Consider the following 56496-nt stretch of genomic DNA (forward strand, 5'->3'; position numbering starts at 1 on the left):
TTAGTGCTGTCTAAACTTCTTGCTGATTGCTCGATAAGGTTGATTTCAGTTTGACCAGCTAAGGCGCTAGTCGATAAGATAGCCGACGCTAAAATAAATTTTTTAATCATGATATTCCTTCCTATTTAGAGTTAAATGCTGCCTTTACAAGACGGAACTAGTATCAGAAATATCAATAGAGAAGATTAGAGGCAATTGTCAGCAATTAATGATGACAAATGTCATTAATTCATCATGAAAATAGACTATACCAAATACAGCTTAGAAGAACTGTTTGACGTTGCTCAACATATTGACGCCGAGCAGTTTCCCGAACGCAAAGCGCAATTAGATGCAGAAATTCTTCGTCGTCAGAACTCTGAGGAATGGCGCGAGTTTGAACAAGCATCAGAGTCTGACGACGATTATTGGGAACAGGACTCAGATGATTTTGTCATCGAGTTTAATTCAGAGCAAAAATCACTGCGCTGGAGTTTTATTGGTGTTATTGCAGTGGTCATAATGTTCTTAAGCTACAAGGCATTTCGCATATATCAGATTCCAAGCTTGAATGAATTGCACCAATATCAAAGCTACATTGAAAATGCTCGCTGCCTAACAACTATAGAAATAGACGAAGAAACCGACAAACAGTATTACCACTACGATTTAAAACTCGTGAGTTTTGAGCAAAGCTTTTTCGCAATCAACCTGCCTGAACGCCAGTGTAAAACACTCGCTAAAAAGCTCAATCGCTTTCAGTTGGTTAATATATGGCACCAAGAGGGATTGATATATCAACTTGAGGATAAAAAGCAAAAAACGCTGCTCAACTATGAGATTATGTCAGTCAGAATAAAAAATTGGCGTGTTAGTGAAGCATTGCCTTATACCTTTTTTATATTGGTAGTATTGGGCTTTTTTGGTAAGTCAATCGCCAACGCCGCAATGCCAGGTACTTTTGTCCGCGACGATTAACTTACTTTAATATACTCAAAGCACTTCAAGACGCATGATTACAACTGATACAAACGCTGCATTCTTGTAACAAAGGCTTCAGCAAATCGCTGAGGTGAATTTTCATCCATATTAAAATACAGGGAAGGTTCAATTAATTCCGCTTCCATTAAGGCGAAACCATCGCCGCTGCGAACGTAATCAACACGGGCATATAAGAGGTTTTCACCAATTGCGCTAAGTGTTTTCTCCGCCGCTTGAGTCAAAGCAAGTTCAGGCTCAATCAAGGTAAGACGCCCACCATGCTCTTCTTGTACGCGAAAATCATCCGGTTTTGGCGTTTTTAAAATCGCATGGCTATATTGGCCATCAAAGTAAAACAACGAGTATTCACCCTCTTGGGTAATTGCCGGCATAAAGGGCTGAACCATAAATTCTCTGCTGGCAAACACGTCTGCTAATTCAGCACTATAGTCTTGATAATTTGCACGTGTTAGCCAATAAGTGTTGTCAGCGCCAGCGCTAATACAAGGCTTGATAACTAGTTGCTCGGTATCGAACTGGTCAAATAACGCTTCAAGCGCTAATTCAGAATAATTTTGATGCCAAGCTGTTGGCACAATGGCGACACCTTGTTGTTCCAAACCAGCCAAATAGCGCTTATCAATATTGTTTTTCACAATGGCTAGGCTGTTTTCGAGTACCGCATTTGACGCTTCAATATCGGCTAATACTTGTAAGAATTGTTCGGCATCGTTTTGATAATCCCACGGCGAACGTATTATCACCACCAAGTATTGGTTCCAGTCAACATCGACCTTGCGCCATGAAACAAACTCAGCTTGCCAGCCAAGTGCTGCCAACGGTTCTATCAATAAGTCGTCATAAGCTTCATAGTCATCAAGACAGTCCATGGTCAAAATAGCGCACTTTTTCATTATTTACTCCGATATTAAACAGAGCTGTAGTCTGCCCTAGAGCAGCTTAAAAATAAAGCGTGCGACCAATAAAGACCGTGACCAAAAACTATCATCGCTAATTGCTGATCAATTCAGCTTCAACAATTAATCGGTAAGGCGTGCTTTGGTCACTTTGCTGAAATTGATTGGTATTGAAACACGTGACTAGGTACAGTGTTTTGCTGCTAGCTTGGTAAACAAACTGATGGGTTTGGGTATCAAATAAATAGCGCGCACTCACGCGATACTCGCTCGCCTTTTTGCCAGCGCTTTGATAACGAATAGTATCTCCAACGATTAACTTATCGAGGCCGTCAAAATGCGTGTCATTGTGACCGGCAATAAATATGCTACTGCCCTCGTCTGTATTACTGATTGAAGTTGCCATTAACCCCGGAGCAAATGCTAATGCCTGTCCTGAGTCTCGGTTAACCACGATTTGATCAAGCGTTATCTTTGGTATGGTGAGCCGCGCAACGGGGTAAAAGTCAGCCCAATGCCAAGGCTTATATTGCGCTAATATTTGCTCAGTTAACTGTAACTGCGATCCGTTCTGGATCGCCGTTTGCTGTTCAATTTGCTGCCAACTTGATATCAATAAATATTGGGCAAGCTCTGCCTTTACTGAAATATACGCCATTTTCGACAAATAATAGCCAGAGCACAGTAACGGGACTAACCATACCAAATGAACAACCTTGCTTAGCTTGCTGATAACATTATCGCCATCGGTTTCTGGCTTACCAATTAACATCACCATAATCCAGTTTTATTAAGAGTTAATACGGATTAGTTGCTTTCTCCTTAGCCAATAAAATAGCCAACCGATTGCGCCGACTATTGCCCAAATCAGTGCTTGAAATTGATAGTAAGGTGCCAGCGTCGCAGTTGCTGGCACTGAATTTAACGCCAATTGTTGAGCTTGAATATTGACGCGCTGAGCTTGCTGTTTGGCCGACAAAGATCCTTTAGGTTTAGCTGTCACTAATTTTTTACTGTGCAATCGATCATCTCTTTCTGGTTTGCGACTGACTTTTTGTTCTACAGCGACAAAGCTGGTCACAGGCGAGAGTAATTGATATTCGAGTGCCAACGATAAAATCTGGCTGCTAAGTGAGTCTTGCTGCTCTTGCTCAATATTGCTATCTCGACTTTGTCGGCGTTTTTGCATCAGTAACTCATTGAGTTGTTGTTTTGCCCACCAGGTCGAAATTGACCGTTTATCAGGGCTTACCGAGTTATCGGCTGATTCTGGTTCACGGATCGCATTGGGTAAAACCACTTTCTGCTGCCATTTTCTATCAGCTATGTCACCGTGCACGATCAATGATTGTTGCTGTGCGAGTTCTTTTACCATGTTTTGTTGAGAGCCTTGTTGAAAGTTTTGTTGAAAGCCTTGTTCAGTGGTTTTTTCTGCGCCTAGCTGCCTCGGCCAACGGGCGCTGATCATCAAAGGCTGAGTGTGATACAGATCAGGTAATTTTTTTGGATACATCTCAACGTGTTCAATCGGCCAATCGGCTGCCAGATTGACAAAAACCGGACGATTGATTTGTCTGAAGAAATTCGACATTTGCTCGGCAACTTCATTGAGCGTACTGATATTGCGATAGCTGCCACGACCCGCTTGCGCTGCACCTTCCATAAAATAACTGTTAGGCGCTGAACCTATGCCTATGGTATGAAGCCGACTATCAAGCAGCTGCTGCTCGATGTAATTCATTAATTCCGCTTCATTACTGACGGCACCATCGGTAATAAACACCACTTGTCTTAGCCAAGGTTTTTGGCTTTCAATACCCAGTGCTTTTTCTAGTGGTGGTCTCATGTTGGTGCCACCACCGGCGTTAAGGGCATTAACCCAGTCTAAAGCATAGGCTTTATTGTGATTAGTGGCATCAAGAGAATATTCCGACATCGCGTGGGTATCTGAACTAAAGGCAATAACATTGAATTTATCGTTGTGATTGAGCTGGTTAATGGCGTAACTCAGTGCCTTTTTCGCCTGTTTAATTGAGCTGCCACCCATCGATCCAGAAACATCAATAATGTAAATCATCTCCTGTGCGATATTAGTTTTTGGTTGTTGGCTCGGTGGTACTAGCATTAGCAAGCCGTATTGATAGTTTTTATCTTCCTCAGTAAACCAAAGCATTTGCGGCTGCTCGCTAACAGGTAAACGCCAGTTCAGCTCAAAATCACGGTCCATCGCAATATTGCGTTCAGACAGTCGAATGTCACTGCGTGTTTGACCATAATTTTTCTCTATTTTGTGATAGCGACTAGCAACCATCGCTAGAGGTGTTTGATGATGTAACACAACATTAATGTTTGCTTGTTGCCACGGCGCAGAATCGGCTTGTACAGGGGTTAAGTGCTCGTTGTCGGTAACCGACTGGCGATAACGATGACGAGCTTGGCTGAGTTGAATGTCAGTTGATCGGCCATGCTGACGCTCAGTTAGTGTTTGTTGAAAATCGTCAATTTCTAGGCCCGACTGAACAAACAATAATTCCCTACCAAGCTTTTGGGCAAGGTCAGTTCTGGGAATAAACCTTGGCGTTATTGTCAAAGGTATACGCAGCGAAAACTCGCCTTGCTGATAGTGAACCAATTGCTGAAAGCTAATCTCAACACTGATACTCTGCTTAGGGCCGATATTAGCAACTTTGGTGGTAAACAAATTGGGCCGTTGTTGACTAACTAAACTCGCTTTTTTTCCCTGTCGCTTAGCTTGTTGGTAAACTTTTTTGGCTTTTTGTTTTTCCTCTATTTTACCAACCACGACCCGATCGCCAATTTTCATCAACATGCTGTCAACTGCGGCGCCATTAGCTAAAGGATAAATGTAAACAGCTTCAACCCAGTCGTCACTTTGGTTGTGAAATGTTTGCGTTAAGGTTGTTCTTGCCAACATGCCCTTAATTTCAACGTTATAGTCACTGTTCTGGGCTAGAGATACCTGATATCCATCTGAGTGTTTGATAAATAAAGTACCACTGGTGATGTCTTGATACGGGATTTCGGTCAGGTGCTGCTGGCTGGCTTTTGTATTGGCACTTAGTACCAAGGCAATACCCGCCAGTGTTAGGTAAATAAAATTCAAGTAAGGTTTGTTCATTGTCATGGCTCCGTGCTAAGTCACGACAATTATCGTTGAGTAATAAAGACAACTAACGGCGCTAAAAAGGCAAAGCAATGAGCAATTATGGCGAAAAAATAGCAGCCCAATCGCTCATATTCACTTGCTCACATTAGTTTGTTCATATTAGCTTTCACGAACCAAACACAATCTTAAAGGTGATTTAATTTTACAAAGGAGAGAGGTGAATATTAATGATTGTGAAATCGCGACCAGGTTAATAAACACTCGCGAAAATCTTCTAGGCCACAGCTCGCTTGCTCAGTATTGTCATAATCAAAGCCGTCGGCGGCTAAATGCTCTGGCATCATACCATTGAGGGTTGATTGACCGTCTTCGACACTGGCATTGGTTTGAATAACCACTTCATCGCGATAAACCGTTATCGCGTATTCTTGACCAGCAATGGTTTGCTCTTGACCGGATTTGTCCGCTTGCTCAATGGCATTTAACACTCGAGTGAGCTTAGCTTGGTCATTAGCTAACTCCACCTCTAGCCAAGCGCCAATCACTTGGTGCTCTAAAGAAAACTTTGCCCGCACAGCGCCGGTGGTGGCATCGTAAATATATTCGTATTCCATTTAAACCCTAGTTATCTGTTTAGGTGGGTAATTGGCTATAGCATATAACTGCTTACTATTCATACTAGGCTAACCTAATTACCAGTATTGCTGTATAATGACGTTAATGTCAGAGATAAGATCAAAATAATTTATTTGATACTGTTTAGTGTAGCAAAAAAATAACAACAACATTCAATTGGCATCACTACCAAGTCATCACCCTTGTAGAAATAAGACGGTTGCTAATGTTATCGAATCACCTATTTTTGTTATTGTGCTTAGTATGTGCACTGGCTTTACCTGTTAAAGCCGAAACCGTTAAGGTCGCGGTATATCTTGAACCTCCATTTGCCGAAATAAAAGGTGACACCTTTGTCGGCGACAATGTTGAACTGGCAAAACTATTTGCCGACGGCATAGGTGCCGATGTTCGCTTTTTACAGTGTCCATTTGCCCGCTGTATGTCGATGGTAAAATCAGGTCAAGCCGATATGATCTTTGGTATTAAGCGCACTGCCGCGCGTGAAAAAGACTATGCGTTTTTGAGCCAAGCCTATCGTATTCAGCACTATCCACTGCATTTTTATACCTTAAAGTCACGCCAACTCGATATTAACAACTATCGAGATTTGCAAGACTTAACCATAGGCGTACTGCGCGGTGGCTTGTACTACGATCAATTTGATCAGGACAAAAGTCTCAATAAAATCGCGGTAACCTCTCGAACTCAGCTGATTGATATGTTGCTCAAAGGCCGTATTGACACATTTCTTGAGCGTGAAGAGTCTGTGATTCCACTGATCAGCGATTTAGATCAACAGGCCAATATTACCCCTGCTAAATATAACTATGATCAATTAGTAGAAGTTCATGTCGCTTTATCAAAGCGCAGCTTTATCTACCAATACAAAGATTTGCTCTCAAGTAATCTCAATAATTACCTAGCAAATGGCGATATTGAAAAGATCATTTCACACCACGTAGCCGGTAACCATAACGCGACAATTTTGGCTCGCTAATTTTGGCAACTTAATTGCCCCAGAACACATTGAACTAAAAAGTCTATCAGCGGTCTTTATTATACCGATAATAACAAGGACCGCTGCTTGAAAAACAAAGACTTATCCATAGCGATTGTTCTATCGGTTATTGTTCACTTGCTCATTTTTGGCTCATTAACTGAGTTATCACCATCGTCCCCAAAGACCAATAAAATCAGTACTGATTCCAAGCAGCTACAGCAAAAAGCAGAAATAAAAAGCTACCTATACCGCAAGCCTATTAAGTCGGCTAAACCTAAGGTTGTAATAACGCCAACCCAAAATACCTCCTCCAAATCAAGAGCCAAAGAAGTTGTAACAAAAGCGGCTAAAGCGTTAAAAGCGCCTGAACAGGCGACAACGAAAGAAAGCCCCAAAAGCCAAGAAGCTGCGGCTGAACCAAGTAAAGTTGATAAAATACCCGCTGTAACACGCAGTGTCGTACCTAGCACACAAAGCTACAAAAATAATGTTGCCAAGCCCAAACAATCGCCGACCAGCTCACTACAGCAGTTAGAACAATTAAGAAAATCTATTGATGCCGCGAATATAAATAAAGATCTCGAACAACGCTTCGCCACCAGATCTCATTCGATGATGCATCTACCACTGGCGCCCGTGCCTAAATCTAATATTGTTCAATCAAGGGAGCAAAAACGACAGGCTAACACCACAGATTACGGCAGTGATATTAAAATAATTAAAGGTGATAATGGCTTTTGTAGCAAAGAACAAAAGCTCGATATTGGTGGTTCACAAAGTATTACGACTGTGCAGCACTTTAAGTGCGGTGAGAGTAAAGATGAAAAGTACTTTCACGAACATATGGCCAAGCACATGGCTAGGTACCTTCCCAAAAAGCATTCTACAAAGAATGCTCAGTAGTACCCAGCCACAGTGATAATGCTAAACTACTTTACCGGCACCAGCTTAACGATGCGATGTGATTTTTGGCCTTTGTCATTTAGCGCAATATACAAATAACCATCAGGCCCGCTAGCAACATCGCGAATACGCCCTTCGCCTTTTAAGATAATTTCGTCTTCAACCACTTCTGAACCTGAGGTTTTTAACCTGTGCAGTTCTTGCATCCCCAAACTCGCGGCAAATAACTGATTATTCCACGCGGGAAATTTGTCTCCCTGATAAAAGTTAATACCGGCAACAGCAATAGAAGGTGTCCAATAGTGCTTAGGTGACTCCATCCCTGCCATTTCTGTATGCATGGTCAAAGGTGAACCATCGTAGTTCATACCATAACTAACTTTCGGCCAGCCGTAATTCAAGCCTTTGCTGATAACATTTATTTCATCGCCACCTCTAGGCCCGTGTTCACTCGACCAGAGTTCTTTGGTGACAGGGTTTATTGCCATGCCTTGTGGGTTTCGGTTGCCATAAGTCCAAATGGTTTCAACAGCGTCAGCTTGTTTGACAAACGGATTGTCTTTAGGCACTTGACCATTTTTGTGAATTCGATGAATTTTGCCGCCTTGCCACTCAAGTGACTGGGCTCGTTCGCGATGAGCTTCATCGCCGTATGAAAAATACAAATAATCACCAGCAAAGGCAAAGCGAGAGCCAAAGTGTCGACCGCGATTAATGTGCTTGTCTTGAGGTGGTTGATACAGCACTTGATGTTGCTGCCATTGACCGTTTTTAATTTTACCTCGGGCAACAGCTAATGCGCCAGCAGTGCCGTTTTCACTGTATGAATACGACAAGTAAATCCAACCGTTTTTGTCATAATCGGGATCTACGGCAACGTCAAGCATACCACCTTGCCCCTGTTGCCAAACCTTAGGCGTATTGGCAATAACCGTTTGCTTATCCCCCTGCACTAGCACTAAATTACCTGAACGCTCGGTAAACAGTAAATCGCCGCTGGGCAAGAAATCAAACGCCCAGATAATTTGTTGCGAATTGGCAACCGTTTGCATTGAAAAATCGTGATGCTTGCTGCTAAACCTGTCATTGCCCTTATTACTTTTGCTCTTATTGCTCTTGGTCGCGGCCTGTTGTTTGAGATAACGAGATTCTCGAATTAATACCACCAAAGTGCGAATTTCTTGATCGGATAACTTACCACCCATGGCCGGCATCGCGGTATTAGCTAAACCGTGTTTAATGGCATTGGCAAGGGCTTTGTCAGTGCCGTCCGTTACCCATTCATCATCGAGTAAAGAGCCCGCCATGCCTCCTTGCAATTTATCACCATGACACGATGCACAATTTTCTTGAAAAAGAGACTTAACATCACCTTTGCCCAGCAGTCGATTAGCGCTCGCTTCACTAGACATAAACAAGCTAGTCATTGAAAGCGTTGCTACAGCAAACGTCAGTACGGCCGCGCGACCGACAACACTGGCATAATATCCATTTCTAGGTTTAGTCTTGATGCCTTTATTGACACTATTTTGGTGGCAAATAGTCATTGATTTATTCTCCCCAAACTATCGCGTTTACATTGGCCGCGATTCATTATTATTATCTGATGATAGTCACGTCACTTTAGTATACGTACTCAGTCGAGCTCTCGGGTAAAAATATCGATGAATGGTAAAAAAGCTTAGGCCAAAGCCAAACATTTATAAAATTGAAGCGTATACAATAACAACAAAAATAACTATTCAAACTCTGTCTCTTTAACCAAGTAAATTGGCGAGTACAAAATCAAGCAAACAGCAAACAGCGAATAACAATAAAATGACAAAACCAAGAAGAGCAAATGGGCGTTTTCATTACCTGACACTATTACCGACAATCGCCGTAGCAAGCTTGCCATTAATGGCACAAGAGCAAGCGTTAGCGCAAGAGCAAACGCTTGCTGTAGCTAATCAAGCAACTATCTCAGCGAACAAGCAAGCCAACAATACTACCAATGAAGGCTTAACCGAAATTATTGTCACTACCGCCAACCGCGCGCAAGTCCTTCACAGCCAATTAATTGGTAATACCGACTACCTCAATGAAGCCGTCATTGAAACAACCAATGCCGAACACTTAAATCAGCTCTTGGCCTCAAGCGCAGGCACTTGGCTCAGTCGTGGTAATGGTCAGGAATCATTATTGTCAATTCGTTCACCCGTACTCACGGGCCCCGGGTCATGTGCAGAGTTTTTAACGTTGCAAGATGGCATTGCCCTGCGCGCCAGTGGTTTTTGCAACGTCAATCAACTATTCGACAGCCACTTTGAACAGGCAAGTAGTGTCGAAGTTGTCAAAGGGGTTAATAGTGCCCACTACGGTAGCAATGCGATTCACGGCGTAATCAGCATCAATAGCCCGACTTATCAAGCCGGAAAACGGGTCGCATTAGAATACGGCGCCAACGATTACCGCAGAGTGAAAGCGCTTTTTTCAAGTGACAACAACGGAGAAAATCAAGACGATGCCTTTAATCTCGCACTCACCGCCAGTAAAAGTGGCGGTTTTCAAGATTCCTCAGGATATGAACAGCAAAAGCTATCTGCCAACTATCTGCATCACATTAACGACTGGCAAATCGATCACAAATTTACCCTGAGCCATCTAAACCAGCAGACCGCAGGTTTTCTTCAACAAGGCGAAAACAGCTATCGAAATCGTCAGTTACTACGAATCAACGAGTTTCCAGACGCGTACCGAAATGCCTTTTCAGCTCGCTACCTGAGTAGAATCAGTTTACAAACAGAAAACAGTCAGTGGCAAATAACGCCTTATTTGCGCAGCAATCACATGGACTTTTTATTGCACTTTTTACCGGGTACGCCAGTTGAAGAAAATGGTCACGACAGCATCGGCCTTCAAGTTCAGTACCAACGAGACCTGAATGAGCAGCTGACCTGGCGCAGCGGCGTCGACCTAGAAGCGACAGACGGCTATTTGCGACAGTTTCAGGCCGAGCCAACCCAAACTGGTTCTGCATTTCTCAATGCAGTATTGCCGCAAGGTCAACAATACGACTACGATATTCAAAGTGAAAATGCGGCGTTTTACAGCAGCGTAGACTGGCAACCAAATGATAAATGGCGAACCAATATTGCGTTGAGGTTTGATACCATTTCCTACGATTACGATAATCATTTACTCGACGGTAATACCCGCGACGACGGCACTGAGTGTGGCTTTGGCGGCTGCCGCTACACCCGACCTGCCGATCGCCAAGACAACTTCAACGATTGGTCGTATAGCCTAGGTGTGAGTTATCAAGTGGCATCGTCGAGCTTATTGTACTTGAGTTTAGACAAGGGCTTTCGGGCACCTCATACTTCAGAGTTATATCGTCTGCAAAACGGTCAGCAAATTGCTGATATTGACGGTGTAAACGCAAAACAAGCTGAGCTCGGTTACCGTTTAACTCAGCACAATATATTTATTGAAGCCAACACTTTTTACCTGATAAAAACAGACGGTATTTTACAAACCAGCGATCGCGAATATATCAATGGTTTAGATACGACTCACAAAGGCGTTGAACTCAGTGCAAATTGGCAGTTCAATGACCAATGGCAGTGGCTGACAAACGCCAGCTGGACCGAACACAAATACGATAACAACCCCGTTAACGGCAATACAAGCACCGGCGGTGATAATGTGACTTTACTCGAAGGGAACTTCGTCGACACAGCACCAAAATTAATCGCCTCAACCAGCCTTAACTGGCAACCGAATGAACAATTAAGCGTCAATATTCAGTGGCAGTATTTAGACGATTACTTCCTCAATCCGCAAAATACCGAGCGCTATTCAGGTCACGATCTCACCCACCTGCGCTTGCATTATAAAATAAGTAAGCAATGGAAACTCAGTTTAAGAGTTAACAACTTATTTGACCAACGCTATGCTGAGCGCGCTGACTTTGCTTTTGGCAACCACAGATACTTTGTCGGTTTACCGCGCAATAGCTATATAGAGGCTAGTTACCAATTTTAGTCGTCGTTGATTATAACGATTAATTCGGTAACATTAACTTCGACACTCAGGTGGATTTTTCACCTGAGTGTTTTTAATTTTACTCATTCTTAACGTATTTTCGAGCACTATTTTGACCACTATTTTTAGCATTGCTGTAGACTTCTTATCCATCCAGAATACCTTAATCACCATTCCCCTCGGCAGTGGCTATCAGCTGTCATGGATTGAAGCGGTAGCGACAATGTTTGGTTTACTGTGTATTTGGTATGCCAGTCAAGCCAAGCTGATTAACTTTTTCTTTGGCATTGTTAACGTTAGTCTGTTCGCGGTGATTTTTTACCAAATCCAACTTTACGGCTTACTGATGCTACAGGTGTTTTTTTTATTGGCTAATATCTATGGCTGGTATGCCTGGCAGGCCAAAAACGATTGTGATGAAACCCTTGAAATACGTTGGCTGACTAGGGAAAAGTGCTTTATTGCTATCGCGTTTACCGCACTCGCTGTCGCGGCCTTAACCTACGCAATAGATCCTGTTTTTCAAGCACTGACCAATGCTGTTATCAGCTTACTCAACGGCCTTGGTATTGAGCAAGCAGCTGTCACTGTTGAGCCCGACGTTTACCCGTTTTGGGATGCATCAATAACAATAATGTCGGTCGTGGCACAAATTCTGATGACGCGAAAATACGTCGAAAACTGGCTACTATGGATGGTCGTCAATGTTATCAGTGTTGGTGTTTATATCGCACAAGGGGTGTATGTGTTAGCACTCGAATACACCTTAGTATTTTTTATCGCTGCCAACGGTTTTAGGCATTGGCAGCGACAAGCGAAGAGTATTCAAGCTCCAACCAGTAAATAGCCGGTCAAGTGGCACTTAGGTGACGCTTGGTTTTATTGGTTGCCGGTGCATTGGCGGGATCATCAGGCCAAAAGTGCTTTGGATATCTGCCCTTCATGTCCTTTTGCACCTCTTTATAACTGCCCTGCCAAAAGCTCAGTAAATCTTGTGTTACTTGAATGGGTCGCTTTGCCGGTGACAATAAGTGCAAAGTTAACGGTATCGTCGACCCACTACCGTAATTGCCACCTATCGATGGATGCTGTTGTTCGCCGTAGAGCTCTTGCATGGGCAATGCAATAGTGGGCGACAGCTCCTCGCTGTATTGAATCTTGTGCTTTCGTCCGGTAGGACTGAGATAAAACTCGGGTGCCAATTGCGCAAGTTGTTGCTGTTGTTGATAGCTTAACAAGGTCAACAATAACTCGGCAAAATTCAACTGTAACAACTCAGCTTTTTTAACAATATTACCGACAAAAGGGCTGAGCCATTGTTCGAGTTCAGCCAATAAATCTTGCTCAGTCACACTTGGAAAGTCAACCGATGACTGATGTGAATTAAGCCAGCGCCAGCGCGCTAGTAGCGCCATTGTTGACTCGTTAAAGCCTAGCCAGCTGATGCCGTTTGCTCTAACTTGCTGACACCAGAGCTGACTCACTAATTCGCTGTCGAGTTGATGCTGCGCATTTTGCTCGCTAAGCACAATACTGCCCAAACGATCTTGCACAACAGCAACGATTTTTTGCTGTTGTGCTTGATAAGCAACACAATCAACAAGTTCAGGTTCAATCACTTGCCATTGGCTTAGTAGGTTAATATCTACTTTGGCAGCTAAGGCTATGGTTAACTTATTTTGTTGTTGGCTTTGTCGGTGCTGGTTTTGTTGGTAATAGATTTGTGCAACCGCCAACCACGGCTCACTGGCAAGTACATCATCAGTGTTTAACGCTAAGCCTTTACCTTGCGTTGATAAAAAGTGGCTATCACCTAAACGCTCTGTACGTCTATTTTTTGAAAGTCTCTCTGGGTAAGCGAGTACCAACAAACAACCTGTCAGCTCAAACGGTAAGTCTAGCTCGCGGTTAAAGCGAACATTGGCACCAAGCCCTGCTTGACTCGCCAGTTGCTGTGCTTGGCGCAAAATACGCTCAGCGAGATGGCCAAAGGTATTTTTACGATGGATTAAATCGTGTAAGCGATGCTCTATATTACAATCACTGCGCGCTTGCTGCTGGCGATAAATATCTCGCTCTTCCAACAAAGCGGCGACTAAACAAGCGAGCAAAGGCAACTTAGTATTTTGCAGGTCTTTGCCATTAACTCCTGCATGATCTCCTGCATTCTCTCGCTCAGCCACAACTTTACTGCGATGGATCATCAAGGCAAAGCGAGGATGACATGATAAATTCGCACTCAATTGACCAAGTTCAGTCAGTTTTCCGCGCTGTTCAGTAATGCCAAGTGTTGCTAGTGCTCGCCAAGCTTGCTGCTCATCTTTCACGGCTGGCAGTGCCAGTAGTGGTAAATCTTTTAATTGATTAACGCCCCAGCGCGCTGCTTCAATCAACACGGGCAATAAGTCAGTGCGTTTGATATCAATCTCGCTTTGTTGTTGCCGGCGCTCAAAATCTTCACTACTGTATAACCGAAGACAACGCCCCGGCGCTAATCGCCCCGCTCGTCCGGCACGTTGAATTGCTGACGCCTTTGCTATCGCTTGTTGGCTCAATCGATTGGTTAAGGTTGCGGGTTCAAAAATCGCGACTTTTTCAAGACCGGCATCAATAACTAGATCAATACCTTCAATGGTTAAGCTGGTTTCGGCAATATTAGTTGCCAATACTAACTTTTGTCCCCCCCGTTCGGCGGGCGCAATTGCCGCTTGTTGCGCCGCTAACGCTAACTCACCATACAAAGGACACAACAACCAATGGGCAGGTAGCTGGTCTTCAAGTTGATTGGCTAGCCACTGAATATCATAACTGCCGGGTAAAAATACGAGAATCGAGCCGGTGTGCTCAGCTAGTTGATTTTTAATCACGTTTAACGCGTGTTGACGCCAATCAAGGCTTGAGGGCGGAGGCAAATAACTCAACTCAACTGGAAAACTGCGACCTTCAGATTGAAGTATTTTAGCTTCTGGCAATTGTTCAGCGAGTGTTTGATTGTCTAGCGTTGCCGACATCAAGAGTATGGTTAAATCATCGCGCAGACCTTGTTGAATATCACGAGCAATAGCAAAAGCGAGATCTGCGTGTACTGAACGTTCGTGAAATTCATCGAAAATCACCAAACTACAGGCTGAAAGTTCAGGGTCTTGTTGCATCAATTGCACCAAAATCCCTTCGGTGATAACTTCTAATCGCGTTTTTCTACTGACTTTATGTTCCTGTCTAAGCCGGTAACCAACGGTTTCTCCTACTTGTTCACCAAGTTGGCTAGCGAGGTAAATGGCAATATTTTTTGCCGCCAGCCGCCTTGGCTGTAACAAGTAAATCTTTTGCTCTTGATACTGAGGTAGATCGACCAGCCACAGAGGTAAACGGGTTGATTTACCGGCGCCCGGCGGTGCAGATAAAATTATTGTATTGTGTTGACTAGTGGCTGTCAGTGAGTTGAGTAAATCAGCTTTAATGGCTTCTATCGGCAAAGGTGTCGACATTTAGGATTACGCGTTTACGTGATAATTGCGCTAGTGTAACAAAACTATCACCAGTTCTCAGCTTAAGGGGCTTTCTTGCTTGAGACTTTCTAGCGCCCAAGGCTTTCTATCGCTCAGGGCTGTTGCACTAAAGCGATACTTGTTCGCTAAACGCTAAGGCAGAACTAGTCAGTGGCTGACCACTGACTTGGTGTAAGCACGCGTGACACTCAGCTAAAATAGATAAGGCAATGCTTTCCGGTAAACTGCCACCGAGATCTAAGCCGACGGGGCCTGACAATTGTTTGGCAAGGCGGCTTTGAGCCAAATTCGCTTTGGTTAATACTTCAACTCTGCGATGCATGGGGCCCAACAAGCCGACATAAGCCAAATGTTGGCTTTTCGACAATGCTGACATCACCTCAACGTCAAGGGAAACACTATGACTCATGACCATTGCCGCGTTCACTTGTCGTTGGGTAATATACGCCACAAGCTGTTCGGCAGGCATGCGTAATAAGTGATCAACATTAGCGAAAAACTCTACTCTGGCATTAGCGGGTCTAGGATCCCAAACACTGACTTGCCAGCCCAGTTGCTTCGCTATATTTGCCAGTGGTCTGGCATCAATACCACCACCACAAATCAAAAAGTGCGGTGGGGCTTGCACCGGAGTACATAAGAACAGCTCGCTACTGCTTTGAAATAGCTGACTTTTCGTTAATTTTTTCTGCTCACTAGTTGCCTGTGCAGCGCTAATAAAAGCATTGTTCGGGTTATCCGACAAACTTAAATCGGTTCGGTAATAGCCAGCCTGGTGAGCACTTAGTGCGTTCAGCATAAGGTCGAGTTCAAGGTAGTGATTTTCTGCTGTGATTGGTTGCAAGACAATATCAACGACACCACCACAGCCGATACCCAATTGGAAAGAAATATCGTCTTCATCGTTTCCGTCGTAACACAAGATTGTTGATTGACCCGTTTGCATCACTTTGCGCGCATGACGCTGAATATTTGACTCTAAGCAACCACCACTGAGCAAACCAAACTGTCGGCCATCACCGGCGAACAACATCATAGCGCCTGCTTTGCGATAACTTGAGCCTTTGGTTTTGTATACGGTACCTAAGACCCATTCTGTTTTATCGCGATCGACAGACCAGGCGTTTAACAAATCATTTAATTGGTTCGACATAGTTAATTAAAAATCGTTAGTTAAAATTCGTTGCGAAGACATAGTTGACTGATACCATTTAGTTAGCACACATTAGCGACTAAACGAATTCATTCAAGTAACCCCATGACTAACACAAGCAAACGTTTATTTCTTGCCTTAGACATCAGCGAACAAGACAAGGCTCGTATCGCAACATGGCGTAAACAGTCAGCAAACTTTGCTTATCGGCCAATAACTGCCAGTAACTTTCATATAACTTTAGCATTTTTAGGCGGACTCGACAGCAAATGTCAGCAAGGTCTAATCTCAGCTTGTCAGCAATTGGTCGCAAGTCACTCTTTATTATCTAAGCAAAATCTAGTTTTGAACGAGCTCGGTCACTTTAAAAAGCCGAAAGTACTTTACTTGAGTTTGGCCGAGACGCCACAGTGGTTGTCATACATGGTTGAGACTATTCGTGGTATGGCACATAATCTAGATATTGCGCTTGAGCAACGAGCTTATCTTCCGCATTTGAGTTTGTATCGCAAAGCTTTAGCGCAGCAGGCTCAAGCAAACATAGCCATTACTGTATCTAGTTTTAGCTTGTATCACTCATACAGCACCGAAAACGGTGTTTGCTATCAGCCGATTGAAACTTGGCCTTTGTTTGCACAACAGCAATAACGGGCAACAGCCGCTAAGTGAACAAAAGATAAAATTTAGTGCGATAAACGTACTAAAAAACTCGTTAAAAAACTTGTGTTATTTTTTATACCTGCTTACTTTGCAAACAGGATAAAGCTTGCTATTACTAAGCTCCCGATTTTTACACAGTATAAAATGAGGATTGTGCCATGGTTACAAGTGAGGAAAAACAGTATCGAATACGAAGAGATAACAATATCTTAGAAGTTGATTTATCAGGATTTTTTAGCGGTGAAGTCGCCGATGATTATCAACATGCTGTGCACGGACACGTTGAAGAGCTCAAAGACAATCCATGGGCATCGCTGATTGTCTTTCAAGGTGACTACATTTTATCTCCAGAAAGTGAACAACAGCTTACCGAACTTACCCAGTACCGCGTCAAAAATAATATGGTGGCAATCGCTACGGTATTTATCAATAACAAGCACGCCGATATTCAACAAATGCAGCTGACCCGAATTTATCAAAGCTGCCGTGTTAATTTTCATATGTTTAGTAGTATCGACATGGCAAAACGCTGGTTGAATAGTTTTCTCGACGCAAAAAATCAAAAAGCGGGCTAAGCGTGTTTCTTCTGCTCCTCTAACGCACCTAGCAAACTCAGTAATAGATACTAAACAGGCGGCCAAAGGGCCGCCTGTTGCTTTCATAAATTGGTATTGCCAATCAGTCGTTGATCATACGCGCAATCGTTGCAACACCTTGGCAGGTTGCGCCAGCAGCCCATAAACTATTGCCACTCGCGTTGTATATTGATGCTAAATCCATGTGAAGCCAATGTTCGGGTTGGCTAACAAAGCGCGATAAAAAGCCGGCAGCATTGCTAGCTCCGCCGGCACCACCACCTTTAAGAGTTCGGCTGTTTGCTGTATCGGCAAAGTTAGATGGACAATTGTCTTGATGCCAGCTTTCTAGCGGTAATTGCCACACTGGCTCACACTCAATATTGGCGGCAACTTTGGCGCGCTCGGCTATTTCTTGCTCTAGACTAAACAAAGCGGTGTAATCACCACCAGTTGCCATCACTGCGGCTCCTGTTAAGGTTGCAGCGTCAATAATTGTTGTAGCGCCAGTTTCACTGGCCGCCATCAAGCCATCGGCAAGCACTAAACGCCCTTCTGCATCGGTATTAGCAACTTCAACCGTTAGGCCATTTTTATAGGTAATCACATCGCCTAACTTATAGGCGTTGTTGCTAATCATATTTTCTGCGCAACACAAAAATAGTTTAACACGCTTGTTTAAGCCTTGTTTAATTGCCAACGCCAGAGCACCTGAGACAACCGCAGCGCCGCCCATATCACACTTCATATCGAACATGCCGGCACTAGTTTTAATACTGTAACCTCCGCTGTCAAAAGTGATGCCTTTGCCCACCAAGCAAGCGGCAACCTCAGCGTCACTATCTCCGGTGGGGTTGTAATCCAACACTAATAAACAAGGTGGATGAACACTGCCCTTACCAACGTTATAGATTCCCATCCAGCCTTGTTCTACCAGATCTTCGCCACTGATAAGTTCACTGGTAACGGCTTGTGGTGCCAAGGCAGCAATATAGTCTTTAGCAAGTTGCGCAAGCTGGGTTGGATAAAGCTCTGCAGGTGTTTGGTTAGTTAAATCACGGCTCCAAGCGTAAACAACGAGTTTATCAGTTAAACGGGTAACTAAATTGCTATCGCCGGTAAAGCCAACGTTGGTCAACTTACCTACGCACGTAAAGCCCATGGCAAACGCCCATTGCTCGTTCTCAGCCCAGTTATCGCCAGTCAACTGGGCTTGAGCGACACCCATTTTTTCAATTTTTCTCGCCGCTTTCTGAATAGTTCTAAGCGGGAGTTTATCGCCCTCTTTCAAGCAAATATGAAGGTCGTCATTAACAATTTGAACAGTATTATGCTGTTGCCAATTACTAGTGATTGTGCCTTGTTTAAGAAAAATATTAACGGCTGTTGTCATGGTAAGTCCTAAATTTTTGCTGCTTTAACGCTTACAGTAATCATCGCGCTAAAGCAGTGCTTATGGAATATTGCTAGCAAGCTTAGTGGCCCAATGGCACTCAGTCAAAAGTAAGCGAGCTACAACTTGATATAATTAACGAATATAATGGTCTAAATGTTCAGTGCAAAATACGGTTATGCCAGCAAAAGAGCAGACCCTGTCCAAAGTACTCCTGCCAAACCCGCCGCAAACGTTGCAGGCACGATTTGCGACTTAACGTGATCCATCAAGTCACAACCTGTGGTCATGGCACTTAAAATAGTAGTATCTGAGATTGGCGAGCACTGATCACCATAAACACTGCCATTGAGCACAGTGGCAAAGCAAATCATCATAAATACCTCAGGGTTTGCGAGCTCTTGTGCCCCCGCTACCGCCCAAGCCAATGGCATAGCAAGGGGAAAAGCGATGGCATAAGTGCCCCAGCTGGTGCCGGTTGAAAAAGCGATCACCATAGTGATTAGCTGTAAAATAACCGGTAATAGCCAAAACGGTAACTGCTGACCAAGCTTTGACACCAAATACAAACCACCACCTATTTCTTTACTAATACTGCCAATAATCACTGCTAGCATTAAGATCACCGACGCTACAACAACACCTTTTAAGCCATTGCCAAATCCGTCGATGACATTATTCAGTGACATACCTTTAACTAGCGCAATCGACGCCGCCAATAATAACGCAACGCCAAAGGCCCAGTTAACTTTTGGGGAACCCAAAAAAATAAACGTAAAAATAGCAATGGCAATCAAGCTAACCAAAGGCACAATAAATTCAAGCATATGAGGTCGATAGCCAGCAGGAACGTCAGCCCCTTCGAGCTCTTTGGCGCTCAGCGGCTTAGCATCGGGGGCATCGAGTTGACCAGTTTGTTCAACTCGGAGTTTGGCGGCGTTAATTCTTTTACCGGCAAATTTGGTCACGTTTAAACTGACCAGTAATGTTCCTAGCACCGCTAAAATACCGTAGAAGCTAAAAGGAATACTGCTAAAGAAAAACTTAATTCGATCCGTTTCTGTTGCTAAAAATGCGACACCCGGGACAAAAATAAGTGCTTGAACATAGGCTGGCCAAGCATTGAACGCCAACACAGAGGCAATCGGCGAAGCCGTTGAGTCAACGATATAACTCATTTCTTCATGACTCACTTTCGCCTTATCTGCCAATGGTTTAACTGTCGTACCAACAAGCACTGTGCTCATAGTACCACCCTGAAAAAATAACACGCCCATCAGCCATGAAACCAATTTTGCTGAACGCGGCCCCCGGACAAAATTATCTGTCATATAGTGAGCAAACGCTTGAGCGGCACCGGTTTTCGACCAAATTCCCAACAAGCCGCCCAACAACCACAAGTAAAGTAATAACAGCGCTGCGGTACCTTCTTTGGCAAGGTTAGGAATAATCACTTTGTCGGTTAAATCATAGCTACCAAGCATCAACGCGCCGATAACAATTCCGCTAAACAGCGAAGTGAGTGGTTCACGCGTTAAAAGACACAGAGCAATGGTAAGAAAAGCGGGCAATAATGACCACAAACCAAAATGAAATGCTGGCTTTAATAAAGATATTTGCCCTTGCTCATTCTCGACCCACTGCTCGGTTATTTTGGGTTCGGAATTGACTTGGCTGAGGTTCGCTTGATTAAGCGGTGAGTCCCGATACTGGACAATATTGTCGATAATACGGGTTTTATCTCGATAGGTGTAGGCCAATTGCCCCGATTCAGTGGTGTAAATATCGTAAATATAGGCTTGTTCAAGCCACACTTTGTCGACATAAAAATTAACGTATAGTGCCGACAATAAGCTCAGCACTAAGACAACTAACGCAACACTATTATAATTTTTTTTCATGCTCGCCGCCTAGATTGTAAAACACATTTAATATAACCTAATTTGAGGTTAGTACATTTCAAAAATTATTCTTCAATTTCAAACAACTAGTAGCGAAATCTATACACTTAGGAATATCTCAATGAACGACAAGGAAATTCTATCAACCGACCGTATGTACCTGCGCGAATTTACCCTCGCTGATGCCGACGCTGTTTTCGAATTTAATAGCGAACCAGAGGTGACTCGATATACTGGTGATGCCGACGCAGTAAAAACACGCCAAGATGCAGAAAAAGTTATTAGCGAAATCTGGCTTAAAGAATATCAACAATACAGTTATGGCCGCTGGGCGATTGTGCTAAAAGAAACTGACCGTGTTATCGGGTTTTGTGGCTTTAAGTATATTGAGTCTTTGGCAATGCCTGATTTAGGTTATCGGCTATTGCCAGATTACTGGGGTGTTGGCTTAGCTACTGAGATAGCGCAAGCAACATTGGCCTATGGTAAACGTGTTATGGCATTAGAAAACGCCTTTGCCGATGTAATGCCAGATAACATTGCATCAAACAAGATTTTGGAAAAGCTCGGTTTTACTTTCAGTCAACAAGTGGTAGAACACGACCAGCTCTATAATCGTTACTTAATTACTTTCTAACGCTCCTCTGACTGGTGCGTTACTTAGGACTTGAATCTGCTTTTTTGTTGTCATGCCAGTGATGTCCGGCAAGTAATAGCAAGCCCGCGAATATACCGAGATTTTTAACAAAATTTTGCGTTTCATGGCTTGCTTCAATGCCAGTAAAATTCCAAAAATCGTGCAGATTGATATTAATCACAATCACTAAAGCAGCGAGTATTAGTGCAACAATAGCGGTATATCTATTGACGATTAACAATATTGCGGCGACGATTTGAACAACACCAGCGGCGACCAAGAAAAACGGAATCATTGCCATACCGTGCTTTTCCATCAAAGCAATATGTAAATCCCAGGTGAGAAATTTCATCACACCAGGAATGAGAAAATAAAGTGCCATCAATATACGGCCGAACGCGAGTGCGTATTTGTCAATTTGCATAGTTAAAATCTAAAAAAGTAAAGAAAAATGAGTATAACAAGTGAACAGTTAAAATACCTGCCTACACCGCAGCTAAAGCGCTTTTTTACGCTTAAAACTCTTTTCGACAACACGCTTTTGATAGCGCATTAAGTCGTGATAAGTTTCAATGGTTACCTGCTCGATATCAGTATTTACGCTCACATCTCTAAGCCATTCAATATTGTATGGACACTTGTCAATCAGCGCTTTAACCGCACAAAGCTGGCTGTCTTGATCGCCTAGATATAAACGAAACAGCGCTTCAGCAAAAACCGTTGGCGTAACGCAGTAAATATCTTGATTTTGATTGACCAAATATTGTTGTTCAAAGCCGGACATCGCCAGTAAACGGTTGGGTTTTGGCAAGTGTATATCTACTTTTTCACCACTCAGCAATTGCCCTCTTTTTTGGACAAAGCCCTGTTTAGTAAAGTAATTAACTAGGTACTGCCTTTGACCAAACGACAGCACGTCGTAGTCATTGCGGACAAACCAGTTGTCATCGTAAATGGTAATCAGTGGCAATTCGGCGACAGCGTATAAATGCTTATCTCGGTTAATTTGTTCTATAGATAACAACACAACATTCCATAAATCGCAGTGAGTAAAGCTATACGCAAGAGAATCGCTCAGCGATCGCCTGCACTTACTACAGCATTTTGCATTTTTATTTGTTGTCGTCTATACCTTGTAATGTTGAAACTGTTCCACATGATACGCCGTTTTAACGCCAGCACGAGGGAATGAATAATGGTAACCCACTTACCAAAAAGAAAACCTGAACACAGGTTTATTCTGCGCATGATGTTATTGAGTGTGTTTTGGATAATTCTCTACATAGCGCTGCATGCAGTTATCGACAGCGATAGTGAATTCGCACAAGTCGACCTCAAACACGCCTATCGAATAACGCCCCAAGGAGAGTTTTTATTGATTGATGTTCAGTCGGTCAAGTGGGTTATGGGCGAAGACGATGCAAAAAATATCCTAGCGCGTTTAGACGAAAGAACTGGCAACATAAGAACCTTAATCTCGCAAGTAAAAATCGATATAGAACGTCTTACTAGTACATTAAAACAAGAAGGAGCAAAGGATAGTAATGCCAACCAAACAATCACAGAAATTAATGCGGCATTGTTTCAAAATAACTGCAACACTGAAAATTCTTGTAATCATTCATCCTGTCTCCAACCATGCTCTGTTTGGGATACCGCATACCAACAAACACTTGCGCTTTCAATAGAGCTAGCACAACTAAAAAATTTCAATGCGAGTAGTCAAATATCAGCTCGTTTAGTTAAAAGTCTCGCCGAACTTCAACAACAAGCAGGCGAACAATACCAAGATATTAAGTATTTAAGAGCCAGTAAAGCAAAATCTTTTTTCTGGTCAAGTCCTATTGGCAGTTCGGTTGAAATCATCTTTTTTGCTATTTTCGGTGTATTAGCCAATCTACTAGTAAACTCTGCGGAATACCTGCGCAATAATAATTTTAAAGCAAGTGAGCGATGGGTTGCCTATAGCAAACTAATTTATGGCCCAATTTTGGCGTGGATTTTGGTCACTGCCATCGCCGTAGGTTGGTTTGACCTCGGCGATTATCAAGTGGGTATTTACAGCTTGCCATTGCTAGCGTTTATCTTCGGTTTCTACTCGCGAAAAACAGTCAGCCTTTTCGACAAACTAGGTAAAAGAATTTTTGGCTCTGCCCAGCAATCAGTCGCACAAGGGCCTGCCGATATTATTGCTCGGCGCAAAGCGTTCCTAGCACAATTCACCCACTCTTTAAAACCGCGAAGTATCACCGAATTAAAGCGTTCTGCTTTTCAGGTGAAAGATGAAATGATCAAAACTATTGTTTTAGAGCAGGAAGCAAAAAAATGAGACTACTAGTTCCCTTAATTTTGGTTGCGATAGCCGCTACTGGCTGTATGCATACCTCAGAAAACACCGAGCAACTTGCTACTCAAGTCGTAGAAACGGCTGAGTCATTGCATAAGCGCCACGATGAAACCATTGACGCCTATATTTTATCGATGGAAGCGGCGCAAGCGGATATTAAAGCGCTAAGTACCATTATACAAAAGGATCAAAGCCAACTTACACAACTAAAAAAGTCGCTGTTATTACTCCGTCGTGATGCGTTAATTAATCAAGCGATCACAGATTACCAAAACAAGGTTCAGGAAAAGGTACTTAGCGGGCTTGACCAACGCATTGAGGATACTTTTTGGCCACCTATTGTCGCTAAACAAAAAATATATAGAGATAAAGCAGATAACCTAAAGAGCCAACTAGTAGAACACCCGTGCGCTAACGCCAAGGAAGCTTGCAATAAAATTTCTTTTGAAAACCACCAAGACTTGAGCAAAAAGTACCGAGACTACAGTGTCGATGCTGAGTACATCTTACATTTGGGGTATGAACAAGAAACACTTATTTGGCAAAACACCATTGAGGAGTACCAGCAGCAACTGGCTATTGTCAAAATCAAAGCCTTAGAAGCCCTCGTTAAACAAGACAATAGCTTTGATATTTCTGTTGACACCTTAAACGCCGAGCTCAATCAAGTTTACAACAATATCGGCGAGACAATTAACACCTTGAAACAGGAAAAAAGCGCCATCAACAGTCAATGGCAAGTCACCAAAGACGCGCTAAATTTACTTGCTCGCGACGTCACCCAGCCAGCAATTTGGCAATTGATACTCAATGGTGCATCAGGACAAACCAAAGCAATTTTAACCAGCTACAGTGAAACTATCAAAGATAAAGTAGGCGGTATTTTTGGCGATACAATTGGTCAAATCAGTGGCGATATATTTAAGCGTTCGATAAACGTTATCGTCGACGATGCGACTAACGAGTTTGACAACGCAGTGTCAGACTCAATAAAACAAGCGACAACAAAACTAGATAAAGAAGTCGACACCTTTAACCAACAACAGATTAATAAGTAATAATTAGGAGCTTGTTATGCCTACCTTTCGTCCCCCCGACATAGACCCTACTCTCACTCAAGAGGCTCAGCAAGTCGTCAATCAAGCTTCTGCTCAAATGGATGCCTGGTTAACAGACTCTTTTGCGCAACTAGAAAGAGAGTTTGAACAAGGCCTTGAAACGCTTAAACAACAGTTAGAAACAGAGAAACAAGCGTTTATCGACGAAGAAAAACGCCGGAGTGAGCAATTATTATCACAACTTCAACAAGTGAAAAGTGCCAGCCAGTACTTAACTCCAATGGATCCCGATCAGGAACAAGTTATTAAACAACTGGCAAATATTACTGAACAAGCCCAGCAAGATTTAATAGCTAAGCAAGAACGTTGGCAAAATTTTGGTAGTAAAGTGGTTAACATTGCCCACGCAGGACTAAAGACCCTGATTAAAGGGGCTCTATAGGAACAATAGGATGTTAAAACGCTATGACGGATTTGCCCGTGGTCGCCCAGAATTTAAAGCGGAAGTAAAACACCTACAACGCATGCTCAGTTTGTTGGGCTATGAGGTAGTCGCTGATGGTTATTTTGGTGAAAGCACTGAGCAAATCATTGAACAACTGCAAGCTGAACACAAATTAGCAAAAACTGGACAAGTTGATTCGGCGACGTGGCAACTCATTGAACAAGAGTTATCAAAGAGGCCAGCAATTCCCCCTACTTCAGCCGCTGCCATGACGCCTGATAATACCAATCAACCTGATTTTGCAAAAAGGTACTTGGCTAATTTTCGCGGTGACCTCGCTTGGATTCACGACCGAGAAGGCCATGCTGGCAAAGCATATTGGCCGGGCGGAGCTTCAGGCGTTACCTTAGATCCGGGCTTTGATCTGGGTCAGCAAGAACTGGATGATATCATTGCTCACTATCAACCATTACTATCGCCACCACAACTTGCTGCATGTAAAGGTTGTCAGGGACTCAAAGGTCGCAAGGCAAAAAAACATCTCAACCAATCCATTGAGCTACTGAATATAAGAATCAGCAAGCAACAAGCGCTGCAAATTTTGCCGGCGGTAATAGAACCGTACTGGATAGCACTGCAAAAAAGGTTCACTAATCTAACTGATACAGATACGCCAGCAAGTGTGCAGACCTCATTGCTATCGTTAGCATTTAACCGCGGTGTTTACAATAAAGCGTTAACTCCCTTAATTGAATTGGTCGCATGCCAGCAATGGCTGGCATGCGCAGATCTAATTAGTAGTATGCAACAAAATCATAAACTAATCGGCATTAGAAAGAGGCGTAGACTAGAAGGAACCCTAATTAGAGCCTCGATTGACGACTAAACGCGAATAAGTCAATTGCGACGTTCCATCTAAGCCAGATAGCATTTGAATAAACAATACAATTGGGTATTCTATGGTGTCTTTTCTGTTGAGCATTTATTTAATTGCGTACTTTTTATTAGCTTTAAAAGCTTCAACTTCAAGCGGTGCATTTTCATAACTGTATTTGCTCATGTCACTTACATGTTGTGTTACAACTTCAGCAAAGCTTGCTCTTTCTATTTGTAAAACGTGCACTAATTCGTGAGCCATTCTGGGACGATCAAGCTCGTAGTCTTTTCGAACATATATTGAATATCCGAACACTTGCGCTTGATTGACGATGTCAGCCCCGATTAAACCGAGCGACTCTCCCATGGCTTTCAGCGCAGGGTTTTCATAGGGATAAGGCACTTCATCAACGTAGATAACTCTAACCTTTTCAGGAGCTTCAATGCCGATTTCTCGAGCCAACATCAAATCTCTTTGGTTCAGAGGTTTGCCTATACTGGCACCTTCTCTTTCTATGCCACCAGCCCACTGAATGTACTGCATCAAAAGTTGCTCGTAAGGCAGATTGGTTTTTTCTGTTGCTTGAACGTGAAAAGACAAAATGCCAGCAATAATTAGTATCTGAATAATATTTTTCATTTTTTCTCCATTTCATAACTGCCTCCTCCATGTGGAGGTGTAATAACGTATTAAGACAAACAAATAATTATTCTTAGCCTCCTACCTCATTGTAATAATTTGGAAAACCTTCACAAAGGCGAGTCATCAAAGATTTATAATCTAAAGCTTTTTCCATTTGTTTCAATGCTACTTCTAGGTCAACCCCAATTTCTTCCCATAGTGTTGAATAGACTTGTTCAAAATCTTTCATGATTGACACAATTCGATCGGCTTCAGCTTTCGATTCATCAGAGATTTCATAGATTCGTTTGCGAGAGTCTCTTGGGTCAGGCAAAGAAATGAAAAAACCATCATCTACACTGGTTTTCAGACGGCTTTCGATTAATTGCCTAGATATACCTATGTGTTTAGACAGCTCAGTTGAAGAAAGAGCTCCTTTAGTATGCAACGCAAGCACTATTGAGATCTTGTTCGCGTGCAAGCTAATACCTAAACGATCAAAAACCTCTACTCCTTGCGCACTAATTAGTTCACTTGATCGAAATAAAATGGCACCGAACTGCGGGCTACGTAACTTAGTCATAATCAACCTCCTCAATAAGAAATATTTTGCGCAAATTTTTTCATAAAATCAAGATTTATTTTAAAATGATCACATACATATTAATTAAATAGAGGGATATATTACGTTTGGGTTAACAACTGGAATTGATCCTACTTGCGAACGTGGCAGAGGCTATTAGCCAATTTTGAGGACAAAGGCATAAATTCTCTAAAAAAATAGGTTGTGTTTTATTGTTTCAACCTACCCTCTTCAACAGGTCAGAAGTAAATGAAGTAAACCTCAATATGAAGAGCAAACTGTCTGATAAATCATCAAACTAAAATTTACATTTCGAGACCTAACAATGAGCTACTTCACTCGAACCTTGCCGCCAATAATTTTGTATGCAGGCGTGCCTCGCACCAAAGTATCTCGAGCAAATTCACTTTCGCAATTGGGGCAAAAGCAGGGCTTAGCAGTGTAATCTTCAACAATCCTCTCTTTAAAACACTTTACTAACGCACCTTTACCACCTTTTTTGTATTTGAACAGTTTTTGTTGGCATTTACTGCAATAAATATTCACGGATTTAGCCGGAGCTTTCTTATTTGGTTTCGCCATAAATTGAGAGCAAACAATTAATTATAATTTGACTATTAGAGCAGCTATGCTTTTTGTTTTTCAAGTGAATATCACGGTATGTAAAGTTTACCGAGACAGTTTCGCTTAACTTTAAACTCAGTATTTTGCTATCAATTGATTGATATTAGTGAAATCAGTTTATAATCTCGTTGAAACTCATTAACAAACTAATAATAACTATGAAAAAAATACTCAGTATTGGCTTACTGACTGCTGTAGCTTTATCAGGCTGTAACAGTATTGAATCAGACAATAGCCAAACGATTAATAGCAAAAGTGATATACAAGCTGCTTACAACACCATTAACGCCAATCAGCTAGCCGAACACGTTAAAGTGCTAGCTTCTGATGAATTTGAAGGTAGAGCTCCTTCAACTAAAGGCGAACAGCTAACACTCGATTATTTAACCAATAATTTAACTAAATTAGGTTTTAAGCCGGGTAATGGCGATAGCTTTTTACAAGCGGTTCCTATGGTTTCTCTCGAGGCGTCACCAGAGATGATCTTAACCATCGGCAGCCAAGCAAAAGGTGATAAAACCTATCAATACGGCAAAGATATGGTAATGGGTTCTAGCCGCATCACTGAGCTATCAGAGTTAAACCATTCTGAGTTAGTTTTTGTCGGCTATGGTATTAATGCCCCAGAATATAATTGGAACGACTATCAAGGTATTGATGTAAAAGGTAAAACAGTCGTTATCCTAGTTAACGATCCCGGTTATGCAAGCCAAGATCCAGCGTTATTTACCGGTAATGCCATGACTTACTACGGTCGTTGGACCTACAAATACGAGGAAGCTAGCCGCCAAGGTGCAGCAGGTGCCATTATTATTCATGAAACCGCACCAGCTTCTTACGGTTGGTCAGTGGTGGCTAACTCTTGGAGTGGTCCGCAATTCGGTTTTGATCGCGACGACTTAAACAAAGATCGCGTCGCCGTTGAAGGTTGGATCAACGCGGAGGTTGCAGCTGAGCTGTTTGACAATGCCGGTCTTAACTTCAAACAAGCTAAAGAAATGGCCGCTAAAGGTAGCTATCACGTTGAAATGGGTGATTTAACCGCTTCTGTCACGGTAAAGAATACCGTTAAAAAGTCAACGTCATATAACTTTATCGCAACCTTACCAGGTCGTACCGTCTCTGATGAACACATCTTATACAGCGCTCATTGGGATCACTTGGGTAAAAATACTGGTTTAGAAGGCGATCAAATATACAACGGAGCAGTCGATAACGCGACGGGAACAGCAGCGCTCATTGAAATTGCAAAAGCGTTTGCGAGCTTACCTGTTAAGCCTGAGCGCTCAATAACCATTATCGCGGTAACCGCTGAAGAACAAGGTTTACTAGGTTCAAAGTACTACGCAGCCAATCCAGTTATTCCTGCGAATAAAACGGTCGCTAACATCAATATGGATGCTTTAGGTGTTAACGGTCGCAGCAGCGATGTTTCAGTCTACGGACTCGGCCAATCAGAACTCGACAATTATCTAACTGTTGCCGTGAAAAAGCAGGGTAGAACAATTGCTGGCGACCCTCGCCCTGCCGCAGGCATTTACTATCGTTCAGATCACTTTGCCTTCGCCAACATTGGCATACCGGCGCTGTACGCCAAAAGTGGTAAAACGCCAGTAGATGAAGCAACTAGATTATTGCGTGAACAGCTGGATCCGAAATTGGCTAAGTGTTACCACAACCTTTGTGACGAATTCACTGAAGAATGGGACCTCTCTGGTGCGGTTGAAGATATTCAAGCTTTCTTTGAAGTCGGTTACGAGCTGTCTTCAGCCAATATCTGGCCGAAATGGAGCGAAAAATCAGAGTTTAGCCGTAAATAAATAACGAGTAATAAACGACAATAACTCGCAATAAAAACGGTATATATATGACGCAGTTTTATATACCGTTTGTGAGTCATACTCGATACCTCACCTGTAATGAGCATTCTTTGATAATTTTTAGTAGTAACAAGCTTCGAATAAATACTGTTCTGTAATAAAAAGTAGAGCTGACGACGACTAACTATATATTGACTACAATACTTTAAAATTAGCCGACTCATAGAAAAACACCACACAAGCCAGCCTTTTCAGCGCATTTCTAAAATAAAAAGTCAGTAATTGGCTTTATTTTTGATGACTTTATGAACGCTACTTAAAAATCGTATCAGATAACAAGTTCAACAAATTTAAGTGCTTAGCCACTCAAAAAACAAAACCCTGAACTATACTCAATACAACTAAGTGTAATTTACAGGTAAAATTAATGAATAAACACGTTTTAGTAATTGCCGATTTTGAAGATAATGACTTACTCTCGCTAGAAAAAGCGCGAGACATTGCCAAAGATATTTCAGCAAGCTTAGAAATCATCAAGTTTATTCAGCACAACAAACACGCTCGAATTTCAGAAACTGAGCACATTAACCAAGCACAAGTATCACTCAACAAGATAGTTGAACAAACCTTCGGGCCTGATCAAACACATGTCGACGCAAAAGTTGTGGTCAGTGATCACATTGATGAATGGGTGGTTAAGCGATGTGACGAGCAGATGCCAAAAGTAGACTTAGTCATAAAGGGTGGTCACCGTACAGAGTCACTTTTTCACATGCCTACCGACTGGAAATTAGTGCGCCACTTACACTGCCCTATTTTGATTGCTAGTCATAACAAGTGGAAAAGCAAAGCCAATATATTGATGACGTTAGACTTGGGACATGATGATGTAAGGCACCAACACCTCAACAATTTGACACTAGACTGGGGAAACACTTGGGCACAAGCAACTCATACCTCTTTGCACGCAGTTTACTGCATTCCCATCGCTAGGCCATTATTAGAGTTAGATATTGTTGATAAACACAATGTTGAACGGAAAAAAGCGCCGGCATTTAAGCAAAAAATGGAAGCGATATTGACCGAACACGACATCACTAATGTCACTAGTCACGTCCATGCCGGCTGTACAAAAAAAGTATTGCCTCATGTCGCCAGTGACTTGCGCGCCGATTTAGTTATTCTCGGCTGCTTTGGTCACGAGGGGCTCAACGGCTTTTTACAAGGTAATACTGCAGAAAAAGTTATGCACCATTTACGCACAGATTGTTTGATTGTAAAGCCAGCTCAAGATATGTAAAAGCTAAAACATAACGACTAATTGCAGTTATAAAATGAAGGTAACGAGTAAAAGAATATACAAAGAAGCATTGGACTAGTTTTTAGTTGTGGCTAGTCCCAATTATCTTATCTCTCCTCGTCACTTTAGCGCCTTTTTGCTTGCGAACTCCAGTTTATTAATAGGTAGTCGACAATAGCAGCTATCACTAGGTATGCAGTGATGCTGGCTTCGGTAGAGAGTGAAGCAATTGGATTGTCAAATATCCCAAAACAAAATTCTGTAGGTTTTGCTAACGCATAACCAAAATGGCACTGAGAGTTTTGCTAAATATAAAGTATCTCGGACACCCCAATTACTACAAGAAAACTGACAGTAAAACCAGCCCAAATAATCCCCATAGCTTTAAAAAATCTAGTACCTTTATCAGTTTGATCACTATATCTAGAGAATAAAAATACTAAATAGACGACGGCAAAAAGGAATGATATGGCTTGGCTTACTACGAGCATCAACAGTAGCGTGACAGGATCAATATGCAAAGATTTATTCTCTTTTTTGATAATGCTCAATCAATGGTATTAAAATTAGCAACAACATCCAACTGACTTGGAGCTGGAAAATAGAGAAATGTATATCAGAGCATCATCTGAATGTATTGACTAAGGCAGACGGCCAAAAATCAAAAAGAAGCGCGCCCACACTCATGTTAACTTGTAACAGTGAACATCACTAGCAACGCGTTGCTTCATAAAATTAACTAACGATGGCTGCGTAACTAAATATTGAGACAAAGAGCAACTTTACGTTGTTTAATCATTGTTCCCAATGAGTTATTTCTCAGCAGCAACTATTGAAATTTCAACTAACAATTCTTCGCGAGCCATATCAGCAGTAACACATGCTCGAGCTGGCGCATGCCCTTCTGGTACCCATGCATCCCATACTGCGTTCATACCAGCAAAATTTTGCATAGTTTTTAAGTAGATAGTGGCAGATAAAATATGTTCGCGATCACTGCCCGATTTAGCTAACAGTTCATCTACTTTATCAAGCATGGTTTGGGTTTGTTCAGTTATGCCTTTACTTGCATCAGCGCAAACTTGACCACACAAATAAATAAGGCCTTTGTGCTTAACAATTCGGCTCATTCGCTGTTTGGTTTCGATTCGTTCAATTGTCATAGTGTATACCGCAGTTTTAGGGGATGCTCAAAATGAGACATCCCATTTGGTGTTAACAATTATAACGAGTTTGTCGTTCTACGGCGCCAAACTAAGAACAGAAGAGCTAATCCCAACAACGCAACCGCACTTGGTTCTGGAACAGCGGTTGGAGCCACTGGTCGACTTGCCAAGCCAGAAAATCGAGCTGTTTGACTTTCAGTATAAAAGCCAACACGGCCAGAGGTAAAACTAGTATCGGTAAATGAACGGTTAATACCACCTAAGCTAAACGAAATATCATCACCGTTACGGCCAACTGAAAAGTTGTAGTCAACATCGTCTTGCCAAAATATTTCTTGTTGGAACAAAATAGTTGAAACACCAGCAACTTCTCTCACTAAAAACATACCACTTGAGACTACCAAACGACCGTCAGCGCCTATACCGCGATCATTTAAGCCACCTTGCTCCCACCCCAGACGATAGTGATTATCAGCGTCTTGCCAGCCAAAAACCACACCTAAAATGTCATCATCATCAAAAAAGCTAGTCGTCGGAGTTAAAATACCGTCAAAAGTAAAATCACCAGTTAAACTGAAGTTACTAATAATAGAACCATTGGCGTTATTGTTCTGTACTGCTTGATTACTACCAGAACTTGTTAGTCCTTGAGCACCACCGCGAGCTGGTGAGTCTTCAAGTGTCCATAAGCTGGTATCAACAATAATATTGGCTTGTGCAACACTAACGACAAAGAAAGCAAACAAAAACGAGAGACTTTTAATTGACTTCAACATACTACAACCTATCTGTAAGTTACTAAAAAGTATAAAGGGTTATTTACCGCGTCCTTTAAGCAAAAAAGATACCAACATTAAATAGTATTATTTTTCAATACCTTACAGACATACAACGCTATTAAATTTTTTCATTGTTAAAATAACCGACAGCTATAAGTATGAAAAACAATCACTTATGACACTTTAATGACAAATGTTACAGTGACCAAACAATTAATGATTGGAGTCTGGCCAAACAAAACCGTGAAAAGTATTAATATAGAGTTGTTCAACCTCAGCACGTGCCCAAGGGGTTCTGCGCAAAAATTTAAGACTCGATTTAATACTCGGATCGTGACTAAAACAGCGAATTTTGACGCACTTTGCCATTTCATCCCAACCGATTTCAGCCTCTAATCGAATTAATAATTGCTCTAGAGTGATACCGTGAAGTGGATTATTAGGCTGAACTTGGCTCATTTATTTGCATACTTAATAGGTTGATGGGAACAAGATTAGACACTAATACATAAAGTACCTAAACATTGTTGCCAGTATAGCAAACTAATTTCTATTGCCCTATTACCCTGATACTAAGTTTGACCGACTTAATATCAGTGCTCCGCTAAACCTTTACTCAAAAAGCTCAGTGCTAAAGTAACGCTCTGCGGTATCGGCAAAAATCGTCACGATTTTGGCTGATGGCATCTGCTTTGCCACTTCAACACTCGCAAACAATGCCGCGCCGGAAGAAATACCAACAGGCAATCCCTCTAGCTTCGCGAGTATTTTCGCGCTATCGATTGCATCTTGATTATCAACCGCAATCACTTGATCGAGTAGTTCGACATCCAAAATATCAGGGACATGACCTGAACTTAGCCCCTGAATTTTGTGGACGCCACTGCGCCCTTCACTCAATACAGGGCAGGACGATGGCTCTACCGCAACCACTTTTAATGCTGGATTAAGCGTCTTTAAACGTTTGGCGATGCCCGTAATTGTGCCACCAGTACCGACACCGGCGACAATAACATCAATTTTTCCCGCAGTGTCACGCCAGATTTCTTCGGCAGTTGTTTCGGCGTGAGTACAAGTATTTGCATCATTAGCAAACTGATCGAGCATTACAGCATTGGGATTATTGGCAATTAGCGCTTTGGCTTTATCTATTGCTCCTTTGGTACCAAGTGCCTTTGGCGTGGTAACGACCTTAGCACCGTAATGTTTAATTAATTTTCTGCGCTCAATAGACATATGTTCAGGAATAACAATGGTCAGAGGAATATTCATCATCGCGCAAATCCAAGCACAAGAAACACCATTGTTACCTGACGTTGCTTCGATAATTTCCGTTTTCTCAGTAAATGATGGCGATGCCATCAACTCTGAGATCATTGCCATTGCGGCGCGATCTTTCACCGAACCCGCCGGATTAAAGTACTCAATTTTAGCCATAATATCAGCCGATAAGCCCAGCGCTGCTTTTACTCTATTTAGCTGAACTAAAGGCGTTGCACCAATAGTCTCGGTAATACTTTGGTAGATTTTGCCACGACTTTCAGTCGCGCTAGATAAATGACTTTCGATTTGAGTCGAACTTTGGTTTGAAACTTGATCTATTAACGCGACATTAGCTGACATCTTTTTCTCTCATTAAGTGCTGACGTTTATGGTAAATAGTTTGCCACTGATGATGAGAAAATAATTTCCAAAGTTTAGTCAATTACCGCTAATATTAGAAAAATAATTCAATTCAACCTCAATAATGAGAATAATTTTTCATGGATAACATTGATAAAGCAATACTACGACTTATCCAGCAAGATGCGACTCTGTCGGTCAACGACATTGCGGAGCAGGTTGGGCTAACGGTTTCTCCCTGTTGGCGACGCATTCAAGCACTGGAAAAACAAGGTACTATTGTCAAGCGAGTCACTCTATTATCAACAGAAAAGCTCAATGTTGATCTGACGGTATTTGTTCAAGTCAAAGCTGGGCGACACGACGAAACGTGGCTCACCACCTTTGCCGAACATGCCGCTAGCTTTGAACAAGTGGTTGAGTTTTACCGTTTAAGTGGTGAGTACGACTACCTGCTTAAAGTTGTCGTTGCCGATATGAAAGCGTTTGACGTTTTTTACAAAAAGCTCGTCAGTGGTATTGATTTAGCCGATGTCACCTCTAGCTTTGCCATGGAACAGATCAAATACACGACCGCGTTGCCGATTCGCTAGGCATTGTTCAAATTACATCATTAGTCAGCTCAAATAAATAGTCAGTTTACATCATTGTTTTGCTAAATTAGCTTGCCAATGCATTAGCCCTCACTTAGGCTAAAACCAAAAGCCTAATCATCGAAGAGAATACCAATGTTTAACAGCAACGATGCTCCAGAAGCTTCACCAACAACAACGAACGATGCCGTTACCAGCTTGGCGCCAAGTGAACTATTAAAAGAAGAAATTGATCAGGTCACTAAGTATTACGATTTGATTATCGACTTTTTTGCCAACTACAGCTTTCAATTGGTCGGCGCATTTTTAATCTTTTTATTTGGCTATTTCGTTGCTGGAAAAGTAGGTAAATTAGTGCTGAGAGTCTGTGAAAAGCAATCACTTGATATCACCCTTAGTCGTTTTCTCGCCAACACCAGTAAAATGGTAGTTGTCGTACTCATCACCATAGTCGCTTTAGGCAAGCTAGGTATTAGCGTAACGCCGTTTGTCGCCGCAATTGGTGCGGTAACTTTAGGTGCTAGTTTAGCGCTGCAAGGTTTGCTGGCTAACTATGCTTCGGGCTTTAACATTATTTTGCTGCGCCCATTTGTCGTTGGCGACACTATCCAAGTACAAGGGGTTAAAGGGGTAGTAAAAGAAGTCCTGCTCGCTTACACCATTTTACAAGACGAAGACAATGTTGAAATTACTATTCCCAACAAACACATTGTCGGCGAGATTCTTCACAATTCAAAGCACGACTCACTATTAGAGCTAAGCATAGGTATTTCCTACGACGACAATCCGATCGACGCTATTGCACTGATTGAAAAAACCATTAGCGAACTCAATATCACCGGCGAGCAAAAACAACTACAAGTGGGCATTGACGAGTTCGCCGACAGTAGTATTAATATCGGTATCCGATTATGGACGCCAACCAATAACTTATACGCCAATAAATACCAAGCAAACCAAGCAATATATGGCGCGCTCAAGCAAGCAAGTATTACCATCCCTTACCCACAACGGGATGTTCATTTAATTCAACAAGCAAGTTAGTCCTAACTAAAAAATTATGACAAACGTAGATCAGCTAAAAAATTACCTGCTTGCCAAACCCGAGACCAAACTGGATTACCCATTTGGTCCCGAGGTTGAAGTATACAAGGTCAAAGGTAAGATGTTTGCCACCTTGTCATTCGGTACCGGCAATGAAAAAGGTACCGAGGGTAAGTTGGCCGGACACTTTTGTATGAACTTAAAGTGCGATCCAGATGAAGCTGTTATCTTACGCGATATCTTTGCCTCAGTGACTCCCGGTTACCATATGAATAAAGCTCAATGGAATACTGTCATTCTCGACGGTTCAATTCCAAAAGGTGAAATCGAACGCATGATAGATCAATCCTTTCGCTTAGTGGTCGGCAAAATGACCAAAAAAGAGCAAACGTCAATCTTGCTCAAGTTATAACCGCAATGATGCTGATTAAACAAGTAGCCCCCATTGACGACTTTCTAAGGCTCCGAGCTATTACCGGCTTAACCCCGAGAACACGAGCGGCTGCAGAAAAGGCTTTGCCCAACAGCCTTTTTGGTGTTCACATTGTTCACGACAACCAAGTGGTTGCAATGGGACGCGTCGTCGGCGATGGCGCCCTCAATTTTGATATTGTCGATATTGCGGTTGAGCCCAGCTATCAAGCACAAGGATTGGGCACTGAGATTATGCAAGCAATTATGGACTATCTCGATCAAGCGGCAATGCCTAGTGCTTACATCACCTTGATGGCTGATGTCCCGGCCCTATACAAAAAGTTTGGCTTTAAGCTAAGCCGACCGCGCTCTGAAGGCATGTATATAGTAAAGTAATGAATAGTTAAATAACTCGCTATTTACAACAAATCTGGATGTTTTAATAATTAAATGACAGTTCACAAATTCGACCCACCATTACAATCTGCCACCTTAATCAAACGCTACAAACGTTTTCTGGCCGATATCCGCCATCCAAATGGTGACATTGAAACCATTCACTGCGCCAATACTGGAGCCATGACTGGCTGCGCGAACGAGGGTGATACGGTTTGGTACAATCGACACGACAACCCAAAAAGAAAGTACCCGTGCAGTTGGCAGCTGAGCCAAACAAAAGCAGGCCACTTCATTTGCGTCAATACGGTACAAGCCAACACCCTGACAGAAATTGCGCTAAAAAGTGATGTAATTTCAGCGCTGACTGGCTACCAAAATCTAGCGCGCGAAGTCAAATACGGAGGTGAAAACAGCAAGATAGATTTCTTGCTCAGCCAGCATAAAGACCAGTCAGTTGCCGATGCATATGTCGAAGTGAAAAGTGCAACCTTGTTGGCACAAACGGATCGAGACGCCATTGCTCGAGGCTGTGGCTATTTTCCCGATGCCGTCACTAGTCGAGGCCAAAAGCACTTGCGAGAATTAATGGCGATGAAAAGTGCAGGCTATCGAGCAGTGCTGATTTTCGCGGTTTTACACACAGGCATAAAACAAGTATCGCCAGCAAGTCATGTGGACCTTAAATACAGTGAATTACTTAAGCAAGCTATTGCTCATGGCGTTGAAGTGCTGGTATACGGAGCAACTATCGATCAACACCAGATGGCATTAACCGATAGCTTGCCACTTATCGTTTAACCTTTTGAAGTTAAAAAATAAGTATTGGTGATTTTAGTTTAAAGTTTGCCATTATTGCTGTGACAAGCGATAAATTAACAGTGCCGCCTTTTGACTATTTTGAGCAAAGGTATCAAGCTCAGCAACTTCGCCTTTCGTGTGTCCACCTCGCCCCATTAAACCCAAGCCGTCTAATGCCATATCGACATAGCCAGAGGTAAATGAAATATCGGCAGCCCCTGCTTTTCTTGGATCGACCGCGGTGACTTTGCCATAGCCTAAGTCTTGGCTAACTTTACTGTAAACCTCAAGCAAATCGGCGTTGCCCTGTGTCGGCGTAAGTGGCGGATAACCATCAGCAAAATGAATAGTTGCTTGGGTATGAGGTAAATTATCTGTAACTATTGCAGTCATTACTTGCTTGGTCTTTGCCAGTTGCTCAGCTGATATTGCCCGAATATCGCCTTTTACTAGTGCCGTTTTAGCAATAACATTACTCTTGCCAAAAGCACTGCCAGTTGATGCTTTGTTGTCAAAGCTGGTTCGAGTACCTGCGACAATAGCGCCAGGATTAAAAGTTAAATTTGGTTCTTCACCTAATTGCTCGCGAAAGCTATTTAAAATACGAGCACTTTCATAAATCGCACCAGCACCGATATCTTCGCGAAAAATTTGCGAAGAATGTGCTGATTTCGCCGTAACTTCTAAAGTCCAGCCAATAGAACCTCGACGAGCAGTCACGGCCGTGGTGACATTGCCATCACCATCTTCAAAACCAAGGGCAACATCCGCCCACTTAGCACCGTCTATCAATGCTTTTTTAGATGCGGATAACGGTCGACCACTCTTTTCTTCATCGCCGGTCATCACCACTTGTAAGCTAATGTTGTCTAAAACACCTTCTGCCTTTAGCGCTTTTGCCAACGCTAAAATAATAATGTTGCCACCTTTCATATCGGTGACACCGGGACCCGCAACTTGAGTTTCATTAATCTTTCGATAACGCTGAAAGTCGTCCTCTGGTGCAAACACTGTGTCTAAGTGACCAATCAGCAGTACTTTCTTAGCGTTGGCCTTGTTGGCGTGATAAGTCGCCACCAAGTGTCCCGCGCGATTAAACGACTTGCCATCCAACCATTTTGTTTCAAAACCAATGGCATCAAATTCGCTTTTCAGATACATGCCAACATCTTTAACGCCAGCAAAATTCATCGTGCCACTATTGATGTTAACAATATGCTCTAAATGTTTTAAATCACGAGGTAAGCTCTGTTCAAGCTGAGCAACAATAGCTTGTTCTTTTGCCGAAAGCTGAGTATCAACTGACTTAGCGCTAAGCGGAAAAGCAACACTGAGTGAAACGAGAACAGCAGCAACACTGCTTAAATGGTTTTTAAACGGTTTCATAACAAATCTGGATAATAGATAAATATGGCTAATAGTTTACCTGCAAACAAGTAAAACAAAACTAATTTCACGGAAACAAAATCGCAAATTTCAGGTCAACATTAGTAATCACTTACGTATCTGTACAGTAAATAGACAAAAGGTCAATAATTAAACGATATCGTATGATTAGCAGTTGACGTTAACCTAAAAAACTTGCTAAAAGAGTTTGTTTACTTGTTCCGCCTTAGTACCGATTATTAGCAGCTTGCTAATTACCAAGGTAAGGCATTGATAATAAAGCGCTATTTTATTTTTATCGCCATAAACTTGATCTTTATAGCAAGTGAACCCATATAGCGCATTAGTAAAATTAAAATGACCAATCGCTATCAACAGATTGGCAACCGTGGCAATTGCAACCATGTGTTAGCGCTAAGCTAACTAGGTCTATGTAGCATTAGGAGAATAAGCATGCCAGAAAAGAAAGCATTAGGTATTTTGGCGTTAGCGGGCGTCGAGCCATATCAGGAAAAGCCTGGCGAAGAATACATGAGCGAAGAGCAACTAGAGCACTTCAAAAAAATTCTTGATGCTTGGCGCGTTCAGCTGCGTGAAGAAGTTGACCGCACAGTAACTCACATGAAAGACGAAGCAGCAAACTTCCCAGATCCTGTTGATCGCGCTGCTCAAGAAGAAGAATTTAGCTTAGAGCTTCGCACCCGAGATCGCGAGCGTAAACTTATCAAGAAAATTGAAAAGACTCTGCAATTGATCGAAGAAGACGAATTCGGCTTCTGTAAGTCATGTGGCATTGAAATTGGTATCCGTCGCTTAGAAGCACGACCAACTGCCGATTTGTGTATCGAGTGTAAAACACTAGCAGAAATCAAAGAACGCCAAATGGCGGGTTAATCGCTGAGCTTCCTCAGTGACCATTGCAGCATTTTTTGACTTGCTGCTTTGCTATTAACCGTTTGACTCTAGCCCAATCTACAACCTAACTGATTGGGCTATCACCATTCATTATGTCATCTCCCTTATCAACCGCTAATCAAGCCTCAAATCAGCCTTATGTGGGTCGCTTTGCCCCGTCCCCTTCTGGAGCCCTTCACTTTGGCTCTCTGGTCACGGCATTAGCCAGTTATATCCACGCTCGGCAACATCAAGGCAAGTGGCTGGTGCGCATTGAAGATATTGATCCTCCTCGGGAGCAAGCGGGCGCCGCAGACGATATTTTGCGAACTCTTGACGCTTACGGCTTACATTGGGACAGCGAAGTTTTTTATCAAAGCCAACAAAGTGAACGCTATCGGGCAATATTGCAAACACTGCTAAAGTGTAAGCAAGCCTACTATTGCACTTGTACCCGCGCTCAAATTAAAGCCCATGGCGGTATTTATCAGGGCCATTGTAAAACGCTCGCAAGAACACCTGAAAATGCAGCAATTAGAGTCATTAACAACGTTGGTCATTACCGCTTTAACGACATATTTCAAGGCACTGTCAGCTGCCAACAAGCTTTGGCCGCTGAAGACTTTACTGTGTTGCGCAAAGATGGCTTATTCGCATATCAACTAGCGGTTGTTGCCGACGACATAGAGCAAAATATTAGCCATATTATTCGCGGCGCAGATTTACTAGAACCGACCGCCAGACAGCTAAGCTTTTATCAAATATTGGCTCAACCTGCCCCGCTGTTCGGTCATGTGCCACTAGTCGTTACTGAGCAAGGTTATAAGCTTAGCAAGCAAAATAAGGCGCCTGCCATTGATCAAAAGAGGCCGCAGCCAAGTATTATTGCTGCCCTCAAATTTTTAGGACAAACACCACCAAGTGATTTGGTTGAGCAAGATGTAGATACCATTATCGATTGGGCAGTCAGTCAGGTTAATTTTACAAAAATGCCAAAACAGCCCGAAATAGTGTTGTCTGTATTTGAATAAAAATAAGACAATTACCCGAGCAATCATTCTATTTTTATCGAAATCAGTATATCATGCGGCCAAAAAACGACTTGCGTCGCAGCCAAAACACGAAGCGAATATAAGGCGTAAAAACGCAAACACCGCGCCAAAATACTTTTACTAGAGGTTACTACTATTAAACGCGTCATCAACTTGTACAAAAAAGTCTTTAAAAAAGGTCAATCGAGTCGTGCTCAATCGAGCCAAACTCAAGGCCCAATAGTGATTACTCGCGATCAACATCCGGTATCACGACAAGACATTAGCAGCAACGCTTTAAAAGTACTCTATCGCCTTAACAAAGGTGGCTACGACGCATATTTAGTCGGTGGTGGTGTTCGCGATATATTATTAGGCCAACAGCCAAAAGACTTCGATATCGCGACCAATGCCACACCAGAGCAAATTAAAGCGCTGTTTCGCAACTGCCGCTTAATTGGCCGACGTTTTCGTCTCGCCCATATTGTTTTTGGCCGAGATATTATCGAAGTAGCGACATTTCGCGGTCATCACGACAGTCAACAAGCGCAATCGGGTGATAAAAAATCCAAGCAATCTGAGCACGGTATGCTGCTTAGAGACAACATTTACGGCACCATAGATGAAGACGCTGAGCGCCGTGACTTTACCATTAATGCACTCTACTATTCGGTCGCTGATTTTAATATTTACGACTTTGCCAACGGCGTAAAAGACATAGAAAATCGCGTCATCCGCTTGATTGGTGATCCAGAGACTCGCTTCCGCGAAGATCCCGTGCGTATGCTAAGAGCTATTCGCTTTGCCACTAAGCTCGACATGACCATAGAAGCCGAGACCGAAGCGCCAATCACGCGTTTAGCACCATTATTGGATAACATTCCACCAGCGCGAATGTTTGAAGAATTTCTCAAGCTGTTTGTTTCTGGTAAAGCGGTTGCTAATTTTGAGCAGCTGCGCGCGTATCAGTTGTTTACTTACTTTTTCCCAATTGTTGAACAAGCGCTAAGTGCACCAGACAGCGATAATTTACAAGCGCTAATTAATCTCGCGTTAGGCAATACCGATGATCGCTTAGCTAACGAGCAAAGAGTCACGCCAGCCTTCTTATTTGCCGCGATTTTGTGGTATCCGCTGCAAGCCCATATCAATCAGCTCAAGGCCAGTACTCAACTGACGCCTCAAGATGCTTTTTTTGCCGCTTATCACGAGTTGATGTCAGAGCAGCAGCGCAGTATTGCAATACCAAAACGGTTTCAACTGCCAATGAAAGACATTTGGATTTTGCAGGATAAGTTTTACAAGCGCGAAGGCAAAAAAGCATTTAAAACATTAGAGCACCCGAAATTTAGAGCCGGCTACGACTTTTTATTACTCAGAGCTGAAGTTGAAGGTGGCGAATTACTTGAACTCGCGAAATGGTGGACCGACTTTCAACAGGCCAATCCGGATACCCGTAGCCAAATGATCAAGTCGACTAGCAAAAACACCAGTAGCAGACGCAATACTCGTAGACGCCGTAAGCCAAAATCTAGTAATGGCGGTCAACGTCAGCCAAATAACCACTAGCTCATAGCTAACAGAAGTAAAGTGCTAACAGTGGTACAAGAGCGACAAAATAGTATGACGCAAGATCTGGAAAATAATTCGTCAAATAGTGCTCAAAAGAGTGGCACAGAACTGGTTTACCTAGGTTTAGGCAGCAACTTAGCGCAGCCCAAAGCGCAAGTTGAGCAAGCAATCAATGCACTGAGCGTGCTTGAGGGTACGCGGGTTGTCGCGGTTTCTTCCTTGTATGGTAGTAAGCCAATGGGACCACAAGACCAGCCCGACTATGTCAACGCGGTATTAGCACTAGAGACATCACTTGAGCCGCTAACGCTACTAGACGCCTTGCAAGCCATTGAATTACATTCCGGTCGAGTTCGCAAAGCAGAGCGCTGGGGGCCGAGAACGCTAGATTTAGATATATTGTTGTTTGGTCAACAGGTTATCGAATGCGATCGACTGACGGTGCCCCATTACGGCCTTAAACAAAGAGAGTTTGTCGTGCTACCATTAGCCGAAATTGCCCCTGATTTGGTACTACCCGATAATACCGAGCTGGCTACACTGGCTAAAACAATTGCACCTAACGGATTAACTAAGTTAACACAATAGCCTTGCGACAACAGCGCAGGTAGCTAAAAGAGAGAACGATTATGGCAAAAATCACTACATCTCGTTTGTTGAAAATGAAACAACAAGGCGAGAAAATAGCAACTATTACCGCCTACGACGCCAGCTTCGCTAAGCTTTTTGACCAAGCCGGTATTCACGCGATTTTGATCGGTGACTCTCTTGGTATGGTGCTGCAAGGGCACGACGATACCCTGCCGGTAACCATCGACGACATGGCTTATCACACCGCATGCGTCAAAAAAGGCGTTGAAGAAACCCTGATTATTAGCGATATGCCATTTATGGCTTATGCCTCAACGGAACAAGCCTACGCCAATGCCACTAAGCTAATGCAAGCTGGCGCATCAATGGTCAAAATGGAAGGCGGCAGCTGGTTGCTACCAACAATTAAAGGCCTAGTAGAACGCGGCGTTCCAGTCTGTGCCCACTTGGGCTTGACGCCACAATCTGTGCACTTGTTTGGCGGCTTTAAAGTACAAGGTCGCGAACAGTCACAAGCTCAAAAAATGATTGAAGATGCTAAAGCGCTTGAGCAAGCGGGTGCCCAGTTACTGGTCTTGGAGTGTATTCCAAGTGAACTCGGCAAAGCGATTTCCGAGGCGATTAGTATTCCTACTATCGGCATTGGCGCTGGTAAAGACACCGACGGCCAAATTCTGGTGATGCACGACGCCCTTGGTATTTCATGCAGTTACATGCCGAAGTTCTCTCGCAACTTTTTAGTTGATACTGGCGATATTAAAAAGGCCGTTGAGCTCTATATTAGCGAAGTACAAAACGGCAATTTTCCCGGTGATGAACACTGCTTCAACTAACCGAAAACAATTGACCAAAAGCACTAAAACCAACTAAAAAGACAAAACAATAATATATCAGGCCAATTATCGGCGTTGATGTCTCACACTTGATGACATCTCGCTGATATTACAGTATGCCTGCAAACACAGAAAATAAGATGAATACAGTTAGCGATATCAATGCGCTTAGAGCGCAAATCAACCAGTGGCGTCAACAAGGCCAAACCATTGCTTTTGTCCCGACCATGGGCAACTTGCACGCTGGCCATATAGCCTTAGTCACTGAAGCTCACAAGCACGCAGATAAAGTGGTTGCCAGTATTTTTGTTAACCCAATGCAGTTCGGCGCCAATGAAGATATCGATAACTATCCAAGAACTCTAGCTGATGACCAAGCAAAATTGGCCGCTGAAAACACCGACTTGTTATTTACGCCAACACCTGAAATTATTTACCCAAAAGGTCTAGAAAACCAAACCTACGTCGAAGTACCAGATGTTTCACAAGGCTATTGTGGCGAAAGCCGACCTGGTCATTTTCGCGGTGTCAGTACCGTGGTTTGCAAACTATTTAACTTAGTGCAGCCAGACGTTGCTTGCTTTGGTTTAAAAGACTATCAACAGGTGCAAGTCATTCAAACGATGGTTGACGATTTATCAATGCCAGTAAAAATTGTGCCCGTTGCCACCAAAAGAGAAGCCAGTGGCTTAGCCATGAGCTCGCGCAATAACTATTTAACACCAGAGCAAAAAGCAATTGCCCCGGCGTTAAACCAAACCCTGAACTGGCTGGCCGCACAACTTACCGAACAAGCTCATCAAAACCTAGACGACAATACGGATTATCAGCAGCTAGTTGAGCAGGCCAAAGCGCGTATTAACGACAGTGGCATGCAAGCTGACTATATCGATATTTGCCACGCTAGAACGTTAGCGCCAGCGATAAATACCGACAAAGAGCTCGTGATCTTGGGCGCTGCATTTTGTGGTAAGGCACGACTAATCGACAACTTGCAACTGACACTCGATTAATCGAAAAGATTTTTAGCCATTGATAAATAAGAGTTTTACTTAAGTAGACGAGAATTTCTACCTCCACCAATTAAATTTTCCGATTTAACTAATCGACTTTTTGGCTTCGGCAAAAATTTAATTCACTCCTATACTTATCCCCGAACTATTCATCGGGGATTCATTATGTTTAAAAAAGCATTACCATTAGCAGCGGCAGTAACGCTCGCTATGTCACAACTTGCTGCACCAGCTATGGCGGGTTCAGTAAGTGAAGCAAAAAACAATCAATTTTGGTGGCCAGAACAACTCAACTTGGCACCACTTCGCCAACACAGTCCATTGTCAAACCCATACGGTGCCGACTTTGACTACGCCAGCGAATTCGCAAAACTCGACCTTGCTCAAGTTAAAAAAGACATTGAAACCACGCTAACTGACTCTCAAGATTGGTGGCCGGCTGACTGGGGTCACTACGGTCCATTAATGATTCGTATGGCTTGGCACAGCGCTGGTGTTTACCGTGTTCACGACGGTCGCGGCGGTGCTGCTGGTGGTCAACATCGTTTAGCGCCACTTAACAGCTGGCCAGATAACGCCAACTTAGACAAAGCACGTCGTTTAATGTGGCCAGTTAAGCAAAAGTACGGTCGCAGCTTGTCATGGGCTGATTTAATGGTACTTGCGGGTAATGTTGCACTAGAATCAATGGGCTTCAAAACCTTCGGTTTTGCCGGTGGTCGTGCTGACGACTGGGAACCAGATCTCGTTTACTGGGGTCCTGAGTCTCAATTTTTAAAAGACAAACGCCGCGACGGTAAAGGTAAGCTCAAAGGTCCTTTAGCCGCGGTTGAAATGGGCTTAATCTACGTAAACCCTGAAGGTCCGCACGGTAAACCTGATCCATTAGCGGCGGCCGCCGATATTCGCTTATCATTTGGCCGTATGGCGATGAACGATGAAGAAATTGTCGCCTTAATCGCTGGTGGTCACACCTTAGGTAAAGCACATGGTGCCAAAAGCCCGAAAGGCTGTGTCGGTCGCGAACCAGCAGCGGCGCCAGTTGAGCAACAAGGTTTAGGTTGGAAAAACAAATGTGGTACCGGCAATGGTGCAGACACTATCACCAGTGGTCTAGAAGGTGCTTGGACAGTAACGCCAACTAAATGGTCTACCAACTACCTCGACAACTTGATGAACTTCAACTGGGTGTTAACAAAAAGCCCAGCAGGTGCAAAACAGTGGATTCCTGATAACCCTGCCGCTGCCAACTTAGTGCCTGACGCTCATATTCCGGGTAAACGCAATGCGCCAATCATGTTCACAACTGATATCGCGTTAAAAGAAGATCCGGCATTTAGAAAAATTGTTGAGCGCTTTAGAAGTGACCCTGCACAATTTGACTTAGCGTTTGCTAAAGCTTGGTTCAAACTAACTCACCGCGACATGGGCCCACGCGCTCGTTACGTTGGTACTGACGTGCCATCAGAAGTTTTATTATGGCAAGATCCACTGCCAAAAGCAGAAGGTAAAACCATCAATAGCAAAGATGTTGCGAAACTTAAAAAGCAAATCTTGAAGACCGGTTTAACCACTTCAGAATTAGTGAGAACGGCGTGGGCATCGGCAGCTAGTCACCGTGTCACTGATATGCGTGGTGGTGCTAATGGCGCGCGTATTCGCCTTGAGCCACAAGCTAGCTGGGCAGTAAACAACCCGAAAGAACTGAACAAAGTACTGACTAAACTTGAAGGCGTACAAAAGGCGTTCAATAAAAAGTCTCGTCGTGATGTATCACTTGCTGATGTTATCGTATTAGCCGGCGCGGCAGGTATTGAGCAAGCAGCGAAAGATGCCGGAATGAAGGTTTCTGTGCCGTTTGCACCGGGCCGCGTAGATGCTAGCCAAGAGCAAACAGAAGTGCTTTCATTCTCGTACCTAGAGCCTAAAGCAGATGCTTTTAGAAACTACTTCACCAAAGCCTCGTACACAGGTCCAAGTGAAATGATGGTTGATAAAGCAAACATGCTTGGTTTAACCGTACCTGAAATGACAGTGCTTGTTGGTGGCCTGCGCAGCATTAACATCAACTACGATGGCAACACTCACGGCGTCTTTACTGACAAGCCGGGTACATTAAACAATGACTTCTTTACCAAGTTACTTGATATTCGCTACACTTGGAGCAAAACAGATCAAGAAGGTATTTACCAAGGTAAAGAGCGCGCCACTGGCAAAGCGATGTGGACAGCAACCCCAGTAGACCTGATTTTTGGTTCTAACTCTGAGCTGCGCGCGGTTGCTGAAGTTTACGCCTCAGAAGATGCTAAGCAGAAGTTCTATGACGACTTCATTAACGCTTGGGTTAAGGTGATGCAACTTGACCGCTTCGACCTTAAATAAATGCTTTAATCTTAAGTAAATACTGAGGTTTAAGCGTATTACTAAGCAAAAGCCAGTACTTAATCATAAGTGCTGGCTTTTTTATTTCTCAGAATCACATGTAATTCAACCTAGGTAAACATGATATGAATAAAGTGATGGTAGTTTGTCTGTTGCTGGCATTAATGACTTCAACCCAGACACTAGCAATTAATGCTGCCAATACAAGCAATGCCAGCAGCCAACAAGAGCAGCTCTATCAATCGGCATTGAGCTTGTTTGCACCACTACCAGAAAAAATGCCGGGTGCAGAACACGACACTAAGGCTCAAATTGCACTTGGTAAAAAATTGTACTTTGAGACCTCGCTATCACTAAACAACAGTCAATCTTGCAATAGCTGTCATCAGCTTACTGGCAGTGGTGCCGGTGTCGACAACTTACCAGTTTCAATCGGCGCTTTGGGCAGTTTAGGCCAGCGCAATGCACCAACAACCTGGAACGCCGGCTTGCATTTCAAACAGTTTTGGGATGGTCGCGCTGACACTTTGGAGCAACAAGCAGTATTGCCCTTGTTTGACCAAAAAGAAATGGCGATGAAGTCTGCCGAGCAGATTTATCAGCGTTTATCTGACAATCACTACTTACCATTGTTTCAAACTGCATACCCTGACGACAAAGCGCCAATCAACCTCGATAATATTGCCTATGCCCTAGCGGCATTTCAACGTACGCTTATTTCGCGCGATCGCTTTGATCAGTACCTCAAAGGACAGCATTCAGCCTTGAGCACAGCCGAGCAACGCGGTTTACAGTTATTTATTGATAAAGGCTGTGTTGCATGCCACAGCGGAGCAACATTAGGGGGGCAATTATTTATGCGAATGGGCTTAGTTGAGCCGTACCCGAACACCAATGATCTTGGCCGTGCTCATGTCACCGGCAATCGCGCAGACAGTTTTGTTTTTAAAGCCCCATCACTGAGAAACGTTATGCTCACCGCACCTTATTTTCACGACGGTGCTGCTAAAACTATCGAGCAAGCAATCACTCAAACTGCTAAGCACCAGTTGGGTATAAGGCTAAGTGACAGTGAGGTTAAAGCCATTAAAGCGTTTTTCCACTCACTTAGTAATCAGCGTAATCCGTTCCAATAGCGCAGGATTAAAAACAGGCTTAGCTGGCAAGTTCTAGTAAACGTGGCAAGAAGGTTTCGCTCTCTTGCGCCAACAGTGCTTGCTCGGCCAAGATATCTTGCAAAATAGTTTCTGTAGTTAGCGGGTTGGCGAGTACCACTCTAAATACTAAGGTTTTGTCGCCACCGTATTTGTCGACTTCAATACGTGTACGAGAAACAAAAGACTTGCCGTTTTCACGTTGACGTTTTTGAATAAACTTGGTCAACTTATCCAGTAAGCCATTAACTTGCTGTTGTATGTCACGATTGGCGGTGGCTAATAAAGCTTGCACTTGCTTAGGTACATAGCGATAGGTCAATAGACAAAGCTCAGGCTCAGTAACCAGTTCAAAGTCACTGTGCTGGTCAATAATATCGGCAAAATATCGCGCCTTAGCAATACTCTGATCAATCAACATCTCATAGCCTTGACGACTAATAATATGTAAGCTCGCGTATACCAACATCGCCATACCGGGGCGAGAGCCCTCAAGGGTATGACTACCTAAATCCTTTGAACCCTTACGCAAAATATATTCGGCGTGGTGTTCAATTGCTGCGACAGAGGCTGGATTCTTAAAGATAACCAAACCAGCGCCCATTGGCACATACATTTGTTTGTGAGCGTCAATGGTCACTGAATCAGCGCGCTCTATGCCAGTCATTAACTTGCGGTAGTTGTTAGATAGCAGCGTCGCACCGCCCCACGCGGCATCAACGTGGAAGTGACACTGGTACTGCTCGGCAATATCAGCCATTTGATCAAGTGGATCAATGTTGCCGGTTTCTGTGGTACCCGCAACGCCGACAATTGACAGTATTTTGATATTTTGTTCAGTGAGCTGCTGACACTTGGCCGCTAATTGCTGACAATCAATTTTATTGTTGCTATCGGTTGGAATCGAAATCACACTATCACGGCCAATGCCAAGGACGTCTGCCGCTTTTTTCAATGAATAGTGACCGCGTTCTGAAACTAATATCGCAACACCGTCATAATTATAATGCTTGAGCGCTTTATACATGCCCTCACGAGCAATACCACGAAAATCGCCATCAGGCTTAAACATAATATTGCGGGCGACCCACAATGCCGTGATATTGGCAATTGTGCCGCCAGAGCAAAACGCCCCCAAGGAATGGTTAGCACTGTGCATCCAATCTTGATAAAAGTCGTCGTTTTGTTGATAAATCAAACGGTGCATCATGCCTAGCACTTGGCGCTCTAGCGGAGTAAAAGCCTTCGAGGTTTCAATTTTTACCAAGTTTTGATTTAGACCCACCATCAACTTCGATAGCGGCAAAATAAAATAAGGCAAGGCCGAGGTCATATGACCAATAAAACTTGGGCTAGAGGTATGAACAGATTGAGCAACTAATTTATCAAGTAAGTGATGAGTGTGATCAGAAACAAAGCTCGGCTGCTCTGGAATAGCCGAAGTAGCAAAGTCTTTTTCTATTTCTGTTAATGGCTTATCGGTGGCAACAATATGATTACCTAAAAAGCCAGCAAGGTTTTGAGAGATCTCTTGTTCAATCACGCCCAAGGTAGAATCGGGTGCTTCTGGAATGGTAAAAATACGATATAAAGAGTCTTGACTCGCTTGTGCTGAGCGCTTTGTCACCGCCATATAAATTCACTATGCCTTGCTACCGTTTTTATTTCAACGAGCAGAACGACACTGACTACTCGCTTAACACCTGCTAAATCAACTACCTATCATTTGGATCAGTTAGCAGTTAAATAATTATCTAAAACGGCTTAAATTTTCATTACAGTTAAGAGCGGCACTTTAATAAAAATTGAGGCAAATGTCTCTAATTTTCGTTAATTTACTCGCTGGTTAGCTTGAGAAATTAACGTAAATAAGCAGCCCTTGGCTCATCGATATTAAAGTAAAAGCAGCAAATAATACCTGTTTTTTCGTTTTATCATGACTATTTTTGGTATTGATAAGCTTCATTTGATATTCCTTGGTCAAAATTACTGAACCAATACTGTTACCAAATATCATACCAAAACGTAATCAAATGATTTTATTGCACTTTTCACATTAGCAACAAAATCACCGAAAAGTTATTGTCGTCAAATTCACTATTTTTTGAGTCAATCGACGATCAATTGCCAACACGTTTGACCACTTGCGGTAAATTTAGCTTCAAATGGCGTGAGCGGCTTATTTACTGCAATCTCAGTAATATTGCCATCGCGCCCGGCAAGTTTAGCGGCGGCTTGAAACTCTTCTAAATACAAACGCCAATTGCTGCGCAAAATCAGTTGCTGTCCGGTTGCGACGATATCAGGGAAAACCGCACTACCATGCCAACGTCGTTGAATGTGCTTGGCCTTAGGCCACGGATTGGGATATAAAATATAGTGTTTTGTGACCGGCCAATTCGCTTGTTTGACTAAGCGATAAAAGTCATTTAAATCAGCCCGCACTAAGCGGTAGTTATCGACGCCTGAAACGTCCTCAGGAAGGTGTTGTTCAACATTACGGCTAATGCGGTGATCTGACTTATCTACACCAATCACCAAAGCATTGGGGTTTTGTTTAGCCAACAAGCGAGTACTTTGGCCGATGCCACAGCACGCGTCTAAAATAATGTCGCCATCAAAGCCTCGAACTAGCGCATCAAGCTCATCAAAGGCACGTTGAGTATGGGGCTGAATTGGCTTTTTGAAACCATGCTCCAGATGCTTAACAACAATTTCTTCAAGCTTTTCGTGAATGCCATCTTGATTGGTGACAATAGCTTTTGAGTCACCCGTTGGCGGATTGGCAAATGTCGCTTTGTTGCTCATTAGCTTCTCAACCCTATGCCTTTATTAATCAAATACATGGCAACTGCCCACATTGAGACAATAAAGAACCCTAATACCGAAAATGCCACCGTTAGGCTGACATCACTAATGCCTAAAAAGCCATAGCGGAAAGCGTTAACCATGTACACGACTGGATTGAGTTGAGAAACGCCCTGCCAGAATTCAGGCAATAGGCTAATCGAGTAAAATACGCCGCCTAAGTAGGTCAATGGTGTTAAAACGAAAGTCGGAATAATCGAGATGTCATCAAAGCTTTTGGCAAACACCGCATTGATTAAGCCGCCCAGAGAAAAAGTTGCAGAAGTCAGCGCAACCGTAATCGCAATAACCCAAGGGTTGTGAACTTGAATATCGGTAAAAAATAATGCGATAAAGGTCACGATTAAACCGACCAATAAGCCGCGCGCCATACCACCGCCGACATAACCCGCTACAATCACCCAATTTGGCACTGGTGCGACGAGCATTTCTTCAACATTGCGTTGCCATTTAGCACTGAAAAACGACGATGCAACATTTGAATATGAGTTGGTAATCACACTCATCATAATTAAGCCTGGCACGATAAAGGCCATATAGTCAAAACCGCCCATTTCACCGATTCGCGAACCGATTAACGAACCAAAAATAACAAAGTACAAACTAATGGTAATGGCGGGTGGTACTAAAGTTTGTACCCAAATACGCATAAAACGATGCGTTTCTTTGTAAAGAATACTCTTTAGCGCGATTAAATTCGTCGACGAAGACATCTTAGTTGGTCTCCTTGCTGTTGTCGGTATTAGTAGTTGAGGTGTTGTTGGCATCAGCACTGTTAGTGCCGTTAACCAAGCGAACAAATAATTCTTCCAGTCGGTTACTTTTATTGCGCATGCTCAATACTTGAATGTTTTGCTCAGTCAAGGCGGCAAAGACAGGGTTTAAGCCTTGAGATTTTTTAACATCGACTTCTAGGGTGTGATCGTCGATTAAGCGACTGACAAAACCATTTAGCGCAAGTGTTTTCTCTGTTGGCGTAATATCAAGGACAAAGGTTTCAACATCTAATGTTGCGAGCAAGGCTTTCATACTGGTGTTTTCAACAATAACACCACCATCGATAATGCCGATGTTGCGACACAGCATTTCAGCTTCTTCAAGGTAGTGCGTGGTTAAAATAATGGTAATACCCTGCTGGTTTAACTCTTGTAAAAACTCCCACATTGAGCGTCGCAGTTCAATATCAACGCCAGCGGTTGGCTCATCGAGAATCAGCATTTTCGGCTCGTGCATTAGCGCGCGGGCAATCATCAAGCGTCTTTTCATGCCGCCAGAAAGCATTCTTGCTGGCGTATCGCGTTTATCCCAAAGTTCCAGTTGACGTAAGTACTTTTCTGCCCGTTGCAAAGCAAGTGTCCGATCAACACCATAGTAACCGGCTTGATTAACCAAGATTCGCGTTAAGGTTTCAAACTGGTTAAAGTTGAATTCTTGCGGCACCAAGCCAATATGACTTTTGGCAGCTTCAAGCTCAGTATCAATATCGCAACCATATACATTGACCCGACCCGAGGTTTTATTAACTAACGAGGTTATGACCCCGATCGTAGTTGATTTACCGGCGCCGTTGGGCCCGAGTAAAGCAAAAAAATCACCTTGGTTAACCGTCAGATTAATCCCTTTAAGGGCGTGAAAGCCACCTTTATAGACTTTTTGTAAATCAACAATTTCAAGTGCGGGCTGCATGCAAGTGCCTTAGCGTTAACAGGATAAAGATAGAATTATCGAAAGATAAGGTCGATGTCGTCTTTTTTCAAGTGGCATGTGCCAAGCGGCTAACTAAAAGCGGCAGCCAAACAGCGAGAAAACAACCAATAAAAATTAAACAATTGCGATATTAACTTTCGCTTTGTTTACGTTCACTGGTGGTAAATTGTTTACTGCGATAAGTAAGTTTTAGAAACTTTGGTTTAACTAGAGTCAAATAAACTAAATACAAACCAGAGCTACTAAAAAGCAATGACACTAACGCAGCAGCGATTAGCAAGGGATTGTTAAAGTCGCTACGAGCTTGGTAATCCATGATGTGCAGCATCCAGAAAAAGTCGTAGAAGCGCCAAATATCACTGCGAACAGATTCAACTTGTCCCGATAAAGGCGACACGTAAAAAGTGGTACTAATGAGATCGTCAAACACTACTTGATACACTGGCGCTGACAAATGCTTGACCTCACTCGGCACTGCGTTTAACAAGTTCGTTGTAGCGATACCAGCTTGCTGAGTGTATTGTTGCTGGGCAATTTGATTCACTTTATCAATGGCAAGTGGTTCGACATGAACACCTCGGCTATCTAAAAAGTGCTGCTGACCATCAAAGCTAGTCGCTTTCAAAATAGCTTGGCCATTGCGGTTTAGCCATTTAAGCTCTCGCCACTGTTTTAGGTCTAGGTGGCTGTTGCTTTCAAGGATAGGTTTGGCAATCAGGTTTTCGCTAAATTCAGTACGCTCAACTAGGTGTTGGCCGCGCACTAAGTCAATCGGTATCAAGCTCATCACGACACCGCCACTGACCCACAGTAAGACCTGTAAACCAATAATAAGCCCCAACCAACGATGCCAATTACGCCAAAACTTCACTTACTTCTCAAAGGATATAGATGATTTGTTCAGCCTATCACGAACTGTGCGCGAGATACCTGCGACAATTTGTCGCAGTTGCTAATTCAATAAACTCATTCAGCATACTGATATAACACGTCAGAAAGTAAAAAGCTCGCCGAAGCGAGCTTTTCATCGTTGTTAATAAGGTAACAGATATTTACCTATTTACCCGCGCGCGAAACGTATTCACCAGAACGAGTATCAACTTTAACCACTTCGCCAATTTGAACGAAAAGTGGTACACGGACAACCGCACCTGTACTTAATGTCGCTGGCTTACCACCTGTACCGGCAGTGTCACCTTTAAGGCCAGGGTCTGTTTCAGTCACCTCTAATTCAACAAAGTTAGGTGGTGTTACTGAAATTGGGTTACCGTTCCAAAAAGTGATGGTACAAACATCGCCTTCTACTAACCATTTGGCGTTGTCACCCACTGCTTTTTCATCAGCGCCGACTTGCTCAAAAGTTTCATTATTCATAAAATGCCAGAATTCGCCATCGGCATATAAATAACCTAAGTCAGAATCCATCACGTCAGCGCCTTCAACAGACTCGCCTGACTTAAATGTTTTTTCTAGTACTTTACCAGAAATTAACTTACGGATTTTTACGCGGTTAAACGCTTGGCCTTTACCCGGTTTGACGATCTCGTTTTCTAGGATGTTACAAGGTTCGCCGTCGATCATTAATTTAAGACCGGCTTTAAATTGGTTGGTGCTGAAACTAGCCATAATAAATAGTTCTCTTAACTAACGCAGACAATTACGTCGAGATTAAACATTGAAATTAGAAACGTCGCAGATAATACCGCAAATCAAACCACAATTGCACGCTTGTTGGCAAAAAGAGTTGGCTGATGTCATCACAGATCCCGAAATTTTGCTGCGTATGCTAGAGATTTCTCCCGAAAGTTATCGCCAACACTTTAATGCCCGTCGCTTGTTTCCTGTGCGAGTGCCAAGGTCCTTTATTGCGCGCATGAAAGTGGGTGATATTAATGATCCCCTACTCAAACAAGTAATGCCATTAAGTGACGAATTTGTCGTCAGCGATGGATATCTACTCGACCCGTTAGAAGAGCACGATACCGTCGCCGAAGGCTTATTGCACAAATACAAGCACAGAGTGCTGATGATTGTAAAAGCTGGCTGTGCCGTCAATTGTCGTTATTGCTTTCGTCGCCATTTCCCATACGCGGATAACAGCCCAAACAAAGCCCGTTGGCAACAAGCACTGGATTATATAAAGCAACACTCCGAAATCAACGAAGTGATTTTTAGCGGTGGTGATCCACTGATGGCCAACGATCAACACCTCGCCTGGTTAGTTGAGCAACTAGAAGCAATACCACACCTAAAACGCTTGCGCATTCACAGCCGGTTACCGGTTGTTATTCCAAATCGAATAACGCCTGAGCTAACAGAACTGCTACAAAAAAGCCGTTTAAAGGCGACAATTGTTTTTCACATCAATCACGCCAACGAAATAAATCAAGATTTCAGTGATGCTATAGAAGCTCTCAGAGCAGCGCGAATACCGATGTTCAATCAAAGCGTTATGCTTAAGAACATCAATGATAACAGCGAAGTATTAGCTGAATTGTCAGAAGCCTTATTCGACGCCGGTATTCAACCCTATTACCTACATTTATTTGATCCGGTGCAAGGTGCCGCACACTTCGACGTCAAACAAAGCGATGCTATAAAAATCGTTAACGAAATGATGGCGATACTACCCGGCTTTTTAATGCCGAAGTTAGTAAAAGAAATTGCTGGCGAGGCCAGTAAAACAGCAATCAATTTGTTATAATTCGTTGATTGCATACCCAAACTAAGCACACATTTAAAAACAATGAATCAAGATATTAACCAAAAGCTGATCGACAATATTTCAGTTATTTTAAAGAAATCGTTATCAGCAGACGCCACTCTAGCGGATTTGCGAGAAAAAAAACAAGCAGGCTTTAGTGCGATTTTTAAGACAGATGCAGGCTTTAATGCTAACGCTAACACTTTTCAGCCCTATGTTGAAGAAGTCGCAGACGACTTAATGAGCTGGCAAAAAGCGCCAACTGAGCAAGGTTTAGTTAGCTTAGTTAAAAAAATAGAACAACTGTTAAAAGTACTCAATACCTTTGAGCAATCATACAGTAATTAGTCTTTAACTAATGTGATTGTGTTGTCCTAGTATAGGTTGACACTATTTACGCTAAAACGCTCGATGTACTTCATCGGGCGTTTTGTATTTTAAGGCCATGTGTGGCCTTCGTTGATTATAGATAACAACTGATTCCTCGACCA

Annotated in this window: 55 protein-coding genes (1 of these 55 cut by a window edge); 29 read left to right on the plus strand and 26 right to left on the minus strand. The window is 42.9% G+C overall.

Going from position 1 to position 56496, the window contains the following annotated elements:
* Positions 1–110: the 5' end (the start) of a tetratricopeptide repeat protein gene (locus J7384_RS12505; RefSeq protein ID WP_209114524.1), read on the minus strand. The gene continues 571 nt to the left of window position 1, outside the view; only the first 110 of its 681 coding nucleotides appear in the window; it begins with the start codon at positions 108–110; its stop codon lies off the left edge, out of view.
* A gap of 124 nt (positions 111–234) precedes the next feature.
* Here J7384_RS12505 and J7384_RS12510 point away from each other — a divergent pair, with 124 nt between their 5' ends.
* A complete protein-coding gene (locus tag J7384_RS12510) occupies positions 235–957 on the plus strand; it encodes a hypothetical protein (protein ID WP_209114526.1) in 723 nt (240 codons plus the stop codon).
* A gap of 38 nt (positions 958–995) precedes the next feature.
* On the opposite strand, the gene J7384_RS12515 is transcribed toward J7384_RS12510, so the two are convergent.
* From J7384_RS12515 to J7384_RS12530, 4 genes are all read right to left on the minus strand, one after another.
* A complete protein-coding gene (locus J7384_RS12515; protein WP_209114529.1) occupies positions 996–1874 on the minus strand; it encodes a hypothetical protein in 879 nt (292 codons plus the stop codon).
* A gap of 97 nt (positions 1875–1971) precedes the next feature.
* A complete protein-coding gene (locus tag J7384_RS12520) occupies positions 1972–2649 on the minus strand; it encodes a sortase (protein ID WP_209114531.1) in 678 nt (225 codons plus the stop codon).
* An 18-nt stretch (positions 2650–2667) separates the two neighbouring features.
* A complete protein-coding gene (locus tag J7384_RS12525) occupies positions 2668–5016 on the minus strand; it encodes a marine proteobacterial sortase target protein (protein WP_209114533.1) in 2349 nt (782 codons plus the stop codon).
* Positions 5017–5228: 212 nt separating this feature from the next.
* Positions 5229–5618 (minus strand): YacL family protein, encoded by a 390-nt coding sequence (locus J7384_RS12530; protein ID WP_209114535.1) that lies wholly within the window; start codon positions 5616–5618, stop codon positions 5229–5231.
* Positions 5619–5845: 227 nt separating this feature from the next.
* Between J7384_RS12530 and J7384_RS12535 the strand changes: the two genes are divergently transcribed.
* Both J7384_RS12535 and J7384_RS12540 read left to right on the plus strand, forming a co-directional pair.
* Complete coding sequence (locus J7384_RS12535; protein ID WP_209114537.1) at positions 5846–6619, plus strand: transporter substrate-binding domain-containing protein; 774 nt, start codon at positions 5846–5848, stop codon at positions 6617–6619.
* A gap of 87 nt (positions 6620–6706) precedes the next feature.
* Positions 6707–7525, plus strand: a complete 819-nt coding sequence (locus tag J7384_RS12540) for a hypothetical protein (RefSeq protein ID WP_209114539.1) — start codon at positions 6707–6709, stop codon at positions 7523–7525.
* 26 nt (positions 7526–7551) lie between these two features.
* Here J7384_RS12540 and J7384_RS12545 read toward each other — a convergent pair whose 3' ends face one another.
* On the minus strand, positions 7552–9072 hold the full coding sequence (locus tag J7384_RS12545; protein ID WP_209114541.1) for a PQQ-dependent sugar dehydrogenase: 1521 nt from the start codon (positions 9070–9072) through the stop codon (positions 7552–7554).
* 271 nt (positions 9073–9343) lie between these two features.
* Here J7384_RS12545 and J7384_RS12550 point away from each other — a divergent pair, with 271 nt between their 5' ends.
* A complete protein-coding gene (locus J7384_RS12550; protein WP_209114544.1) occupies positions 9344–11551 on the plus strand; it encodes a TonB-dependent receptor in 2208 nt (735 codons plus the stop codon).
* A 112-nt stretch (positions 11552–11663) separates the two neighbouring features.
* Positions 11664–12398 (plus strand): nicotinamide riboside transporter PnuC, encoded by a 735-nt coding sequence (pnuC, locus tag J7384_RS12555; RefSeq protein WP_247741777.1) that lies wholly within the window; start codon positions 11664–11666, stop codon positions 12396–12398.
* Between the two features lie 4 nt (positions 12399–12402).
* On the opposite strand, the gene hrpB is transcribed toward pnuC, so the two are convergent.
* Complete coding sequence (gene hrpB, locus J7384_RS12560; RefSeq protein WP_209114546.1) at positions 12403–15039, minus strand: ATP-dependent helicase HrpB; 2637 nt, start codon at positions 15037–15039, stop codon at positions 12403–12405.
* 127 nt (positions 15040–15166) lie between these two features.
* The gene (locus tag J7384_RS12565) at positions 15167–16213 is read right to left on the minus strand and encodes an XdhC/CoxI family protein (protein ID WP_209114548.1); all 1047 of its coding nucleotides are present in this window, start codon (positions 16211–16213) and stop codon (positions 15167–15169) included.
* A 105-nt stretch (positions 16214–16318) separates the two neighbouring features.
* Here J7384_RS12565 and thpR point away from each other — a divergent pair, with 105 nt between their 5' ends.
* Positions 16319–16861, plus strand: a complete 543-nt coding sequence (gene thpR, locus J7384_RS12570; protein ID WP_209114550.1) for an RNA 2',3'-cyclic phosphodiesterase — start codon at positions 16319–16321, stop codon at positions 16859–16861.
* A gap of 170 nt (positions 16862–17031) precedes the next feature.
* Complete coding sequence (locus J7384_RS12575; RefSeq protein WP_209114552.1) at positions 17032–17448, plus strand: hypothetical protein; 417 nt, start codon at positions 17032–17034, stop codon at positions 17446–17448.
* A 103-nt stretch (positions 17449–17551) separates the two neighbouring features.
* Here the strand turns inward: J7384_RS12575 and pepB are convergent, their stop codons facing one another.
* Positions 17552–18841 carry an aminopeptidase PepB gene (gene pepB / locus J7384_RS12580; protein ID WP_209114555.1) on the minus strand — a complete coding sequence of 430 codons (1290 nt, stop codon included), beginning with the start codon at positions 18839–18841 and terminating at the stop codon, positions 17552–17554.
* 176 nt (positions 18842–19017) lie between these two features.
* Complete coding sequence (locus J7384_RS12585) at positions 19018–20742, minus strand: Na+/H+ antiporter NhaC family protein (protein ID WP_209114557.1); 1725 nt, start codon at positions 20740–20742, stop codon at positions 19018–19020.
* A gap of 121 nt (positions 20743–20863) precedes the next feature.
* Between J7384_RS12585 and J7384_RS12590 the strand changes: the two genes are divergently transcribed.
* Complete coding sequence (locus J7384_RS12590; RefSeq protein WP_209114560.1) at positions 20864–21379, plus strand: GNAT family N-acetyltransferase; 516 nt, start codon at positions 20864–20866, stop codon at positions 21377–21379.
* 19 nt (positions 21380–21398) lie between these two features.
* Here the strand turns inward: J7384_RS12590 and J7384_RS12595 are convergent, their stop codons facing one another.
* Complete coding sequence (locus tag J7384_RS12595) at positions 21399–21803, minus strand: DoxX family protein (RefSeq protein ID WP_247741778.1); 405 nt, start codon at positions 21801–21803, stop codon at positions 21399–21401.
* A 72-nt stretch (positions 21804–21875) separates the two neighbouring features.
* Positions 21876–22406: a hypothetical protein gene (locus J7384_RS12600; protein WP_209114562.1), complete on the minus strand. Its 531-nt coding sequence runs from the start codon at positions 22404–22406 to the stop codon at positions 21876–21878.
* Positions 22407–22574: 168 nt separating this feature from the next.
* Between J7384_RS12600 and J7384_RS12605 the strand changes: the two genes are divergently transcribed.
* From J7384_RS12605 to J7384_RS12620, 4 genes are read left to right on the plus strand one after another with little or no spacing between them, the layout of a single operon-like run.
* Positions 22575–23708: a hypothetical protein gene (locus tag J7384_RS12605; RefSeq protein WP_209114564.1), complete on the plus strand. Its 1134-nt coding sequence runs from the start codon at positions 22575–22577 to the stop codon at positions 23706–23708.
* Positions 23705–24784, plus strand: coding sequence for a hypothetical protein (locus J7384_RS12610; RefSeq protein WP_209114566.1), 1080 nt, complete (start codon positions 23705–23707; stop codon positions 24782–24784). Before J7384_RS12605 ends, J7384_RS12610 begins: the two co-directional genes overlap by 4 nt.
* 16 nt (positions 24785–24800) lie before the next feature.
* Entirely contained in the window at positions 24801–25226 is a 426-nt protein-coding gene (locus tag J7384_RS12615) for a hypothetical protein (RefSeq protein ID WP_209114568.1), read from the plus strand.
* A 10-nt stretch (positions 25227–25236) separates the two neighbouring features.
* Complete coding sequence (locus J7384_RS12620; RefSeq protein WP_209114572.1) at positions 25237–26115, plus strand: pesticin C-terminus-like muramidase; 879 nt, start codon at positions 25237–25239, stop codon at positions 26113–26115.
* A gap of 96 nt (positions 26116–26211) precedes the next feature.
* On the opposite strand, the gene J7384_RS12625 is transcribed toward J7384_RS12620, so the two are convergent.
* On the minus strand, positions 26212–26745 hold the full coding sequence (locus J7384_RS12625) for a hypothetical protein (protein ID WP_209114575.1): 534 nt from the start codon (positions 26743–26745) through the stop codon (positions 26212–26214).
* A 73-nt stretch (positions 26746–26818) separates the two neighbouring features.
* Complete coding sequence (locus J7384_RS12630) at positions 26819–27310, minus strand: hypothetical protein (protein ID WP_209114578.1); 492 nt, start codon at positions 27308–27310, stop codon at positions 26819–26821.
* A 782-nt stretch (positions 27311–28092) separates the two neighbouring features.
* Between J7384_RS12630 and J7384_RS12635 the strand changes: the two genes are divergently transcribed.
* Together J7384_RS12635 and J7384_RS12640 are read left to right on the plus strand one after the other, a co-directional pair.
* Positions 28093–29754 (plus strand): M28 family metallopeptidase, encoded by a 1662-nt coding sequence (locus tag J7384_RS12635; RefSeq protein WP_209114581.1) that lies wholly within the window; start codon positions 28093–28095, stop codon positions 29752–29754.
* Between the two features lie 427 nt (positions 29755–30181).
* Positions 30182–31054, plus strand: coding sequence for a universal stress protein (locus J7384_RS12640; protein ID WP_209114584.1), 873 nt, complete (start codon positions 30182–30184; stop codon positions 31052–31054).
* 812 nt (positions 31055–31866) lie between these two features.
* On the opposite strand, the gene J7384_RS12645 is transcribed toward J7384_RS12640, so the two are convergent.
* The 4 genes from J7384_RS12645 to cysK all read right to left on the minus strand — a co-directional run bounded on the left by J7384_RS12645 (position 31867) and on the right by cysK (position 34622).
* Complete coding sequence (locus tag J7384_RS12645; protein WP_209114586.1) at positions 31867–32217, minus strand: RidA family protein; 351 nt, start codon at positions 32215–32217, stop codon at positions 31867–31869.
* Positions 32218–32276: 59 nt separating this feature from the next.
* Complete coding sequence (locus J7384_RS12650) at positions 32277–32996, minus strand: PEP-CTERM sorting domain-containing protein (RefSeq protein ID WP_209114588.1); 720 nt, start codon at positions 32994–32996, stop codon at positions 32277–32279.
* Positions 32997–33212: 216 nt separating this feature from the next.
* A complete protein-coding gene (locus tag J7384_RS12655) occupies positions 33213–33458 on the minus strand; it encodes a VF530 family protein (RefSeq protein ID WP_209114589.1) in 246 nt (81 codons plus the stop codon).
* Between the two features lie 153 nt (positions 33459–33611).
* Positions 33612–34622 (minus strand): cysteine synthase A, encoded by a 1011-nt coding sequence (gene cysK, locus J7384_RS12660; RefSeq protein ID WP_209114591.1) that lies wholly within the window; start codon positions 34620–34622, stop codon positions 33612–33614.
* 140 nt (positions 34623–34762) lie between these two features.
* Here cysK and J7384_RS12665 point away from each other — a divergent pair, with 140 nt between their 5' ends.
* From J7384_RS12665 to sfsA, 5 genes are all read left to right on the plus strand, one after another.
* Positions 34763–35215 (plus strand): Lrp/AsnC family transcriptional regulator, encoded by a 453-nt coding sequence (locus J7384_RS12665; protein ID WP_209114592.1) that lies wholly within the window; start codon positions 34763–34765, stop codon positions 35213–35215.
* A gap of 135 nt (positions 35216–35350) precedes the next feature.
* The gene (locus tag J7384_RS12670; protein ID WP_209114594.1) at positions 35351–36259 is read left to right on the plus strand and encodes a mechanosensitive ion channel family protein; all 909 of its coding nucleotides are present in this window, start codon (positions 35351–35353) and stop codon (positions 36257–36259) included.
* Between the two features lie 16 nt (positions 36260–36275).
* Positions 36276–36671, plus strand: coding sequence for an MmcQ/YjbR family DNA-binding protein (locus J7384_RS12675; protein WP_209114596.1), 396 nt, complete (start codon positions 36276–36278; stop codon positions 36669–36671).
* 5 nt (positions 36672–36676) lie between these two features.
* A complete protein-coding gene (locus J7384_RS12680) occupies positions 36677–37069 on the plus strand; it encodes a GNAT family N-acetyltransferase (protein WP_209114598.1) in 393 nt (130 codons plus the stop codon).
* A 54-nt stretch (positions 37070–37123) separates the two neighbouring features.
* Positions 37124–37870, plus strand: coding sequence for a DNA/RNA nuclease SfsA (gene sfsA / locus J7384_RS12685; RefSeq protein WP_209114600.1), 747 nt, complete (start codon positions 37124–37126; stop codon positions 37868–37870).
* A gap of 51 nt (positions 37871–37921) precedes the next feature.
* On the opposite strand, the gene J7384_RS12690 is transcribed toward sfsA, so the two are convergent.
* Positions 37922–39256: a M20/M25/M40 family metallo-hydrolase gene (locus J7384_RS12690; RefSeq protein WP_209114602.1), complete on the minus strand. Its 1335-nt coding sequence runs from the start codon at positions 39254–39256 to the stop codon at positions 37922–37924.
* Positions 39257–39709: 453 nt separating this feature from the next.
* Between J7384_RS12690 and dksA the strand changes: the two genes are divergently transcribed.
* The 8 genes from dksA (at position 39710) to J7384_RS12730 (ending at position 48708) form a co-directional block, all read left to right on the plus strand.
* Positions 39710–40150 carry an RNA polymerase-binding protein DksA gene (dksA, locus tag J7384_RS12695; RefSeq protein WP_209114604.1) on the plus strand — a complete coding sequence of 147 codons (441 nt, stop codon included), beginning with the start codon at positions 39710–39712 and terminating at the stop codon, positions 40148–40150.
* Positions 40151–40263: 113 nt separating this feature from the next.
* Positions 40264–41181, plus strand: a complete 918-nt coding sequence (gluQRS, locus tag J7384_RS12700; protein WP_209114607.1) for a tRNA glutamyl-Q(34) synthetase GluQRS — start codon at positions 40264–40266, stop codon at positions 41179–41181.
* A 174-nt stretch (positions 41182–41355) separates the two neighbouring features.
* On the plus strand, positions 41356–42750 hold the full coding sequence (gene pcnB, locus J7384_RS12705) for a polynucleotide adenylyltransferase PcnB (RefSeq protein ID WP_209114609.1): 1395 nt from the start codon (positions 41356–41358) through the stop codon (positions 42748–42750).
* A gap of 54 nt (positions 42751–42804) precedes the next feature.
* Entirely contained in the window at positions 42805–43341 is a 537-nt protein-coding gene (folK, locus tag J7384_RS12710; protein WP_209114611.1) for a 2-amino-4-hydroxy-6-hydroxymethyldihydropteridine diphosphokinase, read from the plus strand.
* A 41-nt stretch (positions 43342–43382) separates the two neighbouring features.
* Positions 43383–44177 (plus strand): 3-methyl-2-oxobutanoate hydroxymethyltransferase, encoded by a 795-nt coding sequence (gene panB, locus J7384_RS12715; RefSeq protein ID WP_209114613.1) that lies wholly within the window; start codon positions 43383–43385, stop codon positions 44175–44177.
* A gap of 140 nt (positions 44178–44317) precedes the next feature.
* Positions 44318–45190: a pantoate--beta-alanine ligase gene (gene panC / locus J7384_RS12720; RefSeq protein ID WP_209114615.1), complete on the plus strand. Its 873-nt coding sequence runs from the start codon at positions 44318–44320 to the stop codon at positions 45188–45190.
* 210 nt (positions 45191–45400) lie between these two features.
* Complete coding sequence (gene katG, locus J7384_RS12725; protein ID WP_280636374.1) at positions 45401–47572, plus strand: catalase/peroxidase HPI; 2172 nt, start codon at positions 45401–45403, stop codon at positions 47570–47572.
* Between the two features lie 125 nt (positions 47573–47697).
* On the plus strand, positions 47698–48708 hold the full coding sequence (locus tag J7384_RS12730; protein ID WP_209114619.1) for a cytochrome c peroxidase: 1011 nt from the start codon (positions 47698–47700) through the stop codon (positions 48706–48708).
* Between the two features lie 19 nt (positions 48709–48727).
* Here J7384_RS12730 and panP read toward each other — a convergent pair whose 3' ends face one another.
* The 6 genes from panP to efp all read right to left on the minus strand — a co-directional run bounded on the left by panP (position 48728) and on the right by efp (position 54927).
* Positions 48728–50359, minus strand: a complete 1632-nt coding sequence (gene panP, locus J7384_RS12735) for a pyridoxal-dependent aspartate 1-decarboxylase PanP (protein ID WP_209114621.1) — start codon at positions 50357–50359, stop codon at positions 48728–48730.
* A gap of 476 nt (positions 50360–50835) precedes the next feature.
* The gene (locus tag J7384_RS12740) at positions 50836–51534 is read right to left on the minus strand and encodes an SAM-dependent methyltransferase (RefSeq protein WP_209114623.1); all 699 of its coding nucleotides are present in this window, start codon (positions 51532–51534) and stop codon (positions 50836–50838) included.
* The gene (locus J7384_RS12745; protein WP_209114624.1) at positions 51534–52307 is read right to left on the minus strand and encodes an ABC transporter permease; all 774 of its coding nucleotides are present in this window, start codon (positions 52305–52307) and stop codon (positions 51534–51536) included. The genes J7384_RS12740 and J7384_RS12745 overlap by 1 nt, the downstream gene beginning before the upstream one ends.
* Position 52308: 1 nt before the next feature.
* Positions 52309–53280: an ABC transporter ATP-binding protein gene (locus J7384_RS12750; protein WP_209114626.1), complete on the minus strand. Its 972-nt coding sequence runs from the start codon at positions 53278–53280 to the stop codon at positions 52309–52311.
* Between the two features lie 151 nt (positions 53281–53431).
* Positions 53432–54172 (minus strand): PepSY domain-containing protein, encoded by a 741-nt coding sequence (locus J7384_RS12755; RefSeq protein WP_209114628.1) that lies wholly within the window; start codon positions 54170–54172, stop codon positions 53432–53434.
* Positions 54173–54357: 185 nt separating this feature from the next.
* Positions 54358–54927: an elongation factor P gene (gene efp / locus J7384_RS12760; RefSeq protein ID WP_209114630.1), complete on the minus strand. Its 570-nt coding sequence runs from the start codon at positions 54925–54927 to the stop codon at positions 54358–54360.
* Positions 54928–54976: 49 nt separating this feature from the next.
* Here efp and epmB point away from each other — a divergent pair, with 49 nt between their 5' ends.
* Complete coding sequence (gene epmB, locus J7384_RS12765; RefSeq protein ID WP_209114632.1) at positions 54977–56005, plus strand: EF-P beta-lysylation protein EpmB; 1029 nt, start codon at positions 54977–54979, stop codon at positions 56003–56005.
* A 42-nt stretch (positions 56006–56047) separates the two neighbouring features.
* Complete coding sequence (locus J7384_RS12770) at positions 56048–56353, plus strand: hypothetical protein (RefSeq protein ID WP_209114634.1); 306 nt, start codon at positions 56048–56050, stop codon at positions 56351–56353.
* 51 nt (positions 56354–56404) lie between these two features.
* Here J7384_RS12770 and J7384_RS12775 read toward each other — a convergent pair.
* Positions 56405–56496 (minus strand): integrase core domain-containing protein (locus tag J7384_RS12775; protein ID WP_209114217.1); only part of this gene is annotated, 92 nt, incomplete at its 5' end.

It is taken from the genome of Endozoicomonas sp. G2_1, from assembly GCF_017744155.1.
In the GTDB taxonomy this organism is placed as follows: Bacteria; Pseudomonadota; Gammaproteobacteria; order Enterobacterales; family Alteromonadaceae; genus JAGHQT01.

Coding starts and splice junctions, on each gene's coding strand:
- J7384_RS12510 (WP_209114526.1), top strand. CDS start 235: ATGAAAATAGACTATACCAAATACAGCTTAGAAGAACTGTTTGACGTT.
- J7384_RS12515 (WP_209114529.1), bottom strand. CDS start 1,874: ATGAAAAAGTGCGCTATTTTGACCATGGACTGTCTTGATGACTATGAA.
- J7384_RS12520 (WP_209114531.1), bottom strand. CDS start 2,649: ATGTTAATTGGTAAGCCAGAAACCGATGGCGATAATGTTATCAGCAAG.
- J7384_RS12525 (WP_209114533.1), bottom strand. CDS start 5,016: ATGAACAAACCTTACTTGAATTTTATTTACCTAACACTGGCGGGTATT.
- J7384_RS12530 (WP_209114535.1), bottom strand. CDS start 5,618: ATGGAATACGAATATATTTACGATGCCACCACCGGCGCTGTGCGGGCA.
- J7384_RS12535 (WP_209114537.1), top strand. CDS start 5,846: ATGTTATCGAATCACCTATTTTTGTTATTGTGCTTAGTATGTGCACTG.
- J7384_RS12545 (WP_209114541.1), bottom strand. CDS start 9,072: ATGACTATTTGCCACCAAAATAGTGTCAATAAAGGCATCAAGACTAAA.
- J7384_RS12550 (WP_209114544.1), top strand. CDS start 9,344: ATGACAAAACCAAGAAGAGCAAATGGGCGTTTTCATTACCTGACACTA.
- hrpB (WP_209114546.1), bottom strand. CDS start 15,039: ATGTCGACACCTTTGCCGATAGAAGCCATTAAAGCTGATTTACTCAAC.
- J7384_RS12565 (WP_209114548.1), bottom strand. CDS start 16,213: ATGTCGAACCAATTAAATGATTTGTTAAACGCCTGGTCTGTCGATCGC.
- thpR (WP_209114550.1), top strand. CDS start 16,319: ATGACTAACACAAGCAAACGTTTATTTCTTGCCTTAGACATCAGCGAA.
- J7384_RS12575 (WP_209114552.1), top strand. CDS start 17,032: ATGGTTACAAGTGAGGAAAAACAGTATCGAATACGAAGAGATAACAAT.
- pepB (WP_209114555.1), bottom strand. CDS start 18,841: ATGACAACAGCCGTTAATATTTTTCTTAAACAAGGCACAATCACTAGT.
- J7384_RS12585 (WP_209114557.1), bottom strand. CDS start 20,742: ATGAAAAAAAATTATAATAGTGTTGCGTTAGTTGTCTTAGTGCTGAGC.
- J7384_RS12590 (WP_209114560.1), top strand. CDS start 20,864: ATGAACGACAAGGAAATTCTATCAACCGACCGTATGTACCTGCGCGAA.
- J7384_RS12595 (WP_247741778.1), bottom strand. CDS start 21,803: ATGCAAATTGACAAATACGCACTCGCGTTCGGCCGTATATTGATGGCA.
- J7384_RS12605 (WP_209114564.1), top strand. CDS start 22,575: ATGGTAACCCACTTACCAAAAAGAAAACCTGAACACAGGTTTATTCTG.
- J7384_RS12610 (WP_209114566.1), top strand. CDS start 23,705: ATGAGACTACTAGTTCCCTTAATTTTGGTTGCGATAGCCGCTACTGGC.
- J7384_RS12615 (WP_209114568.1), top strand. CDS start 24,801: ATGCCTACCTTTCGTCCCCCCGACATAGACCCTACTCTCACTCAAGAG.
- J7384_RS12620 (WP_209114572.1), top strand. CDS start 25,237: ATGTTAAAACGCTATGACGGATTTGCCCGTGGTCGCCCAGAATTTAAA.
- J7384_RS12625 (WP_209114575.1), bottom strand. CDS start 26,745: ATGAAAAATATTATTCAGATACTAATTATTGCTGGCATTTTGTCTTTT.
- J7384_RS12630 (WP_209114578.1), bottom strand. CDS start 27,310: ATGACTAAGTTACGTAGCCCGCAGTTCGGTGCCATTTTATTTCGATCA.
- J7384_RS12635 (WP_209114581.1), top strand. CDS start 28,093: ATGAAAAAAATACTCAGTATTGGCTTACTGACTGCTGTAGCTTTATCA.
- J7384_RS12640 (WP_209114584.1), top strand. CDS start 30,182: ATGAATAAACACGTTTTAGTAATTGCCGATTTTGAAGATAATGACTTA.
- J7384_RS12645 (WP_209114586.1), bottom strand. CDS start 32,217: ATGACAATTGAACGAATCGAAACCAAACAGCGAATGAGCCGAATTGTT.
- J7384_RS12650 (WP_209114588.1), bottom strand. CDS start 32,996: ATGTTGAAGTCAATTAAAAGTCTCTCGTTTTTGTTTGCTTTCTTTGTC.
- J7384_RS12655 (WP_209114589.1), bottom strand. CDS start 33,458: ATGAGCCAAGTTCAGCCTAATAATCCACTTCACGGTATCACTCTAGAG.
- cysK (WP_209114591.1), bottom strand. CDS start 34,622: ATGTCAGCTAATGTCGCGTTAATAGATCAAGTTTCAAACCAAAGTTCG.
- J7384_RS12665 (WP_209114592.1), top strand. CDS start 34,763: ATGGATAACATTGATAAAGCAATACTACGACTTATCCAGCAAGATGCG.
- J7384_RS12670 (WP_209114594.1), top strand. CDS start 35,351: ATGTTTAACAGCAACGATGCTCCAGAAGCTTCACCAACAACAACGAAC.
- J7384_RS12675 (WP_209114596.1), top strand. CDS start 36,276: ATGACAAACGTAGATCAGCTAAAAAATTACCTGCTTGCCAAACCCGAG.
- J7384_RS12680 (WP_209114598.1), top strand. CDS start 36,677: ATGATGCTGATTAAACAAGTAGCCCCCATTGACGACTTTCTAAGGCTC.
- sfsA (WP_209114600.1), top strand. CDS start 37,124: ATGACAGTTCACAAATTCGACCCACCATTACAATCTGCCACCTTAATC.
- J7384_RS12690 (WP_209114602.1), bottom strand. CDS start 39,256: ATGAAACCGTTTAAAAACCATTTAAGCAGTGTTGCTGCTGTTCTCGTT.
- dksA (WP_209114604.1), top strand. CDS start 39,710: ATGCCAGAAAAGAAAGCATTAGGTATTTTGGCGTTAGCGGGCGTCGAG.
- gluQRS (WP_209114607.1), top strand. CDS start 40,264: ATGTCATCTCCCTTATCAACCGCTAATCAAGCCTCAAATCAGCCTTAT.
- folK (WP_209114611.1), top strand. CDS start 42,805: ATGACGCAAGATCTGGAAAATAATTCGTCAAATAGTGCTCAAAAGAGT.
- panB (WP_209114613.1), top strand. CDS start 43,383: ATGGCAAAAATCACTACATCTCGTTTGTTGAAAATGAAACAACAAGGC.
- panC (WP_209114615.1), top strand. CDS start 44,318: ATGAATACAGTTAGCGATATCAATGCGCTTAGAGCGCAAATCAACCAG.
- katG (WP_280636374.1), top strand. CDS start 45,401: ATGTCACAACTTGCTGCACCAGCTATGGCGGGTTCAGTAAGTGAAGCA.
- J7384_RS12730 (WP_209114619.1), top strand. CDS start 47,698: ATGAATAAAGTGATGGTAGTTTGTCTGTTGCTGGCATTAATGACTTCA.
- panP (WP_209114621.1), bottom strand. CDS start 50,359: ATGGCGGTGACAAAGCGCTCAGCACAAGCGAGTCAAGACTCTTTATAT.
- J7384_RS12740 (WP_209114623.1), bottom strand. CDS start 51,534: ATGAGCAACAAAGCGACATTTGCCAATCCGCCAACGGGTGACTCAAAA.
- J7384_RS12745 (WP_209114624.1), bottom strand. CDS start 52,307: ATGTCTTCGTCGACGAATTTAATCGCGCTAAAGAGTATTCTTTACAAA.
- J7384_RS12750 (WP_209114626.1), bottom strand. CDS start 53,280: ATGCAGCCCGCACTTGAAATTGTTGATTTACAAAAAGTCTATAAAGGT.
- efp (WP_209114630.1), bottom strand. CDS start 54,927: ATGGCTAGTTTCAGCACCAACCAATTTAAAGCCGGTCTTAAATTAATG.
- J7384_RS12770 (WP_209114634.1), top strand. CDS start 56,048: ATGAATCAAGATATTAACCAAAAGCTGATCGACAATATTTCAGTTATT.